Origin of the sequence: Bacteroides sp. An19, from assembly GCF_002160215.1 — a bacterium.
Lineage (GTDB): Bacteria > Bacteroidota > Bacteroidia > Bacteroidales > Bacteroidaceae > Phocaeicola > Phocaeicola intestinalis.
The window spans coordinates 1-57,671 of the sequence record NZ_NFKD01000017.1; the positions used below are offsets into that span (position 1 = coordinate 1).

The following is a 57,671-nucleotide window of genomic DNA, read 5'->3' on the forward strand; positions in this document are numbered from 1 at the left end:
CTTCTTTCAGATTCCAACTCGCGATGGACACCCTTGCTTTGGGCTGTATGATTCCCGCTATTAGGGCTCATTAGGGACTTGCACCCGTTAGCTAATACTCATGCCGAGCATACATCAAACCTTGTCCTCCCCAAAACACAGGGAGGACAAAATCTGACATTCTATTTAATGAAACCTTCATCGTCTTTTTATCACATATCCTGTCGGATTATTACGTATTATTGCATTATATGCAGCACTTGGCAAATAAGGATTGATTTTTATATTATTAATCTCTCCAAATTGTCGATTTACAATCTTAATAGCAGGATTGCGAGTCTCTATGTTAGCAGCATTTAATGCTTTTTGAACAGCAATCGAACAGTGATTTCCTATTAACGAATATCCCTGTTCTACTACATTCAAATATGTTCGAGAAATAATTCTATCTTGATTCGGAGTTGTAGGTATTAAATAACCTTCATCATAACCATAACCATTTACAGTACCATTCCTTAACTCTACATCTGTCGTTGACTGATTGTAATCATCATCCATAAACTCTTGAGGGGTGTCCCAAGCCTTTTCACCTTTATCGTCAAACGGTCCTCCTCCTATGCTTCCGTCTGTGGAATTATAAATCTTGTCACCATTGAACGAATAATAACGCCATTGCAGGGATTCGTCTTGAATAAGCATTCCTAAATGTTGTCCTTTTGTATAATTCAAAACAACAATACTGTCACCATTCACATCCACATTCACTACCGGATTATTGGCTGCATACTGATAAGGAGACAACAACGGATACTTCTCTGCAAACTTGTCAACCGTCACAAACCGTCCCAGTGCCGCATCATAGTGCCGTGCACCGTAATCGTACCAGTTCAAGCCGTTCTTGTTATCGAACTCCTTACCGTTATATTTGTACGGCTGGACATTGTTCGTTGCCGCGAACACCTCGCCGAAAGGATAATAATGGTTCGTTTCCTCGACCGTCCCCGTTGAGCTGATGACCACACGGTTATTACCTTGGTGGTCTTTCAGGTAGTAATGGTATTTACTGTCAGCCAAGGTGACATAGCCTTCTTCCGTCAACAAGTATTTCTGACTGCCGTTTTCATAGACCACACTGCCGCAATAGTCCGTTGTAGTAGTTGTACTTCCTATCTTATGAACCGTGCGTAGCTTTGTACCATCAGCCGCATACAGATAGGTTATCGTATTCCCGTTCCCGAACGTGACCTTGCTTGGCAAATTTAAACAATTATATTGAGAAGCTGTTTTGAATTTCTCCAAAAAGTTTTTCTTGGCTTGATGTATCCGTTTTCGTGTGTGCTTTGGGCGATTTTTTGGTCCTTTTCGCTCCTGTCCTTCGTCAGATAGCCCGCTATCTTCCTCATCACAGAAGCGAAAATGCCTCAAAAACTCATCCCAAATCATCGCACGGTAAATTCAAAACAGCTTCTGAATATCTGTGATATTCTTATTCAAATCTTTCGTCAGGTTGCCGTTTTTACCAACGAGGTGGCAGAACTCTATAACCTGATTAAAATCGTAGACCGGAGTGCAAGGCTATAAGCTGATTTTAGTGCATAACGAGCTGCGCAACATAAGACAATCAGTCAAAAGAGAGAAGAGAATAAACTGCATGTCCAGTCCCAGTAGTATAGGACTACTGTCTTACAGCGTCAGGACTGCAGTCCTATATATATATAGGACTGCAGTCCTGGTATCTTAGGATTTTAAGAGGACTGGGATGTAAAGGACCATGCTGCTAATTGACTTCCCAATTCCTGCTTGCTTCCTGCTTATTTTCTTTTCAACTCCTCGGTCGGGACCATCCGGTACAGTTTGTCACTGGGGCGGATGCGTCCGGGCACCTTGAACGACACGTGCACGCCTTTGGGCACTACGTCCACCGGTTTCAGGTCGACACGGGCTTCGTCGAGGGTGACAAACATCGCGCCCGTAGTAGGACCCGTTATCAGCAGCTTGTCGCCTACCTTGATTTCGGACGCTTCTATCAGAAACTCAGCCACGCCGATGTTGGAGAAATACTTGATGCCCCGTCCGGCGTACACCTTGCGTTCGGTAGCGCCCGAACCGTAATTGCGGCTCCACTCTCCCAAGCGTTGCCCCAAGTAATAACCGTTCCAAAAGCCGCGGTTGAATACCGTCTTCAAGCGTTCGTCCCATGCGTCTTTCTTCGCTTCGGTAAACGTGCCGTCCAAGTACGACCGGATGGCTTCCTTATAGCACTCTACCACCGTCTTCACATACTCGGGTCCGCGGGCACGTCCCTCTATTTTGAACACCCGCACGCCCGCTTCTATCATTTCGTCCATAAAGCGGATGGTCTTCAGGTCTTTGGGCGACATGATGTACTGGTTATCCACTTCCAGTTCGATGTCGCTTTCCTTGTCTTTTACAATATAGGCGCGGCGGCACACCTGCATACAGGCACCGCGGTTGGCGGAAGCGTTCAGTTCGTTCAGGCTGAGGTAACACTTGCCCGATACCGCCATGCACAACGCTCCGTGGCAGAACATCTCGATACGCACGGGTTGCCCCATCGGGCCGGTGATGTGCTGCTCATGGATGGCATCGTATATCTTGCGCACCTGTTTCAGGTTCAGTTCACGTGCCAGCACCACCACGTCGGCAAACTGGGCATAAAAGCGCAGTGCCTCCACATTGCTGATGTTCAGTTGGGTAGAAAGGTGCACTTCCTGCCCGATTTGGTTGCAATACGCCATTACCGCCACATCGGCGGCAATCACCGCACTGATGCCTGCCTGTTTTGCCGCATCGATAATCCGGCGCATCAGCTCCAGGTCTTCATCGTAAATGATGGTATTCACCGTGAGGTAACTCTTTACCCCGTGCTCGTCGCACGTGCGTGCTATCTCGCGCAAGTCGTCAATGGTAAATGTGCTTGCCGACCGTGCCCGCATGTTCAAACTCTCGATACCGAAATAGATGGAATCTGCTCCGGCATGAATAGCCGCCGCCAGTGATTCGCGCGAACCTACCGGTGCCATAATCTCAAAGTCTTTTATCGGATAATCCATATTTCTTCTGATTTAGGCTGCAAAGGTAGCGATTTTCCAGCAATCATTGTGTATCTTTTATGCATAATGATAGAATAAATACCCAAAAACGAAACCCGATGTGCGCATATTTTCACTTTTCTATGTCATTTATTCAAAGAATTTACTATTTTTGCGCCCGTTTTTTGGGAAACAGACAAAACTATTCAATAAACCATAAACAATGTTTCTCCATAAGAGAGAGAGAAACCAACTGTAAACTATAAACACATAACAACCAATTAAACACTTATGAGCAGGTCACTAACTCTGCTATGCATGCTTTTGTTCTGCATAGCGACGTATGCGCAACGCATCACTGTTTCGGGAAAAGTCACTGCCGGAGGCGAAGGTTTGCCCGGCGTGACAGTAGCGGTAAAAGGAAGTACTAACGGTACAATCACCTCCATGGATGGCGACTATTCGCTACAGACCGAACCACAAAACACATTGGTATTTTCATTTATCGGCTACGAAACTCAGGAAGTTCCTATAAATGGGCAGAAAACCATTAACATAGAAATGCACGAATCCAGTATTGCCATCGATGAGGTGGTTATCGCCGTGCCCTACGGTACTGCAAAAAAATCTACCTTCACCGGTTCGGCAAGTGTAATCGACAAGAAAATCATTGCCGCCTCACAGGTATCCAGCGTGTCGAAAGCATTGCAAGGAACCGTAGCTGGTCTGCAATCGTTCTCTACCAGCGGACAACCGGGTGAAGATGCCAGCATCTACATTCGCGGCGTAGGTTCTGCCAATGCCACCACCACACCGCTGTACGTAGTGGACGGCGTGCCTTACGACGGTGCCTTGTCGTCTATCTCTTCGCAAGACATTGCTTCGGTGACTGTACTGAAGGATGCCGCCGCCGCTTCACTGTATGGTTCACGTGCTGCCAACGGTGTGATTATGATTACTACCAAGCAAGGACAAAACGGTTCGGCTCCTACCATCCAGCTTTCAGCCAAGTATGGTTTTTCGAGTCGCGCCGTACGCGACTACGACCAGTTGAGTACGAACGACTACTTCATGCTGCAATGGGAGGCACTCCGCAACAGCTATATGGACAACGGTCAAAGTGCTGAATCGGCTGCACAGACAGCTTCTTCTATTCTTGCCACTACGGCAACAGGTGGCTTGGGTATCAACCCTTACGGCACACAATATCCCCAACCGGTAGGCACGGATGGCAAAATCGTGGCAGGTGCTACTCCGCTGTGGGATGACAGTTGGGAAGATGCTTTAAGCCAGGATGCCCATTATACTGATATCAGTGCCAGCATCTCGGGTGGTAGCGAACGTACCAAGTATTATTTCTCGCTGGGCTACCTGAACGACCAAGGTGCTTACATCTGTTCGGGCTTCAAGCGTTATAACCTCCGTACCAATATCACGACCGACTTGCGCAAATGGTTGCAGGTAGGACTGAACGTATCGGCTACCCACTCTGTTCAGGATTATCCGAAACAAGACGATACGGCTATCGGAAACATCGTACTGGCCGCCCGCAGTATTCCGTCGTTTTATCCTGTGTATGAACGTGACTTGACCACCGGCGAATATTTGCTGGATGAAAATGGCAACCGTATTTACGATTACGGAAACTACCGCAAAGGTTCGTACAACGGTTATAACTTCGCGCAATCCATGTTGTACGACAAAAAAGAATACAAGCGCGATGCGGCTTCGATACGCGGTTATCTGCAAATCACTCCCCTTGAAGGATTGAGCTACAAAATGTCGCTCAACATCGACTACAACAGCCGCTTCGCACATTTTTACGACAATCCCACTTACGGCAAAGAACCATTGACCGGTGGAGTGGAGAAGGAAAACGTGCGTACAACGGGACTTACTTATAATAATGTCATCAACTGGAACCATACGTTCAACGAAAATCACGACGTACGCCTGATGGCTGGTCAGGAATATTACGAATACAACACGTCCAATTTTGGAGGTTCCCGTACCGGTGTCATTACCGACGGTTACTACGAACCCGATGTAGCTTCTACACTGAGTTCTTTCTATGGCAACAGCGACCAATACAAATTGTTGAGCTTCTTCGGCAGTGCGGAATATTCGTACCAAAGCAAGTATTTCGTATCGGCATCGGTACGTACCGACGGCTCGTCACGTTTCCACCCCGACCACCGCTGGGGAACATTCTGGTCGTTTGGCGGTTCGTGGAAGATTTCACGTGAAAAATTCCTTGAAGAGGCTGCAAACGACTGGTTGACCAACCTGACCCTCCGTGCCAGCTACGGTGCACAGGGTAACGACAATGTGGGTTATTATGCCTATAAGGCACTGTATGAAATAGGCAGTTCATTCGGCGAATCTACCTTGCACGCTTCACGTCTGGAAACACCGGAACTGAGTTGGGAAACCAATCTGAACCTGAACGTGGGACTTGACTTCGGTTTCTGGAGCAACCGCCTCAACGGAACCATCGAATTTTTCCAACGTGCATCTAAAGATCTGCTCTTCGCACGCGACCTCGTTCCGTCGGGAGGATTTTCCAGCATTGATGCCAACATCGGTAAACTGAAAAACTATGGTTGGGAATTTACCATTAACGGTACGCCTGTACTGACCAAAGACTGGACGTGGAAACTCAGTGTCAACGCTACGACATACAAGAACGAAATCGTTGAATTGCCTACTGACGTGATGTGGCAAAGCACCAAGAAATGGGTGAAAGGTGGCTCGCTGTACGACTTCTGGTTGTATGAATGGGCAGGTGTGAATCCGGAAAACGGTAATCCGCAATGGTATTATACCGATACCGACGGAAGCCGGAAAATCACCGAAGACTATTCCAGCCTGACTTCGGACGACAAGGTGAAGGTGGGCAGTTCGTTGCCGAAAGTAAGCGGTGGTTTCCAGTCAGACCTGACCTGGAGAGACCTTTCACTCTCGATGTTGTTCTCATACGCTATCGGCGGCAAGCTGTATAACAACGACTACAAAAGCATGATCAGCGTATCGGGAGGAAACGGTTCTACCTTAAGCAAGGATATGCTCAACCGGTGGACACCTGAAAACCGCTATACCGACATCCCGCGTCTGTCGTACGACCAGACCAGCTACTTCACCAGCAGTTCCAGCCGCTGGTTGGTAAACCGTTCGTTCTTGCGCCTGAAAACCGTTACATTATCGTATAACCTGCCAGAGAAATGGCTGCACTATGCCACTATCAAGCAGGCAAGCATCTTCCTGCAGGGCGAAAACCTGCTGACTTTCTGCCACCAGCAGGGACTTGACCCCGAACAGCCTATTAATGGTATGGTTTCATACCGTTATCCGGCAATGAAGACATTCTCTTTCGGTATTAATGTAACACTTTAAAAAACACTTTTAAACTATGAAACTGAATTTTAAGACTATATGCTTTGGGGCACTGGCTGCCTGCACCTTTACAGCCTGCGACCTGGATACGGCTCCCACGACTTCACTCGATGCAGATGCCGTTTACAAAAACACAGAAAATGCCGACCGTGTGATGCGTGGCGTATGGAACTATATTTTCAATAGTGGTTCAACGTATGCTTCCATCGGCTATGGTGCCATCATGATGAACGATGACTTTGCCGGTTCGGACGTAGTGCGTACCACCAGTTACGGATATTCATCCAGCTATAACCTGACAAACGGCTATGGACGCGGCGAAATCAATGACGTGATGTGGGACATGGTATACGACCCCATCAACAACTGCAATGCTGTATTGGCAAACATTGATAACATCGAAGGCGAACAAACAGAGAAAGACCGTATCAAGGGACAGGCTTACGCTACACGTGGTTTCCTTTACATGCTGTTGGCAAGCCACTATTCTTTCGCTATCGACAAAGACCCTAATGCCGTATGTGTACCCATCTACACCGAGCCTACCAGCTACGATATGGCAGTAACCGGGAAACCCGCATCCAGCGTATCGGAAGTATATGCGCAGGCACTTGCCGACCTGAAAGCCGGATATGATTTGATTCCGACGGATTATAACCGTGGAAGTAACGCGACCGACCAGTATAAAATAGACCATACAGTAGTAACAGGCTTGCTGGCACGTACCAGCCTGTACGCCCGCGAATGGCAGGAAGCCTACAATTATGCCGATGAAGCCATGAACCTGAAAAACCGTTACCTGATGAATGAAACGGAATACAAGAGCGGATTCAACAATGCCTTAAACCAGGAATGGATGTGGGGTTACTCATGTACTATTGACGACAACCTTCCCGCCTATAACTTTCATTTCAAAGATAGCACGACACCAGGAAGCGGTTACTCTTGCCTGAATGTAGACCCTTATTTCAAAGAACTGTTTGATGATAATGATTACCGTAAAGGAATGTTCTTTTGGGGTCCCAATGCCGGATACGGTGAATGGACCATGCTGAGTTCGAAGTTCAAATTCGCCGATGTCGACAATATGCTTGCCGACATTGTGATGATGCGTGTAGCCGAAATGTACCTTATCAAGGCAGAAGCTGCAGCACACCTGCCGGGAAAAACCAGTGAGGCACAAAGCCTGTTGAAAGAACTGCGCGACGCACGTATGAAACCGGGCTATACCGCAGCCGAAATTACAGCTACAGGTGATGACCTCCTGAAAGAAATCTGGCTGGAACGCCGCAAGGAACTGTGGGGAGAAGGATTTGCACTGACTGATATCATCCGCAACCAGCAACCGGTAGAGCGTAAGGCATGGCAACACTTCGTAGAATGTACTTATAACGAACATGAAGATGGAAGCGTAACCGACAAGACACCTATCGTAACCGAAACCGGAGATGTCATCTTTGCCGATGATAAAGACGAGGCTTACCAAAGCAAATATTGCGTTATCCTGCAAGGACACTCTACCGTGAAGCTTCCCGACGGAACAGATTTTGTTCCGAACAGCAAGTACTACTTGTTCCGTATCACTGAACAGGAAGAGCTGCAAAACCTGAATCTGTACAACGACCATCCGAAACTGGATATTTACAGATAATCTGGCAAACGGAAGGAAGGCATAAATACTCTTCAATGCCAGCCAGACAAATAAAAAGAGATGCTTCATACGGAGCATCTCTTTTTATTTTACTACTTTTGCAAACGAAAACCATCCTAATGAAACTTTACCCCATGAAGATACGAACCATCGACTTAGGAGAGAGACCCGTAGTGCTGGCTCCTATGGAAGACGTGACCGACCCCGCATTCCGCCTGCTCTGCAAAGAGTTTGGTGCCGATATGGTATATACCGAATTTGTATCGAGCGATGCCTTGATACGTTCGGTAGACAAGACGATGACGAAACTCAACATCAGTGCCGCCGAACGCCCCGTAGCCATCCAAATATATGGCAAGGATACCGATACAATGGTAGAAGCGGCACGCATCGTTGAACAGGCTCACCCCGACATTCTCGACTTAAACTTCGGTTGCCCGGTAAAGCGGGTGGCTGGTAAAGGGGCAGGGGCAGGCATGCTTCAGAATATCCCCAAAATGCTGGAGATAACCCGTGCCGTAGTGAATGCGGTGCAGATTCCTGTTACGGTAAAAACCCGCCTGGGATGGGACGAGAACCACAAAGTCATCGTAGAACTTGCCGAACAGTTGCAGGATTGCGGCATCGAGGCATTGACCATACACGGGCGTACCCGTGCACAGATGTACACCGGCGAAGCCGACTGGACCCTGATAGGTGAGGTAAAAAATAATCCGCGTATGCGCATTCCTATCATCGGGAACGGTGACATCACTACTCCCCAACGTGCCAAAGAATGTTTCGACCGCTACGGTGTGGATGCCATTATGATAGGCCGTGCCAGTTTCGGACGCCCGTGGATATTCAAGGAAGTGAAGCATTATCTGGAAACGGGCGAAGAACTTCCTCCACTTTCTTTCCGCTGGAAGCTGGACGTATTACGCCGTGAGGTACAAGACAGCATCAACCTGCTCGACGAGCGCCGGGGCATCCTCCACGTACGCCGTCACCTGGCAGCTTCTCCTTTATTTAAAGGTATTCCCAATTTCCGCGAAACCCGTATCGCCATGCTCCGTGCCGAAACCCAAGTGGAGCTTTATGCGATACTGGACCATATCGAAACAATATTGGAAGAACAAGCGAACCTGCAACAGACCTATGGACATGAATAACATGAAAACAACTTACAAGAAAAGCTTACAACTATTATCTCACCTGACGGGCATCGCCTGTCTGCTCCTTGCGCTGGTTTCTTGCGAGAAAGACTCATCCGCCCCCGCAAGCCCCACGATAGACTATTCGGACAACCGATGCTGGTTCGAGAATAAGCAAGACGCTACGGGAAAAGACGTAGACCTGTTTTATGTAGTCCCGACCTGCATTTGGGACTATACCGACTCGTTGGGGCAAACCCGGCACCACATGGACATCTTCAATACGGAACAACGTGCCTTGACAGACCCTTCCATCCAATTGGCTAAAAGCGTATTGGCAGATAGCTGCAACTTCTTCTCTCCTTATTACCGCCAGATTTCGATGGACAGCTGGCTCACCTTGGACACGGCACTCATCGAAGAGCGTTTCAAGCTGGCTTATCAAGACGTGGCGGACGCTTTCCATTATTATATGGAGCACGACAACCAAGGGAAACCGTTCATCCTTGCGGGACACAGCCAAGGAGCCAAGGCGGTTATCGAACTCCTGAAACGGGAAATGACACCCGACATCAGCCGGAAGCTCATCGCCACCTACGCCATCGGCTATACCGTGACACCGGAAGAACTTGCCGGTTATTCTACCTTGCGCCCTGCACAAGACTCTATAGATACGGGCGTGCTCATCGGATTCAATAGCGTAACCCGTCCCGATGCCGTATCGCCTTTGTTCCGAGACAATGTGGTGTGCATCAATCCTGTCAACTGGCGCACCGATGCTACCCCAGCTACCTCTTACCAAGGATTTACCGTCGCGCAAGACACTACGATTCATACACTTATCGTGACGGGCATCGATGAAGAGCAGTATTTCATCCCCAGCGTAGCAGCCCTGTTGCCTAAAGGAAACCTGCACGTGCAAGAGTTCAACCTTTATAACGAAGACCTGCGCAAGAACGTATTGCAACGCATCTGGGCATTCCGTCAGGCACAGTAATGCATTTCCCTATGAAAAGAGATGAATACCCTTTTACTGCTCCCGTACATAGACTTTCTTTTCCACTCCTACTCCTGTCACCGTAACCTTTTTCCAGTGCAAAGGCAAAACCGAAGGCAACTGTATAATGCCTTCTTCGGTTACTTGAAGCCCACAAAATCCATTCAGCACGGCTTGAAGCAAGCCTCCTGCTCCAGTCATGAAATAAGGGTTGTTGCTTGAAGGTGTTTCAGACAGTACCCCAAAAGGAGGACGCCAGTTAGGCTGATAACAACGGCAGAACATTTCATAGGCTTTTGCCGCATTGCCCATTCGTGCATATTGTACACAAAAAACGGCATACGACATCATTGGACCATCGCGCTGGTCAATGCGTTCAGCATAATAGGCAAGGTCTTTTTGCTGCTGCCTGACATCGGTGATTTTTCCCAACGGGTAAGCCAGCAGGTTGACATCTGCCTGTTTGATGGTTTCACCTTGATACGTGGCATGTTCACGCGTAACTCCATCTTCAAACTGCAAGATACGCAAACCACGGCTCACTTTACCCCATACAGAAGGTACTTGCTCACCACATACCCATCCGGCACGGGAAGCATAGTCTAATACCAACGAGGCGGAAGCGTTGGTAAAGGCATTATCGGTTACACCATTGGCATATTCATCCGCTCCAGTTACCCCGACAATCGAATAGGAACCGTCGGCATTACATACCGAACGACTTACCCAAAACTCTGCTATCTCCTTCAGCAACGGAAAACCTTCACGCTTCAGCCAGACAGAATCACGGGTCACACAATAATAATTCCAGCAAGCAATGCCCACATCTGCTGTGATATGATGTTCGAATGCCCCGGTCAGGGCAAATGTCGGTGTCGCCTCTTCGCCCGTATTATCACTTTCCCACGGATACATTGCTCCCTTATATCCGTATGCCATTGCTTTCCGGCGTGCAGGCTCTTTTCGGTCTACACGATAATCAAGCATCGACCGTGCCATATCGGGTTGCAGCAAAAGCATCGGAGGATACATCCAAAGTTCAGTATCCCAAAAGATATGTCCATTGTAACCTTGCGAAGAAAGTCCCATCGGTGGAATACTCAACCGGCTTCCGGCACGGCAGGATGCATATAAATTGAACAAGGCGAAACGTACCAACCGCTGGGCATCATCATCTCCTTCGATACGAATATCGCTTTGCCACAAGGTATTCCATAACCGTTCATGTGCCTGTATCAATTGCGTCTTTCCTTCGTGAACAGCGTATACCACCTGGCGTTCGGCTTCATTATAAGGATCAGTAAAGTCTCGTGACGAACAAATACTGCCTACCAACGAGAACGAAAGTGTTTCACCTTTTTTCAGAGACAACATAAAAAGCAGCTCGCCGGTTGCTTTATCAAACGAAGGTTTCCAGTGTTCAGCACCGTCGAACATAAAAGTCGATGCCGCTGCTACCTGCCTGTACTTTCTTGCAGAAACGGCTTCTGCCTCCAACAGATACAAGCGTGTACCATCGGCATCCAGTTCGCGATAGCGTACGGTATCGGCAGCATAGTCATCGGGCACATTCATACTGTTCCGTATCTCCAGCACTACATCCGTCAGTGCTTTCACCTGCACCGATACCAATCCAGCGTATGGAAGGTTTCGCAAAGCACGTAATTCAGACACTACTTGCACTTTCCGTCCTGCCTCAAATGTTGTGCGGTGCACTGCCTGGCGCATATCTACCGTCTGCTCCCAAGCCTTAATACAGGTAGTATCTATTATCATGCCATCTATTTTCATCTGTATTCCAAAAGGATTGATTCCTTTCATCACCCGGCTTACTACACCTGGAGCAGCTGCATCAAACACATGATTCAGCACTACCTGCCCTATGCGGAAAGGTTCTTTATCCGGCAAAATGCCAATACATCCGCTTGCCATCGGAGCCGAAGCATACGGAGCATGCAAATCTGTAGCCCGTACCTGCCACAAGGCATCGTTTTCTACACTTGCTTTCATTATATTCCAGCTGAATATACACGACAAAGCTATACCTAACCAACGTAGATTCATAATATTTAGCAACTGAAATTATTACAACAAAATGATTGAAAACAAAAAGACACGAAGACGCACTGTTTTTTCACGTTACATTTTCCTGTGTCTCCGTGTCTTTTTATTCATTGGTATATGTTCAAGAATCAAATTCGCTCCAATCGGTAAGCCGCATGTCGCCTTTCTTCAAGAATACCTGGTGCATACCCAGAGCAGCAGAAAGACTATGACAAGTCTGTCCTTTGGTAGAAATCTTCAGGTAATCCCATAGAAGTTGTTTGTAATCGGGGTGTGCACAGTTTTCAATGACGGCCTGTGCACGCTCCATCGGGCTTTTTCCACGCAAATCGGCAATACCCTGTTCGGTAATGATGACATTAACCGAATGTTCGCTGTGGTCAAGATGCGATACCATGGGCACAATAGAGCTGATACACCCGCCCTTAGCAGTAGAAGGACATGAGAATATGGAAATGTAAGCGCTGCGCGTAAAGTCGCCTGAACCACCGATACCGTTCATCATCTTCGTGCCGCAAATGTGGGTGGAGTTTACATTGCCGTAGATATCGGCTTCGATGGCGGTGTTCATCGAGATGACTCCGATGCGGCGGATTACTTCGGGACAGTTGGATATTTCGGACGGACGGAGCACCAGCTTGTGGGCGAAGAAGTCCATGTTTTCGTAAATGTCTTCCAGGCAATCATTTGTTACACTGAGCGAACAGGTACTTCCGAACTTGATACGTCCCTCTTTAATAAGGGTAATGACTGAATTCTGGATAACTTCAGTATACATTTCGAAAGGAGGAATACTCGAATCACGGCCTAAGGCGCTCAATACAGCATTGGCTATGTTGCCTACCCCCGATTGCAAAGGCAGAAACGTAGAAGGAATAATGCCCCGTTTCATATCTGCCGAAAGGAAATCGGCAACGTTTTGCCCGATTTTATCCGTTACCGGATCGGGGGCACTGAATCCGCGTGCTTCGTCGGGAATGTCTACTTCTACCACTCCCACGATTTTTTGAGGATCTACCTGAATGTAAGGAAGTCCGATACGGTCACTGGGACGTACGATGGGAATCGGACGACGGTAGGGAGGACGCTCCATTTCGTACAAGTCGTGCATACCAATGATGCGTTTACTGTGTGCAGCGTTCAGTTCAATAATGACCCGGTCGGCAAGACGGGCGATGGTAGGTGTAATGCCTACGCCGGCAGTAAGGTAAATACGTCCGTCATCAGTCAATTCACAAGCTTCCACAATGGCAGTAGTGACATGTCCCAAAAAACCGGACCGTAAGCGTTGAGCCACTTGCGAAAGATGAATGTCGGTGTAATTGATTTCTCCATTGTTCACCGCTTTGCGGAAATCGGTGTTGGTGGTATAAGGGGCACGGAATTTGATAGCATGTGCCCGTGTCAATACCCCATCACACGAGTCGCCTGTTGAGGCTCCTGTGATGATTCCAATGCGGAACTCTTCACCCCGCGCATGTTTTTCTTCGGCTTGTTTAGCCAGTTCGGCCGTAACGGCTTTGGGACTTCCTGCCGGAGTAAAGCCGCTAAGAGCTATGATTTCACCGTTTTGTATCAGGCTGGCAGCTTCTGCCGCCGTCATTCTGTTGTAGTTCATAGTGCTCAGGTATTAAAAATATGTATTAGTATTTCCGTTTGAATATCTCCGAATAAATGAATGCTTTCCGTGCTTCCGAAGGAGTACGGAACCGAATGCCAGACCGGGGCTGGCAAGAAAAGTCTGACGAAACAGGAGGTGGTGTATTCCGTGGTTTTGAGACACGACGTGCCGGCTTAATGGACTGTGCCGGTTGTACTTTCTCTACAACATTTTCTGCTTCCTCTACAGATTCTATAGGAAATGGAACCGTCGTTTTCGGTTGTTTGGACGGCCGTTTCTTAGGTTCCTTTGTCGCTTGCTTATAAATGGCAATGGCAATAATGGCAAGTATGATAAGGAAATTCGACATATTCGTATTATTAAAAAAGGATTTTGCCAAAGATAGTAATTTTTCACCGAAGAATCATAAGAACTGTTTGCTTATTGTGCGATACGGAATAGAATTATTATCTTTGCACCCGTTTTGGGTATGTATTATGATAGGAAAGTGAGTCACAGGTGGGCAGAAATGCGGGAAATGGGTAACAAAGGTTCTGTTTTTGTGTATTTCAATCTGTCTTGATGACTTTGAATTTGTTAATAATTAATAATACATGGCGAATGGCAGATAATTTTGTCATCCATTCCCGCCGTGCTTAGAATCTATAATATAAATAATTAATCGTATGACAAACCAGATTGCGGGAACGGACTTTAAATCCGCGACCGGAAAAGAAACAAAAAAATTGTTTATCGAGACCTACGGATGCCAGATGAACGTAGCCGATAGTGAAGTGGTGGCTTCCATTATGCAGATGGCCGGATACACGCCTTGCGACACACTGGATGAAGCCGATGCTGTGTTTATGAACACATGTTCCATCCGCGACAATGCCGAACAGAAAATCCTAAACCGGCTGGAATTTTTCCATGCCTTGCGGAAGAAGCGTAAACACCTTATTGTAGGTGTGTTGGGCTGTATGGCTGAACGGGTGAAAGAAGACTTGATAACTAATCACCACGTCGATTTAGTGGCAGGACCAGACGCTTACCTCGCTTTGCCTGACCTGATTGCTTCGGTAGAAGCAGGAGAGAAAGCTATCAATGTAGAACTTTCTACTACCGAGACATATCGCGATGTGATACCTTCACGCATTTGTGGCAACCGCATCTCAGGATACGTATCGATTATGCGCGGATGCAATAACTTCTGTCATTACTGCATTGTTCCTTATACCCGCGGACGTGAGCGGAGCCGTGATGTGGCAAGCATCCTGAATGAAGTGAATGACCTTCGACAGAAAGGTTATAAGGAAGTGACCTTATTGGGACAAAACGTAAACTCGTACCGTTTCGAGCAGGAAGACGGCAGCGTTATTACTTTTCCAATACTATTGCGCACAGTGGCAGAGGCGATACCTGATATGCGTGTCCGTTTTACCACATCACATCCCAAGGATATGAGCGACGAGACACTTCACGTAATAGCCGAAGTGCCCAATGTGTGCAAACATATCCATCTTCCTGTGCAGAGCGGCAGTTCACGTATTCTGAAACTGATGAACCGGAAATATACCCGTGAATGGTATTTGGAACGGGTAGCAGCCATCCGACGCATCATTCCAGATTGCGGACTGAGTACTGACATTTTCTCCGGTTTTCATTCGGAAACGGAAGAAGATCACCAGATGAGCCTTTCGCTGATGCGCGAATGTGCCTACGATTCTGCTTTTATGTTCAAGTATTCGGAACGTCCCGGCACATATGCCTCGAAACATTTGCCCGATGATGTACCCGAAGAGGTAAAAATCCGCCGGCTGAATGAGCTGATAGAACTTCAGAACCAACTTTCGGCAGAAAGCAATGCGAAAGACGTAGGCAAGACATTCGAAGTATTGGTAGAAGGAGTTTCCAAACGTTCGAAAGAGCAATTGTTCGGACGGACGGAACAGAACAAAGTCGTAGTGTTCGACCGTGGCATGCATCGGATAGGAGATTTCGTAAAAGTCCGTATTACCGACTCAAGTTCGGCTACACTCAAAGGAATAGAAGTGGTTTGAGAAAAAGCAGAACACTACATTTAATAAAGTAATATAAATAAGAACCTAACTAAAAATAAACCAAACGAACAATGAAAAAAAGAATGACACTCAGTTGGCTGTTTGCCCTTTTGTGCTGTTTGCCGATATTTGCCCAAATGCAAGACCCGGTACAGTTCAAAGCTGAATGGAAAAATCTTTCGGCCACAGAAGCCGAAATTGTCTTTACAGGTACAATCGATGCCGGCTGGCATGTATATTCTACCAACCTTGAAGAAGGAGGACCCACTTCTGCGACATTTAATGTAGACGAAATAGTTGGAGCAGAACTGGTGGGCAAACTCATTCCTGGTAATGGAGAAATAGAGCAGATTGACCCGATATTCAACATGCAAGTGCGTTATTTTGAAGGAACGGCAAAGTTTACTCAAAAGGTGAGACTTACAGGAGGTGACTATACTGTAAAAGGTTACTTGGAATACGGAGCCTGCAACGATGAAAACTGCCTGCCTCCTACCGCTGTTGACTTCTCATACAGTGGAAAACTTGATGCACCTTCGGCAAACGCACCGGTAAAGAGCGACGTGGTACCTGTCTCGTCTGCTCCTGCCGATACAACTTCAGTAGCATCAGCCGATGTTCCAGCTCCTTCTGCACAGCTGAAAGGAACGACAGACTACTGGAAGCCGGTTATTAAGGAATTATCCGAGTTCGGCGAGACCCAGCAACAGGATACGCATTCGTGGGTATACATCTTCTTCGCCGGATTCATCGGCGGGCTGCTCGCCTTGTTCACTCCCTGTGTATGGCCTATCATTCCGATGACGGTCAGCTTCTTCCTGAAACGCTCGAAAGACAAGAAAAAAGGCATCCGCGATGCGTGGACATACGGTGCGTCTATTGTAGTAATTTACGTGGCATTAGGACTTGCCATTACATTGATATTCGGCGCAAGTGCACTGAATGCCTTATCGACCAATGCCATCTTCAATATTTTCTTCTTCCTGATGCTGGTGGTATTTGCCGCTTCGTTCTTCGGCGCGTTCGAAATCACCTTGCCTTCGAAGTGGAGCAATGCGGTTGACAGCAAAGCAGAATCTACAACAGGTTTGCTTAGCATTTTCCTGATGGCATTTACCTTGTCGCTGGTATCCTTCTCTTGCACCGGACCGATTATCGGTTTCCTGTTGGTAGAGGTATCTACTACGGGCAGTATTATCGCCCCGGCATTGGGCATGTTGGGCTTTGCCATAGCGCTTGCCTTGCCGTTTACACTCTTTGCGATGTTCCCCTCGTGGCTCAAGTCAATGCCGAAGTCGGGAGGCTGGATGAACGTTATCAAGGTAGTCTTGGGCTTCCTCGAACTGGCTTTTGCCCTCAAGTTCCTTTCGGTGGCAGACTTGGCATACGGTTGGCGCCTGCTGGACCGCGAGACTTTCCTTGCCCTGTGGATTGTCATCTTCGGACTGCTGGGCATGTACCTGTTGGGTAAAATCAAGTTCCCGCACGATGATGATAGCAACAAAGTAGGTGTAGGTCGTTTTTTCCTTGCGCTTATATCTCTCGCCTTTGCTGTCTATATGATACCAGGACTATGGGGAGCACCCTTAAAAGCTGTAAGTGCCTTTGCACCTCCCATGCAGACGCAAGACTTCAATCTTTACAAGAATGAAGTACACGCCAAATTCATGGATTTCGATGCCGGCATGGAATATGCACGCCAACAAGGCAAACCGGTAATGATAGACTTCACGGGATACGGATGTGTGAACTGCCGTAAGATGGAACTTGCAGTATGGACAGACCCGCAAGTAAGTAAGCTTCTTACCGAAGATTACGTGCTGATTACACTCTATGTAGACGAAAAGACCAAGTTGCCCGAACCTATCAAGGTAATGGAAAACGGCAAGGAACGCACGCTTCGTACTGTAGGTGATAAGTGGAGTTACCTGCAACGGTCTAAGTTTGGTGCCAATGCCCAGCCATTCTATGTCTTGTTAGACAATGAAGGCAATCCGCTCAACAAGTCGTATTCGTACGACGAGGATGTAGCAAAATACATTGATTTCCTTCAGACAGGACTGAAGAACTACAAGAAATAAAAACAGACGCCTGTTGTTTGATGTAGGTTTCATCAACAACAGGCGTCTTCTTATCAGGACACCATGCCTCATTTATCCAGACCAAACTTTTTCCTGTAATAGGATTGTGCAGTATAAAGTGCCGCAACAGGATTATTTCCAGTCACCCGGTCTTTGGTTACAAGCGTAGTGACATACGCATCCGAATATTTGTAAAACAAGCTGTCATGACCTACACAAAGACCGATGACTACATTCAAGTCGGTTTGTGCCCGATTAAGCAACCTTGCCTGCAGAATAGGATTACACATCGCACTGCCAATGCGTTCGCATTCTTCCGGTATACCCACCGAAGTTTTTGCCTTTCCTGCCACCTTACAAATAACCGAATAAGGTTCGAAACCATTAACACGCAATATACGCGCAAAAATGCGTGCCTCGTTAATCAATCCTATGCAGTTGGCAATACCTATCTTGTGTGCTCCTATCTTCCGGGCAAACTCCATAATCTCCTGCACTCGTGTCCACTGGCAATAACCTTCGTATTCCACCTCAGCACTTGCCACCATAATGTCATGATTCCTCCCTTCTTCATACTTTTTCATTGCCCAGGCATCATCTTCTGTGTCCAGACTGGTTGTCAGGCAAAAATCGGGATATGTACGGTCTTTATACTTACAATTCTGTGTACCACAATCCACACAACTCCAATCGTGCCTGTTTTCTTCCTCACTCATAACTTTCGAAAAAATGTTTTGTTACACAACAATAATGCTTTTTACTTACTTAGGTTAATCAGAAGTTAAAGATGATCTCCGATTTTCTATTCTCTTATTTGCTTTTCAATAAACGAATATCCGGCCCGACGTATGTTTCCTTCAGTCCGCCCCAGTCTACAATGATACGCTGTATCATCACACCGGGGTCACCACAACTTAAAGTCAAAATGTGTGATTTACGCCTAGGGTCTATCGGGAAAGAAAACGTAGCTTTTACTCCATTTTGTAACACATTGTCTTTCCAAGATTTAGAGTATTCTTTAGGTATGTTATTCGTCACTTGCACCGGATGTCCGTCTACTGACACACCAAAGCGTGTCCCTCTACCTTTATATATAGGGAATACCGGCAACGAATAAACATGTACGGTTACCGAATCGGCATCTATCTGTGGCAATGCATACTCAATCTGAGGAGCCGAAGGAGAAGTGGGATCGGCCAAAGCTTCTGTCGCCTCTCCTAACTGAATGATGTTCCAGTCGTAACCCAATCCTTTTACCAAACGCAACGTATGACCGGAAGCCGACTTGACCTGATAGCGTGTCAAGTCTACCAGCGTACAACGCTCCAACACATCTTGTTCAAGACGGAGAGACAAGTCCACAGGCATTTCCCCTTTTCCTTTCGTATAAGTTACTTCCGGCATATGCTGATACTTAGCCACCCATCCCGGTGCCAGCGTCATCATGTAGTTCCATTTCCCATCCAATTGCGTATTATACCGGTGGTTCAACGAAGCGATGCTGTCGTATGCCAATTGCGATTGGCTTGCCGCCCAATTAGCTTGCTCAACCTTGCCTTCGGCAAGCAATTCACGATTTAATTGCGCCATCAAGAACTTTCGGTTCATCTGATATGAAGCCAAAGCCTGATAACCTATCAGTTCGAAGAATGCCGGACGAGAAGCCTCCGGAAGCTCATGATACAAATGCAACGCTTCGTCCGACAAACGTTGGTAATCGTCCAAGCGACGGAGCGCGTCATTATAATTTTGGAACGAATAGTCGGTAGAAGCCAATTCTGTGTATTCCGGCTCATCCCATTCACGTTCCCATCCCATGAATTCCGGCTTACGGCTCCATGCCAACCGATAATATTCATCCAGCATCCGCTGGAAACGAGGCTTGTACTCCTCTCCGAACAACTTCGCCATAAACGCCGACTGGTGTTCATTGATGGAATGGATATCATATTTGTCTATATCCCATGCCATATCGAAAAACGTCTTGATAGCAAGCTCCGCCGGCTTGATGTCGCCTACGTTCAGCAGCCAGTAACGGTCGGCACCCGTATCGTAAGCCTTCTTCAATTCTTCGTACATCAACACAGGAGGAGTGGTGCATACCCAAAGATAATCGTGCGGAGCACCCAGATAAGAAGTATGGTAATAAACGCCTGCCCTTCCGCTACGTTGTTGCTCTTGCGGATTACTCAAGCGTTTCATATAACCGTAATTATCGTCTACCCATACCAAAGTCACGTCATCGGGTACCTTCAAACCACGTTCGTAAATGTCCAGCACTTCTTTATAAGGAACGAACTGTTGCGGAATGGAGTCAATCGGATGCGGAATATATCTCGACAAAATGTTCCGTTGATCTGCCAACACTTCTTCTATCAAACTTACCTCACGTTCCTTAGGCACTCCCACCAATCCGGCATCGTGAATGCCTCGCATGGCAAGGGTATAGAAATTCTCATAAGGAGCATTCTCCGAGATACGTTTATCAAGTACCTTATTGATGCCGTCTTTATTGGTTACATAATTCCATTCACCCATTGTTTTCTCGTCCCATTCTGTCACATTGTTGAAAAGCAAGGGTTCGCAATGCGAAGAAGTCATGACAATGGCAAAACAGTCTGCCACCAATTTGTTTTCAGGATATTTGTTAAATGATCCCGAACTGGGATGCATGGCTGGAGCCAGCATATTTCCTTTCATACGAAGAATCAGTTCACAGACTTTCGCATACGTTTTCGGACCGATGTCTCCTAGTTCCTTTTCGAATGTCTTCGAAGCCCACGGTGTAATACCCCACCCTTCATCGTTGATAAAGAAGCCCCGGTATTTAACACTAGGAGCCTTAGAAACATAATCTGTTTTTTGAAGATATAAAGCATTCTTTTTCTTAACCGGCACATCCGCCCACCAATAAAGAGGAGATACACCGATGGCTTCTGATAAAGCAAACGTCCCGTATGCCGTTCCGCGACGGTCGCATCCGGCAATTATCAAAGCCCGTTTTATGCCTTTAGCGGGATTCTCAACGGTCTTAATAAGATATTGCTCCCAACCATTTTGGATACCAGTCACATCTATCTGATTATCACCTGCCAATTTGTCGATAAAAGAGTTATGGTTCAATGTACCAATAACAACGATATTTTGCCCTTCACCCGGATTTCCGACCTGGACATGCCCCTTTGTACCGGTTACCCGCCCAATGTCTTCCGCGAATAAAGAAGCCGCCTTTTTTACCACCTCAAAATCTTCAGGACTTACAAAAATATCACAAGACGCTCCACCTGCACATAAAGGGAAGTCCACCGATGATTTAGGTTTATCGTTTATTTTCGGCTGGGCGAAAACGGATAATCCACAGAATAGAAATAAGATAACGAATAGATGTTTCATACTATTTACTGATTTTAATACGAATATATGAATTAATTAAGTTTGAAACCGAATTTAATCCTCTCTTTAAGAATTTTTTAATGAAACTTCTAATACGTAAATAGGATAAGAATCAACCAATTCCCCCATACGAATCATCAAACCATCTTCACCCAATTTCCAATTCACATCCTGCCTTTCCGACAAACATTTCACCATTTCTATTTTGTCCTGTTTTGTAAAAGCTCTCAATTTAAAGACTGTATCTTGTACATGGCGCACAATGACATATACTTTATTCCCTTTGCTCGTATAGCGCACGTCTGGAATCCGTTGCTGAGGAAACCCATTGAAAACAGCATCGTCAAATTCTGCTTTTATCTCTTCATCAGGTTGGTTAGGATTCATTTTTTCTTCGTAAATACGCCAAGGCCTCGTCCCATAAATAGCTTCGCCATTCATTTGCATCCAAGTGTGCAACTCTTTTATAATCGGAAATGTCTGCTTAGGGAAAGCTCCCTGACCATTAGGAGCCACATTTAATAACATATTTCCCCCTTTGCTGACTATATCCGTTAAATAACGTATAATCATATCTGGTTTTTTATATAAGGTATCATAACTAATACTTCGTTAAATTAATATCTAATCCTTTGATAGCAAATAAGTTAATTAATAAAGTTTAGCAGAATAAAATAGGTCAAGTGGCTGAAATTCAGTACCTTTAATGGTATCTAACCACACATTAAAGCAATGAACAGAACAGCACTTGACCAATATGAGGAACTCGTAACCGATGCTTTGAAAAGTTGTTCAGCAAAGTTACGCAGACAGCTCGGAACAACGCTTCCGGCAGTTGTTCGAACGTGAGTTTGACTGGATACAGTTCAATCTCTTCCTTATGCGGCAGCGGTTTGGAGAAAGCGTTAGAAAAGCCATTGCCATAGACGCGAGCTACATTTCAAAGTCGGGAAAGAAGACTCCTTATATCGGCAAGTTCTGGTCGGGATGCGCTTCTCAGGTGAAACGGGGACTGGAAATTCTCGGCATCGGCATTATCGACATTGACAGTCGGGACTGCATGATGCCACCTTGTGGTATGCGCATGACGGTGTCCGCACAGGCAAGCGGGGACGGCCGCGTATCAAAGGCGAGAAGATTGTTTTTGAGAAACTCGACCTTCAGCGTTGCGAGATTCTCGACATTGAAGGAGGAAAGGCTTACTCAGTCAAAGCCTATTCAAAGGCAATGAAACGCAACATCAAAGTCGTGGTTCATTATCCGGGATCAGGAGGACATAAAATTTATTTCTCCACCGATCTTGACATGTCGGCCAAAGACATCATCGAATACTACCGTACACGGTTCCAGATTGAGTTTTGCTTTCGGGATTCCAAGCAGTTTACCGGACTCAATGACTGTCAGGCAAGAGACTTGAAGAAACTCGACTTCGCTTTCAATGCTTCACTGACTTCGGTAAACATCGCAAAGGTCATGCGGAAACGATACTATCCCTCGCTTTCCATCGGACTGCTAAAGGCCTATCTGAGTAATACTTATATACTCAAAAGAATTTTTAGCAAGTCCGGTCTGAAACCGAACAGAACTTTTAATACTAAACTTATCAAAGAACTCTTTGGCTTTGTGGCAGAAGCCGCTTAGCCGATATGTTGATTTTTTAACGGACTATTATTGAAATAAATATGAACTTATTTTTTAATTGCAAATACCCATTTGAACTATATTCTTTCTGAAACTGGTTACTATAAAACGCTTGTGTCGGTTTTAAAAAAAGAACGATACCTAAGTTTGTAGCATTATCAATCCATAGCTTTAAGAACTTTTCTAATTTTTATCCTTAATCCGCGTCTCGCATATCTCTACAAATAGCTTTATTATATATAGAATGTCTCAAATACCTTCCAATATGTTCCCTCAGTTAAAAGGCTATTCTTATTTACATCTTATTTCCAACTGAGTTCCCTTCAATCCCTGCGAACTTACAGCAATAATAGCCTTGCCCTTTTTTAACTGACTCCTCACAACAGCCAAAGCTTTCCCTTTCCAAGCTTTATGTTTCGAATCGGATGTGGTATCAAGTTCCTTGATATCAGCATTACCAACAGCAAGCAATGTACCTCTTCCTTTTAGAGAAAAAGTCAACAGATTTGTTGCATCAGGACAAACTATACCATCTTTATCTACAACTTCTGCTGTAATGAAAGACAAATCTTGCCCATCTGAATTGATAGTTGAACGATCAGCCTTTAAACGTATTGCATATGGTTCTCCTGCTGTTTTCAATTCATTATGATAACCATTTAATTCAGACAAGACATCTCCCTCATTGTTTATAGCTTCAGCAAGAATTGTTCCTGGTTCATATATAACTTTAAATACAGCCTTAAATTCTTCTTGACGGGTTGTCGGCTTTTCGCCGACAACTTTCCCATTCAATGTTAAGCGTACACGTGGGGCACGGGAATAAACTTCAACCTCTATTTCTTTCCCTTCATGCCCTGGCCAAGTCCAACTTTCAAAAGTAGGCCATACACTCCACATAGTTTCCTTTATATTTCCATAATATCCATTAGGTTCTTTAACCGCCATATAAATAGGTCGATTGTAATTCCATAACCGTTCCCGATAATAAGAGATTGGCTTTCTTTGTCCTATCATATCAATATCACCACAATAAGCAGCATTCCATGGAAAGTGGTCACCGAAAAAATGTTCACCTGCATTTTCGCCTTCATAATACCACCGTCCTATACTGGATTCACCCAAATAATCGACAGAAGTCCAAACAAAATCTCCGATAATATATGGATTGTCATTTACATAACTCCAACTTTGAAATGCATCTCTTGGATATGATTCGGTTTGTATCATAATTCGTTCAGGTACGCGGATATGATCACCTTCATGTTTGTACATCATATAATTATAACCTACAATATCAAAAGCTTCAGCCAATGGATCATATATTTCCCAATCACTATCCCATGCACAAAGAGCAGATGTTACAGGACGGGTAGGATCCAGTTCTCGACAAAGTCCTACTAATTTTCTTGCCGTCGTAATAATCTGAATCTCTTTTCGTTCTATCACCTCATTCCCAACACTCCAACAAAATATACTCGGGTGGTTTCTATCCCGTAATACAAGAGCTGAAAGATCATCTTTCCAATATTTATCAATCAATGTTGAGTAATCATGTGGTTTCTTTGCTACACGCCAACCATCAAAAGCCTCATCGATTACAAGAAGTCCGATACTGTCACATGCATGTAAAAATACTTCAGAAGGATGATTATGACTGGTACGTACAGCATTAAATCCAGCCTCTTTCATAAGCTGTACTTTTCGAATTTCAGCACGGTCGAAAGCAGCAGCTCCTAATGGACCATTATCATGATGAATGCATCCACCATTCAACAATAAAGAGTTTCCATTCAGTTTGAATCCTTCTTCTGCCGAATAGCTGATAGTACGTATTCCGAAGGATTCAAGAATACTGTCTATTTCTCTATTATTTTCAGCAACAGACAAGCGTGCACTATAAAGTGAAGGAGAGTCAGGACTCCAACATTGAGGCTTTTGCACTGGAAGCAACTGATTAATCTTCAATGTCTCCCCAGGTTTTATTACAATTCCTTTTGTTGTTCTACCTATTTCATCTCCCAGAGGACCATATAAGATTGTAGTAAGAGAAAGCTCTCTTTCATTGTCATAACTATTTATAATTTCTGTGGAAATCGCAACATCAGCTTTGTCTTCCGAAACATTAGGGGTAGTAATAAAGGTCCCCCATTGTTTAAAATATATCGGATTTGTTGATGTCAACCATACATGACGATAAATACCAGAACCTGTATACCATCTACAGTTTGGCTGATAAGAGTTGTCTACATTTACAACAATTACATTCTCTCCTTGCTTTATCAATGACGTTATATCATGGTAGAAAGGGGAATAGCCATAATGATGTGTTCCTAGCGAGCTTCCGTTAACAAAGACTTCTGCATTCATATAGACACCTTCAAAATAAAGGCCGAAGACTTTTCCGATTTCCTCCTTATTGATTTGAAATGTTTTCCTATAACATCCTTTTCCATTGGGACGATAACCTCCATCTCCACCAGAAGGTTCATCTTTACTTGGTATGCCCTCGATACTCCAATCATGTGGCAAATCCACGATTCTCCATTTACCATCATCAAAATCCGGTTTGACACTTCCCACCGGCGCTTCACCCTTTAAGAAACGCCATCCAAAGTCCAAAAGTTCCTTTCTATCACGAGATACTCCATTCATGCAAAATGACCAGAGAGCAATAAATATAAACAACAAGTTCTTATACATAATTAAATATCCTTTATGATTACTCATGCTAATTCATGTTGTTTTGAAACCTGTTCAAAACAACATGAAGCAAGAAAAAAAATAATAAATGAATATATCAATATCTAATATTCAACCAACTGCAATAATTTAATATTTAAAATTTAAAGAGGGAACCGAACGTCCCAAATAAATATTATTTATCTGACTGTTGTAGCTTTACCTGTATAACGTATTTCTTTCACGGCATCACTTCCTGCTATTTTCACTATAAATGTACGTGACTTAAGCATTCCCGGGAACGAGCCATTACGCTTTCCGATGGTAAGCGACTTGGATCTGTCATTCCAATGCAGATTGATGGTTGAATACATCCCTTTCTCATAATTATAGTTGTTACATTCATCTTCATACAATGTGAAGTCTGCATCAGCACCCGGATATACTACAATCTCGATGTTATCAAAGTTGTTTTCATTGGCATACTGAACTGCAGGGCCTAAGGTCAGGATACTTCCAGCCTTGACATACAACGGAGAATGCGAGATTGGGGCAGAAGCATTTACAGTCGTACCGCCTGAATATTTTTCATTAGTCCAATAATCATACCATTGGACACCTTTAGGAAGATAGACCTCATAAGTTCTATCCTCTTCCCAATTTACCTTAAGGTCATATATTTCAGGCGACTTTACAATTTCCTCTTCTGTATAGAGCGGATGCAACACCGGACAGACGAGTATATTATGACCGAACATGAACTGTTTGTTATTATTCCAGGTCGATTTGTCATCCTTGAAGTCCATGAACAAAGCACGCATGAAGGAATCATTATATTGGGACACCTGCCATGCTTGGCTGTAGATATAAGGCAAGAAACGGTAACGCAACTTCACAGCATCAACCATAGCCTCATAAACAGGTTCACCCGGCTTGCCATACAGATAGATTTCACGCTGCGCGTCTGTGCCATGACTTCGCATCATAGGCATGAAAGCACCACACTGCATCCAGCGTACATATAATTCCTTGAACTGCGGGTTGTCTTTTGCCGAGTTCCAACCGTTGATATTGTAGCAACCGGCAAGGAAGCCACCAATATCAGAATGTACATTCGGATTGGCAGTCAATGTAAAGTTCAGACATCCCGGAATCTGTTTACGGAAACTGTCCCAGGTTGAGGTAATGTCACCACTCCAAGTATTGGCGCCGGTTCTCTGTTGCCCCGCAAAATAAGATCTTGTAAAGATAAAGACACGTTTAGTTGTATCTATTTCTCTCTGATGGTTATATACCCCTTCTACAGACATCAAAGGATAGATATTACGCACGGAACGCAATGATCCCATAGCAGTAGGAACATCAAGGTCCGAATCATCATAATTATAAAAATCCGGTTCAGTAGAATCCATCCACCAGCCGTCAATGTTCAGACGATGCAGTCTTGAAAGATTACGCCAATAAATGTCCCTTGCCTCTTCACTATATGCATCATAACATCTGGAACCACTTGGATAATCGTCACGTGGCGGCCACCCGTCTAATCCGCTTGGAGGGAAAGTCTCAAAATCAAGCAAATGATTCTTTTCCTGAAATTCTCTGAAACCTTTGGTACCGATACCGAAAGACGACCAGAATGATATACTGAGATGAGCATTCTGATTATGGATTCTATCCATCATTTCCTGAGGATTCGGATAGCCACTTGCCAGAAACTCCATTGCATTCCACAAATAACTATGTCCCCAATATTGCCAGTCCTGCACGATTCCATCAAACGGAATCTTTAATTCCCTATATTTATCCACCACTTCGAGTAATTCAGCCTGTGAACTATATCGTTCTCTACTTTGATGGAAACCATAGGTCCACAACGGAGCCATTGGCACTTTACCCGAAAGATGTCTCATCTCTGCAATCACACCATCAGCATCACCACCATACATGAAAAAATAATTGATTGCATCACCTACCTGTGACTCCAAAGTCAGCTCGCCGGCAACCCCTTCAACAGGAGAATTCAAGTAAGTTACAGAATAATTATCCCAATAAACACCATAACCTTTTATGCTCTGAAAGAAATTTGAATAATCTTCTGTATTTCCTTGTTCCATACGCCTATTTTCACCACGATGACTCATTTTGCCGTTCTGAAGTATACCGAATCCATATATACCTTCATCAGCATCAACCATAAAACCTTGCTTGATTTTATATGACCATTTATCCAGTCCTCTTACTATTGGAGAAAATGAATAAGAACCTTCTCTCATAATCAGATTCCCTTTATTATCCAAGAAAGAGATTCCATTTTTACCGACAATTACCGTAAGTTCACTTGAACGATAGATAGTAGCCGTATCATTGGAAGTTACATTCACCTTTACCTTTTCAGGCTCGGCTGTAACCACAAGAGACTTCTTGTTAAACACCGTCCCATTCTCTTTTACTACTTGAACCGTTCTTGGCGTGTAAAATCGAATTTTCTGCGCTAATGAATATTGCCCTATAATTAACGTAAGGCATAATAATAGTACTTTTTTCATATCACATATTTTTATGAATAATAATATTTTATAGTCTTGAATACTCTTCTAAAAAATAGGAATATTAAATACAAAACCTTGAATACAAAAATACATGCATTCACTCTTCAGCTTCCTTAATTAAGTTGCAAATCCATCTTGAAATGTTGCACAATACAGTTTGAATGTTACATATAATATTGAATAAGACAAAACGTTGTCTTTATGTCAAATCATTTGATTATAGATATAGTCATTGATTGTTGCCTTACCTTCAGAACCACGTTTGGTTGTAATCAAGATAACACCATTCGCGCCCTTTACACCATATACAGCAGTTGCCGATGCATCCTTCAATACAGAGATAGAGGCTACCGAGTTGATATCAATACCAGCCATTGGACGTTCAATACCATCCACCAATATCAACGGAGCTGTATTGTTCCACGAGCTCATACCACGAACCAAAATCTGTGGGTCTTCCTCACCCGGCATACCTGTACTTGCGGTTGTTACCACACCGGGCAAATTACCGGTCAATGCAGAACCTAAGTCCGAAACTCCTCCGGAACGTTCCAGCACCTTACTTGTAGTTTGAGTAATAGCCCCGACGACACTGGCCTTCTTCTGTTGCCCATAACCGACTACTACAAATTCGTCCAGTTCCTGGGAATCATCTTCCAAAGTAATCCGCATGTTACTCCGTGAAACCTTGACTTCTCTTGTCTTCATCCCGACAAAAGAGATGACAAGAATCGACTTCTCATTAGGGACCGTCAATTGAAAGTTTCCGTCAAAATCGGATATTGTACCAATCGATTTATTGCCCTTTACGACAATGGAAGCACCTATGATACCTTCACCATCATCATCAAGCACAATACCTCTTACTGTCATCCCTTGTTGGGCCGAAGCTGTAAGACAGCATAACAGCATCCAGAACAGTAAGGAAGGAATTTTCTGAATTTTCCGTTTTACATTTTTCATATAACTAATTATAAGATTAATATTGAAACATTGTTTAACATCTTCTACAAACACGATTGTCAAGCATAGAAAAAAAATCTTTCAACACAAAATTAGAAATGTAGAATCAGAACACAGAATTATTACATGTCGCATCCATCTATAAATGTTTCATTTTATCTTTTTACGTTTCAAAAGGCTTTTGAAATGTCTCAAACCCATATTTCATATCAAGAAGTTTGGGAATGACATCAAACTTCTACCAGGAAAACACATCAATAATACTCTGCCAGAAAGTGCTTATTATGAATGTTATCGCTTTGATTTAGAGAAAGTCAGCCCTCCTTTGTCTCTAATGGGAAGGAGGGCTGATACTGAGATTAGTTTTATTTATTTTCCTGCAGATGTTGTTCCATATATTCAGAAGGGGTAACCCCATATAATTCTTTAAAGAGAGTCGAGAAATTATTAGGATTAGAGAATCCTGTCATCTGTGCAACCTCCGCAATGGAATGGCGCTTGTCGGCTAAAAGTTGTGCCGCTTGCTTCAATCGGATATTACGGATAAATTGTCTGGTCGGCTGGTTGGTAAGTTCTTTTAGCTTCCGGTGCAGATGGGAACGGCTGATACCGACCTCATTTACAATCACGTCTACAGTCAGTTCCGGATTGCTCAGATTGTCATTTATCACTTTCATTATTCGTTCCATAAGTTTTTCATCGGGCGATTTTGCCTCTAACTTGTCCAATTTATCATCCTGTCCTTGCCGGCCGGTAAAGATATTCTGCATCTTCTGGTGTTTGAGAATCAGATTTTCCACCGTTTTATGTAAGATAGCAATATTAAATGGCTTGGTTATATATGCATCAGCACCGATATCCAACCCTTCTATAGTACTCTCATCCGTAGTCTTGGCAGTCAACAGAATGACAGGAAGATAATTCAGATTTACATTTTGCTTAATCTTTTCGCATAATGTAAAACCATCCATCTCTGGCATCATGACATCACTTATTATCAAATTCGGAATTTCCTTCAAGATACCCGACCAGGCCTCTTTCCCGTTATTGTATTCTGTTATATGATATGCCACAGAAAGTTCGTCCTTTATATATTTCCGGATTTCATCATCATCCTCAACGATACACACTTTCCATTTTCTTCTAACATGAAGATTCTTTTCCGGATCCGGATTTTCCAACAATGGTACTTCCATATCCGTAGCAGGCGAAATTATCGTCTCTCCTTTTTCTATTTCTCCACAAATTTCATCCTGGCTCAGATGGGAATCACCCAAAGGTATCTCGATAGTAAATGTGGTACCATTCAATCCATTGACATTCCTTCCGACAGAAATTTCACCATGATGCAGTTTTACTAATGATTGCGCCAAATGAAGACCGATACCCGTACCAGCCGTACTTAAATTATTATGAACCTGATAAAATCTTTCGAATATATGTTCATATTCCTTTTCGTCAATACCAATACCTGTATCTGTTATCTGGATTTTGGCATATTGTGCTACCGAAACAGCCCCCTCCTGCTGCCCGGCAATAAACAAATCAATATCGATACTTCCCTCCTTCGTAAATTTAAAGGCATTGGATAATATATTTATTATAATCTTGTCAAAATAAGCCGGGTCTACCCATAAGTCCAGATTCTCACATCCATGTGTATTAAAATTCAAGGCTATATTCTTGACTGAAGCCTGTATACTGAATGACTCACAAATCTGACGTATATAATGGACAATATCAATCTTTTGAAAAGTCAGTTTCATTTGGTTCTTTTCAATTTTTCGAACATCCATTAACTGATTGACCAATAACAGAAGGCGCTGGGTATTCCGATAAATTGTTTTATAGATTTTCTGCCTTGACTCATCTTTATCCGTCTTCATCAGGCCCAATAACGGACTAACCACCAACGATAATGGAGTACGGATTTCATGTGCAATATTAATAAAGAACTGAAGCTTGGCATTATTTATCTCTACAGCATGGAGATGCTCAATTCTCTCTTTCTTATAATGCAGATGACGTTTAAATCTATATATACCAACTCCTATAATAATTAGAGCAAGCACGAAATAAGAAATCTTAGCCCATACCGTTGCCCACCAGGGGGAAGATATATGAATCGTACATTCCCTCACATCCGATTCCATCATTCCGTCCTTCACCTTAATGCGAAAAGTATATTCACCAGGAGTTAAATTACTAAAAGACACCCGATTAATCCCATGCGGAAGATTAATCCAATCCCCATTATTAAAAGAATACACATAAACCAAACGTTCCGGTTTATTCAATTCTACCGTTGAAAACTCCAAACTGAATGTATTATCTTTATATGACAAATAGAAATCTGTAGCCTCAAATATAGATCTGTCAATTATCTCTTTACCCCCTGAGCGTATACCTGTCCTCACAGTCTTGTCGAATACATAAAAATCAGAAATCCGGACATTCCATTTTTTGTTGGGGCTGAAGATTTCTCCCGGCTTGAAATAAGTCAAACCATTCATTCCCCCAAAATAAATTATTCCATCAGAATCTTTATATGAAGAGTTTTTATAGAACTCATTCCCTTGCAACCCGTCACTTACATAATAATTAACAAATTGTTTGTCATGCAGATGAAAGCAAGAAACTCCAGAATTTGTACTTATCCACAACCTGTTATTATCATCACATTGAATTGCATAAATAACATCACTTGGCAAGCCATCCTTAACAGTATAACTTTCTACCTTTTCATGCTTCACATCAAAGGAATATATACCTTCAGATGTCCCGGTCCAAATGATACCATTCTTGTCTTCACATATAGAATGCACAGCATTCGTACTTATAATTTTTTTACTGAAGAAAATACCAGAATCCAAATCTACACAATCAAGGCCTCCATAAGACCCAACAAACAATTTATTTTTAGACGATGAATAATGCAAGCAATTAATCCATGCGATAACTTTTCCACTCATCTCACTGAAAAGCTTCAATTGCCCCGAATTCAAATCATAACAATACAAACCATCAGTCGCACCTATCCAAAGACGTCCTTCCTTATCTTCAGCAAAGGCGAAAACGGCAGGAATAGGATTTCCATCATTACTTTTCAATTGTCCAAACAAGATACATCTACCTGTTCTCTTATCAATTTTACCTACTCCCTTTGTATAGGAACCAAACCACAAATTTGATTTTGAATCTTCAAATAAACTAAGAATGGCCCCAGAAAGCGTCTTCTGATTTCCTGTCATGGAGTAATGCAAACTATGATTTTTATCTTTTGATATACGATAAATACCATCATTGTCACTTCCAACCCACAGAAATCCGTCCCGATCCTTTAATATAGAAGTAATGCAACAATCTCCAATGATATTTTTATAAATTGATTTAAGGCCTAGATATTTGAAATTATTCGTATTTACAGGTTGGTACAAAATACCCTTTTGATATAAACCAATCCATAGGCTTCCATCTTTATCCGTCCACATTGTATGCACTTTTGATTTATTCAGATTCAAGTAATAAAACTCTATCGAATAATCAACTATTGTATTTTTTTTCTTGTCATAAACTTTAATTCCTTGTCCGTCCGTCCCTATATATATCTCATTAGGACTTTTCTCCATCAAAAACTTTACAGGAAGCGCTTCACTATTATATGAAATATGTTCAAAATCATCCAGCTGTACATTATATCTGTATAGACCTTGCCCCAAACTACCCACAAAAAGATTTCCATCATTATCCTTACACAGGCACAAAGCATGCAATTTATGAATGTTTTTCAGATATAAAGTTACCTCATTTTCTGGTGTTATCCTATAAACTCCAACACCACCGACTGCTATCCAAATATTTCCTTCTTTATCTTCAACATACTGATCGGGAAAGTGATTGTCCGGTATCGGCAAATCAAGGAAATCCACAACCAGTTCATCATCCTTTACAATAAGTTTACCGGGTGTAGGGGAAGCAATCCATATTTCTCCATTTTTTCGTTCCATGACCGAACCGACAACATTTACAAATGTCTCATCTACGACAGTTCTAGCCGGAAGGGAAAAATCATCAGTCAAAGGATTGTACTTCTGGATACCGGAAAACGTACAGATAATCAAATCCCCATTACTGGTTTCAAAAATATTCTTCACATAGTTGTTCATCAAAGAATGGGGGTTATCAATATCATGTTTATATATTGTGAACTTAACTCCGTCATAACGATTGAGGCCATATTCTGTAGCAACCCATATTACACCATCCTTGTCCTGATAGATTTGATTTATCAAGCTACTTGAAAGCTCTTTATCGGTAGTGTAAAATTTATACGATTGACCATATCCCAAAAGGGAATAAAAGACAATCAACGAGAAAATCCATATATTTTTCATGTCAGTCATTTATTTAAGGCATACACAAAGCTAATATAAACCTATTGGCGGAATTAATTTGGTTTGAGAATTATGTTTAAAAAGTTGCGCATATTGTTGATATTTAGTAAATTAAATGTAACCAAACTTTTAATAGACAAATATCGTATGCACAACTTATATGCAATATTCGCAAAATTACTGAACATATGCAAGCAAATTGCCGGCAATTTAGTCAATGAATCTGGGAATGTGCCAAGACGAGGAGTCGTCCCTAGATTCTCAGACCTTGAAGTAGTGGCTTTGAACATGGCATCAGAGGCTGTTGGTATTGACAGTGAGTCGCTGTTGTTTGCAAAGCTACAGGAATATAGGGTTGAAATACCCAACCTTATTTCCCGCCGACAATACAATGACAGGCGTAAAATAACGTCCTCCCTATGTAATGCAATCCGAGAAAGAATGGTTTCTGAAATGGATGGTGGTGAAGACTATTTCTGTATTGATTCGAAGCCGATAGAAGTATGTCGTATTGCCCGTTCCAAACGTTGCAGTATGGGAAAGAAGGATTTTAGTAAAGCACCTGGGGTAGGCTACTGCGCATCACAAAGCATGTATTACTATGGGCATAAACTCCATGCAGTCTGTGGGTTAAGTGGTGTCATCCATTCCTTTGACCTCACTAAGGCAAGTGTGCATGACATTCATTACCTGAAGGATGTGAAAGTGGATTATAGTAATTGTACAGTCATAGGGGACAGAGGATATATAAGTACCCAAGTGCAATTGGACCTGTTTGAAACGGCCAATATCAGATTGGAGGTACCATATAATACTTCGTTAAATTGATATCTAATCCGTTGATAACAAACAAGTTAATTAATAAAGTTTAGCAGAACAAAATAGGTCAAGTGGCTGATTTTCATTACCTTTAATGGTATCCAACCACACATTAAAGCAATAAACAAAACAGTACTTGACCAATATGAGGAACTCGTAACCGATGCTTTGAAAAGTTGTTCAGCAAAGTTACGCAAAAGTTTTAAAACGGCATTCATCCAACTCATGATTTTGTATATGGTACTGCCAAGAAAGATTAATTTCACCCAAATGGGCCGTTACTCGGACAACTCGGAACAACGCTTCCGGCAGTTGTTCGAACGTGAGTTTGACTGGATACAGTTCAATCTCTTCCTTATGTGGCAGCGGTTTGGAGAAAGCGTTAGAAAAGCCATTGCCATAGACGTGAGCTACATTTCAAAGTCGGGAAAGAAGACTCCTTATATCGGCAAGTTCTGGTCGGGATGTGCTTCTCAGGTGAAACGGGGAGTGGAAATTCTCGGCATCGGCATTATCGACATTGACAGTCGGGACTGCATGATGCCGCCTTGTGGTATGCACATGACGGTGTCCGCACAGGCAAGCGTGGACGGCCGCGTATCAAAGGCGGGAAGATTGATTTTTGAGAAACTCGACCTTCAGCGTTGCGAGATTCGCGACATTGAAGGAGGAAGGGCTTACTCAGTCAAGGCATATTCAAAGGCAATGAAACGCAACATCAAAGTCGTGGTCCATTATCCCGAATCGGGAGGACACAAAATCTATTTCTCCACCGACCTTGACATGTCGGCCAGAGACATCATCGAATACTACCGTACACGATTCCAGATCGAGTTTTGCTTTCGGGATTCCAAGCAGTTCACCGGACTCAACGATTGTCAGGCAAGGGACTTGAGGAAACTTGATTTCGCTTTCAATGCTTCACTGGCATCGGTAAACATCGCAAAGGTCATGCGCCAACGATACTATCCCTCGATTTCCATCGGACTGCTAAAGGCCTATCTGAGTAATATTTACATGCGCAAAAGAATGTCTTATTTTTCAGAATAGTCAGCAAAAGAGGTGCCACCTGCTCGGCAGACTCTACCTTTGTTTTCTCCCACAAAGCTATCAGCGCTTCCGAAGCAATATCTTCTGCCACCGCCTCATCGTGGACATACGACTTGGCAAAGCTAAACGCTTTCTTATAATAGGAGGTATAGATAAACGAAAATGATAGGTCCGGCATGTCGGAGATAATTAAGAGTGAATAATTAATAATGAACAATGAATAGTTAATAACGGTGGATGTCTCTGATTGCCGTTATTAACTATTCACTTTTAATTGTTAATTAACTATGTTTATTCCTTATCTTGTTTCAAAGGCGCAGGAGTATCCAAGCCACGCTTCTCGAGCAACCACTTGATATCGGGACCTTTTCCGCGGAAATTGACGTACATATCCATCGCGTCATCAATGCCGCCCGGCGTGAGGACATACTTGCGGAACTTACTTGCCACTTCGGGGTCGAACAGGTTTCCGCTCTCTACGTATGCTCCGAACGCATCACAGTCGAGCACTTCCGCCCAGATGTAGCTATAATATCCGGCGGTATAGCCTCCGCCCATGGTATGCGCGAAATACGTAGTGCGGTAACGCGACGGTATCTGCTTCAGCAAACCACGGTCGCCCAAGGTCTTGGCTTCGAACTCCATCACGTCCATATCGGCAGGCACCGACTTCAGCGTGTGGAAATCCATATCCAGAAGCGATGCGGCAAGGTATTCCACCGTAGCGAAACCTTGTCCGTACTTGCTGCTCTTGTCGTATTTTTCTACCAGTTCGGTCGGCATGACCTCGCCTGTCTTGTAATGTTTCGCATATACCTGCAGCATTTCCGGCTCGAAGGTGAAATGCTCGTCGATTTGAGAAGGAAGCTCCACGAAATCGCGGGGCACACCGCTCACGCCTGTATAGTGCACATCGCAAAAGAGCGAATGCAGCCCGTGCCCGAACTCATGGAAAAGCGTAGTCGCTTCATCCGGGCTCAAAAGGGCAGGCTCACCTGCCGATGGCTTGGTGAAGTTGCATACAATCGTAACTACAGGCACCACCTTGTTGCCGTTCTCATCATACGACTGGGGACGGTATTCGCCGCACCATGCGCCTCCGCTCTTGCTGGCACGTGGGAAGAAATCGAAATAAAGGATGCCCAAGGGCTTTCCGTCCTTGTCGATACACTCAAACACTTGCGCTTCGGGGTGCGGTTTCGGCATGTATTCCAAGGGACGGAACGTAATGCCATACAAGCGTTTTGCCATATAGAAAGCACCGTCGCGCACGTTGTTCAGTTCCAAATACGGACGGATTTCGTTCTCGTCCATGTCGTATTTATGCTTTTTCGCTTTTTCGAAGTAATAACGCCAGTCCCAGCCTTCCGGCTCAAAATCGTTGCCCTCGCGCTTGATTTCCGCCTTGATATCAGCCAACTCTTCCTTCGCCTTGGCAAGAGCAGGTGTCCAAAGCTGGTTAAGCAAGTCGTACACGTTCTTTTCGTTCTTCGCCATACGGTCTTCCAACACCATCGAGGCATAGTCTTCATAGCCCATCAGCTTGGCTTTTTCCAGACGTGCCGTAATCAGGTCGCGCACCACTTGCTTGTTGTCGGCATCGTTCCCGTTATTTCCCCGATTGATATAAGCCTTATAAATACGCTCGCGCAACACACGGTTATCGGCATATTGCAAGAAAGGCATGATGCTGGGGTTATGCAAGGTAAACACCCATTTGCCTTCTTCACCCATGCCCTTAGCGGTCTCGGCGGCCTGTGCTATCAGGCTGGCTGGCAGCCCGCTCAAGTCTTTCTCGTCCGTAATGACCAGCTTGAAAGCGTTGGTTTCTTTCAGCATATTTTGCTCGAACGTAATCTGAAGCGTCGAAATCTTCTCGTTCAACGCCCGAAGCTTCTGCTGGTCGGCATCGCTCAGGTTGGCTCCGCTCCGTACAAAGCTTTTATACGTTTCCTCTAACAACTTAGCCTGTTCCTTATCGAGATTGAATTTCGCACGGTTCTCATATACTTCCTTCACCCGCTGAAACAAGCGTTTGTTCAGCGAAATATCATCGCTATGAGCCGAAAGCAACGGAGCCATTTCCTGCTCCAACGCCTGCATCTCGGCGTTCGTATTGCATCCGCTCTGCCCAAAGAACACATACGCCACCCGGTTCAGCATCGCTCCGCTCCGGTCGAGTGCCACAATGGTATTTTCGAAATCGGGCATCGAGCGCTGGTTTACTATGGCATCGATTTCCTGTTTCTGCTCTTCCATCCCTTTCAGGAACCCTTCACGGTAATCCGCAACCGTAATCTGTTCGAACGGCGGAACCCCGTAAGGCGTATTGAATTCGCTCAGGAACGGATTGACATGTCCCGTTGCATCTTGTCCGTAAACCGCCACGCCTGCAGCAAAGCATACGGCAAACATCAGTCTTTTACAAACATTTATCTTCATAATTCCTTTATTTTTCATTTCGCGCGCTAAATTACGGAATTTTTCAAGAAAAGGAAACCAAAATACGCTATCTTTGTGAAAACAATAGCCAAACCCAGCTGATTATGAATAGAATTAAACACGGAGACACAAAGGCACAGAGTTTTTTATTGTCAATTTCTCCGTGTATCTGCGTCTCTGTGTTCAATATAAAAGATTAACGGATTTTTCGCTCATTTCTGATTGACTATAACTTTAAAATCCGTGTAATCTGTGGTGAATAGCTTTATACTTACTTCGCGATAATCAAATAATAATTCTTCTTGCCGCGCTGAACAAGCAAGTATTTCTCATCCAGCAAATCATCGGCAGTAATCACTTGGTCGAATGCGGTAAGCTTTTCCTTGTTCAGCGATACGCCTCCGCCTTGCGTCATCTTACGCATCTCGCCTTTCGAGGGGAAAATAGCGGCTTTCTCCACAAACAAGTCTACAGCCTTGATGCCGGCTTCTATTTCGCTCTTAGCCACCTCAAACTGAGGCACACCTTCGAATACGGAAAGCAACGTGTCTTCGTCCAGACGCTTCAAGGCATCAGAAGTGGCGTTTCCGAAAAGAATGCCCGATGCTTCTACCGCTGCATTATAGTCTTCTTCAGAATGTACCATGACGGTAACTTCTCGTGCCAGACGTTTCTGGAGCACACGCAAGTGTGGAGCTTCCTTATGCTCGGCAATCAGCGCATCGATTTCTTCTTTCGTAAGCGAAGTGAATATCTTGATGTAGCGTTCGGCATCTTCATCGCTCACGTTCAGCCAGAACTGGTAGAATTTATAAGGAGAGGTATAACGTGCGTCCAACCATACGTTTCCGCTTTCGGTCTTGCCGAACTTCGTGCCGTCGGCTTTCGTCACCAGCGGACAGGTAAGGGCGAACACTTCTCCCCCATTGGTACGGCGAATCAATTCGGCACCCGTAGTGATGTTCCCCCACTGGTCGCTTCCGCCTAATTGGAGCTTGCATCCGCGGGTTTCATATAAATGCAAAAAGTCATATCCCTGGAGCAGCTGATACGTGAACTCGGTGAATGAAAGTCCGTCGCGTGCCTCGCCGTTCAAGCGTTTCTGCACCGAGTCCTTCGCCATCATATAGTTGACGGTGATGTGCTTGCCTACGGTTCGGGCAAAATCGAGGAAGGTGAAGTCTTTCATCCAATCGTAATTGTTCACCAGTTCTGCACGGTTCGGGGCATCCGACTCGAAGTCGAGGAACTTGCCCAACTGTTTCTTGATGCACTCTTGGTTATGGCGCAGGGTTTCTTCGTCCAGCAGATTCCGCTCCTGCGATTTGCCGGAAGGGTCGCCAATCATACCCGTAGCTCCGCCCACCAAAGCCAAAGGCTTGTGTCCGCAACGCTGGAAATGCCGCAACATCATTACACCACACAAGTGTCCGATATGCAAGGAATCGGCAGTAGGGTCGATACCCAAGTAAGCCGTTACCATTTCTTTTTCCAACAATTCTTCTGTGCCCGGCATCATGTTATGCACCATTCCGCGCCATTTTAATTCTTCTACAAAATTCATCGAATGAGATTCTTAGTTTAACATTATATTAAAGTCAACGGCAAAAGTACGACACTTTATCTGAATAACCAATTTTTACCGGTTAAAAAAGAGCGAGTTAACCGTCCGGCTGACATTATCCGCCAATAATTCCGGATGGATTCCGCGTATCTCTGCCGCCCTATGGTATAAGGTATGGATAGGCACACGGCTCTCATCGGTTTCCAGCAAGAAGGTTCCTTCAGGCATATACCGCAATGCATCCGCGTGATAATGTTCGCCGAAAGAGAGGTAAAACCCTTGCCTTACGAGGCTCTGCGCCAGTTCCTTCTTTCCCCGAAAGCCGTGGACAATCCAAGGCTGGGAAGGATGAATTTCTTTTTTCAAGGCAATCAATTCATTATAAACCTTTACGGCATGGATAACCAGAGGCAGGCTGTAGTGTTCGGAAAGAGAAACTATCATGCGGAAAGCTTCCTCTTGCAAGGAAAAAGGCGCATGACAACACTTATCAAGCCCCGCTTCTCCCAAAGCAATCACCCGCTTGTCTTTTCCCAACACAGATTCTATCCACCGGAGCTGCATCGGATAATTCTCGGAAGTAAGATACCACGGATGTATCCCCACCGAAAGCCACATAGCTTCATCGGGTAAAGGAATATACTTGCTATCGGCATTGAATATAGCTTCGGAAGGACATGCAGATAAGTGATGAGTATGGACATCAAAACACATCATAATAAATGAAGAATGAAGAATTAAGAATCCTCTGTAGTGAATAACTAAGGAACAGGGTCGTATCCCGAACCTCCCCACGGATGGCACCGCAACAGGCGGCGTATGGCAAGGTAAAGCCCTTTGAACGGACCGTGTTTCTTTATTGCCTGAACGGCATATTCCGAACATGTGGGTGTAAACCGGCACGATGGAGGCGTAAAGGGAGAAATGCAGTTCCGATAAAAATAAATGGGAAGTAAAAGCAAAAACGAAAGTATCTTTTTCATGCTTCATCCGACACGCTCCGCTATCAGCTGGAGCAACTTTTTCACCTTTTCATCTACTTCCGGAGAAGCATGAAGCTCATCATCGAGCCAAATGAAAGCGACCGCAAGTTTCTTGCCTTTCGCTTCTAAAGCATCTGTCAGCAGAGACTTGTTTTTACGGTAGGCTTCCCTGATTTGCCGTTTCACCCGATTGCGTTTTACCGCACGCTTGAAACGCTTTTTAGAGACACTAATCAAGACAGAGACCTCAGGAAGACCTGCATTTTCCACTGGCATATAAACAGCACGCAAAGGAAAAACAGCCAATGACTTGCTGCCTCCTGCAAACAATTTGTCAATCACCAGCAAGCTGCTTAAATGTTCCTTTTTCGGAAAAGTTTTTTTTACCGGTTCTGTCATAATTTGAATATTAAAGAAACGCAGGTTAACGCAGATTTTCACAGATTTATATTATACTATCCGCGCCAACCTGCGTTAATCTGCGTTTCAATATATACCGATGAATCTTATTTATTATGTTCGCGGATAAACATATCCAATGCGGCAGGCATCGAAGGAGCAGCTACCGTAGGAGCTTCCAAATCCAGACGCAATCCTGCATCTTTTACCGCCTTTGCCGTAGTCGGTCCGAAACTTCCGATGGCGATATCCTTCTGCTCGAACTTAGGGAAGTTCTTCATCAATGATTGGATTCCAGCCGGACTGAAGAAAATCAGCATATCATAATCAAAATCTTCTTCCGGTGTGAAATCATTACTTACGGTACGGTACATCACCGCTTCAGTATGTTGGATGTGATGTTTATCCAACAAGTCTTTCACTTCATCGTTATGCACGTCCGACATCGGAATCAGATACTTCTCCGTACTGTGCTTCACAATTACAGGCACTAAATCGACAAACTTGCCCGTAGCGCCGAAGAATACTTTTCTTTTACGGTATTGAACATATTTCTGAATATACAAAGCTATGGCTTCCGAAGTACAGAAATACTTCATCGTCTCAGGGACAGTTACACGCAACTCCGCACAAAGGTTGAAAAAATGGTCTATGGCGTGACGCGAAGTAAATACGACGGCAGTATGATCCAATATGGAAATCTTCTGTTGTCTAAATTCCTTTGCCGACAAACTCTCAACTTTTATAAACGGGCGAAAATCTATTTTCACTCCGTACTTCTCAGCAATGTCAAAATAAGGTGACTTTTCTGATGTAGGTTTAGGCTGAGAAACGAGGACTTTTTTAATCTTCAAGGCACTAAAAATTTAAAATCACAATCTGGTTCATATAGAGGATACCTTTCGCCAACAGCAAAAGGGGTACCATTTCGAGGGCACAAAAGTACAGAATAAAATGTAGAAAACCATAACTTTGGTTGAAAAAGTTCCTAAATCCCCTATAAAATAACAATATTTTAGCGGAAATCAACGTAAAAGTTATCAATATATTACTAATAATGACATCGGGACGAAAGTAAATAATGAACAAGATAATAGGCAACAACAGGAAACATTGGGCACTAAGAAGGTCGAAGTATGTCTGAATCCACGCCTTGCTTTGCTCCTTCTCAAAGAAAACCCAGTTGACAAAATTATAACTTCCCCACTTGAACAACATATAAAAAATCGACAACAAAATGTACCCACCAATCAATGCCTCGTGAGGAGTAATATAAACCAATGCCGGAAATGACTCCACCGAATAATAATAGAAAAACAGACCGTAACAAATACAAGTCAAGAGTGGAAATACCATCGTATACCCATTGTCCGTACCTTGCACCTCATCGAACAGGCTACTGCGGTCCTTGCGCTGAAACAGGCTTCTGATATGCTGGATGATATATTTCTTTCCATTCTTCACAATATGCGAAAACACAAGGAAACAAAACAAAAGCAGGCACGTAACCGACCATTCGGAACGAATCTGGTAAGGTAAAACCTCACCCGGCATACCAGAAACAGTCTGCATACTTCTCACCAAGGCACTATCGAGTTGCAAGGACTCTTCGTGTACCTTTTCGACAATGTATTCGAATCCGACGGAGCATGTATCGTTCATACAGCTGCAAATTTACAGATTTTCTTGTCCCATGCCGGAAGAGAAACGCATAGCTCCACAGCTTCCTCGGGAGTAAAGGCCACTTGCCAAAGCGATTCGTGTTCGCGACGCATAAATTGCTGGCCGATGGCTTTCTCTAACATTTCTATCAACGGATTATAAAACTCTTGGATATTCAAGACAACAATCGGTTTAAGGTAAAGTCCCAGTTGCTTCCACGTAATGACTTCCAACAATTCTTCCATCGTGCCACATCCTCCAGGAAGCGCAATGACAGCATCCGACATACGCGCCATCAAGCTCTTACGCTCGTGCATCGTTTCTGTCTCCACCAACTGTGTCAAGCCGGAATGATGCCAGCCCCGCTCTACCATAAACCGGGGAATAACACCCGTTACCGTACCGCCTGCAGCAAGGACTGTATTGTTAAGGCACCCCATCAACCCTACCTTACCTGCCCCATCAATCAAGTTTATCCCTTTTTCCGCCAAAAGATATCCCAGCCTTTCGGCAGCTTTAAAATAAACCGGAGCAATTTGCGGGCTGGATGCACAATATACACAGATATTCTTTATTTCACTCATAATGTCAAGTGATTCATGAAACGCAGATTAACACAGATTTTCACAGATTTTCACAGATAAATTAAAAAATTCTTTCTGCGTTAGAAGCTGTTTTGAATTTATCGTGCGATGATTTGGGATGAGTTTTTGAGGCATTTTCGCTTCTGTGATGAGGAAGATAGCGGGCTATCTGACGAAGAACAGGAGCGAAAAAGACCAAAAAATCGCCCAAAGCACACACGAAAACGGGTACATCAAGCCAAGAAAAACTTTTTGGAGAAATTCAAAACAGCTTCTTAATCTGCGAAAATCTGCGTTTCCATTATAATTATTTTACTTCAGCCCGAAAGCCGCTTTCACTTTATCCACATAGTCCAGTTTTTCCCATGTGAAAAGCTCCACTTCCACATCTTTGTTGCCTTCGTAAAGCGATTCGAAATGCTTGATCACCTTTCTCGGTTCACGTCCCATATGACCGTAAGCGGCTGTCTCACTATAAATAGGATTACGGAGCTTCAGACGTTCCTCGATGGCATACGGACGCATATCGAACAACTCGTCTACTTTCTTCGCAATCTCACCGTCACTCATGGCTACATGGCTTCGTCCATAAGTGTTGACGTAGATATTTATAGGACGTGCCACGCCAATGGCATACGACACCTGTACCAATACCTCATCGGCCACACCCGCTGCTACCAGATTCTTGGCTATGTGACGTGCGGCGTATGCAGCGCTGCGATCCACTTTACTGGGGTCTTTTCCCGAAAAGGCACCACCACCATGTGCACCTGCACCTCCGTAAGTATCCACAATAATTTTACGCCCGGTCAATCCCGTATCTCCATGAGGTCCTCCGATAACAAACTTACCAGTAGGATTCACATGATACGTGATTTGGTCGTTGAACAACTTCAACACTTCCGGATGATGAATCTCGGCTATCACGCGGGGAATCAGGATGCCGATTACGTCCTTGCGAATCTGTTCCAACATTGCCCGATCTGCCTTTTCCTGTGCTTCCGGCGTATCGTCTTCTGGCAAAATAAATTCATCATGCTGCGTAGAGATTACGATTGTATCAATACGTACCGGACGCCGGTTGTCATCATATTCGATAGTCACCTGACTTTTCGCATCCGGACGAAGGTAAGTCATCACTTTACCTTCACGACGGATTTCGGCAAGCACAATCAGCAACTTATGCGCCAGGTCGAGCGACAACGGCATATAGTTTTCGGTCTCATTCGTTGCATAACCGAACATCATCCCCTGGTCGCCCGCACCCTGATTCATAGGGTCTTCACGTTCCACGCCACGGTTGATGTCGGGGCTTTGTTCATGAATAGCGGAGAGTACCCCGCACGAATTGCCTTCGAACATATATTCGCTCTTGGTATAACCGATACGGTTAATCACCTCACGTGCTACTCGTTGAAGGTCGATGTAAGCCTTTGTTTTCACTTCTCCTGCCAGCACCACCTGTCCGGTAGTGACCAATGTTTCGCAAGCTACTTTCGAACTGGGGTCATAAGCCAACAGTTTGTCAAGCACAGCGTCGGAAATCTGATCCGCCACTTTATCGGGGTGTCCTTCAGACACCGATTCGGATGTGAATAAATATCCCATTTCTGTTTTATAAATTAAAAGGATTAATAAATGCCGTGTACGGACAGAGTAGGAATCGCAAGATGCGGGAGAATCTGATGAATGTGTTTTAGCATTTTTTTCCGTGGTTGCAAGCTACTCAAATCTTTCCACTTTTAAATTCGATGCAAAGATACGCATATTCCTTGAAATACAGGTGTGGTGAAAACTTATTTAACATATCGGCGCAACGACCTTCCTCTTCTGCCTGGACAATAAGCTGGGACACAACAAAAATACATATAGCTTTTAATTTTCCGAAAAAAAAATCAACCACATATCCGATTACGAAAGTACGGATTTTTCTTCTCTTTACCAATAAGAATCAAATAGTTTTTGCAAGATAACATGAAGGACATTTCATTCTAGCCTAAGAACAATAGCATATAAGGATGACTAAAAGCATATACTTTTTGCAAAAACGAATACATTCTGCCGTTCCATCTTTAAAAAAAACAATAACAACATACATTATTGTCAATACCAGAACTAGTAAAACAAAAATCATATACTACATTTGCGTATCCTAAATATAAAGTTAACGCATATGGTAAAAACAAAAACACTTTTATTTATATTGTTAGGAATAACATATCTATGCAACCAAACAGCATGTAAACAACATTTGTCTACAAAAGAACTGCTCATACAACATGCCACTTCACTCCTTGACAGTACATTACAGTATTATCATATAAAGGAGACTTATCTTTTCTCGGAAAATTATCCTCCCGAACAGAATGCAACCGCCACGTATCTGGCAGAGCCCGATACGGCACACGTACATAAAGCCGCTTATCTATGGCCTACATCCGGCATGTTTTCCGCCATAAATGCCCTGCTCAAAGTTACAGGAGACGAACGGTATGCCACCCTGCTGGACAGCCTGATTCTACCGGGTCTTCAATGCTACCACGATACTGTCCGCAAGCCGGATGCTTACCAGTCGTATCTGACATCGTCCGGACTTTCCGACCGCTATTATGATGATAACATCTGGTTGGGCATCGACTTCGTGGAAAGTTATGAACTGACTAAAAAGCCTGCTTTCTTAGAGTCCGCTGAAGCTATCTGGCATTTCCTTGAAAGTGGACGGGATACCTTGCTGGGAGACGGCATCTATTGGTGCGAACAAAAGAAATTCTCGAAAAATACTTGCTCCAATGCACCTGCCGCCGTATTGGCTTTGAAACTCTATCGTGCTACGAAGAACGAGCTATATCTGAAAGCCGGCAAGGAGCTGTATCACTGGACCAAGAACACCTTGCAGGATATGGCGGATGACTTGTATTTCGATAATATCCGATTGGCAGATGCCCATATCGGGAAAACCAAGTATGCTTATAATAGCGGACAAATGTTGCAGGCAGGTGCCTTGCTTTACCAGCTGACCGGCGAACCGCAATATCTGGAAGCCATCAAGAAGCTGGCTCAAGCCTGCGGCACTTATTTTTTCCAACATTCTACCCAAGAACCTTCACACAAGGTATTGAAAGACGGGAATATATGGTTTACCGCTATCCTGTTGCGTGGCTTCGAAGAGATGTACCGCATTGATCACAATCCGCGTTATCTGCATGATTTCATCACGACACTGGACCAACTATGGGCATGCAACAAGAATAAAGAAGGATTGTTTGATGATAACCGTTTTGCCGGTTCCGACGGAAATGGAGACACGCATAAATGGTTACTGACCCAGGCTGCCCTTATCGAGATGTATGCCCGGTTATCCGCTTTTGACATAGAAAAACAATAACCAAACTATCACTATCATGAAAAAACAACTCGTCAACAACAAATTGCGGGCAGGACTTTGTATCTGTCTTGCCTTAACTTCCTATCCGCTCTTCGCATCGGAGCATGCTCCGGTACCGGCAGAAAGCAGCTGGATAGCTATGCGCGACAATATCGGACAATTCGTATCGAAACGTCCGCCCAAAGAAGAGCGCCTTTTCCATTCGGAAATCATCGAGAAAAAAATAAAGGAGGTCAAGCAGATGCTGACCAATCCTTACTTAGCATGGATGTTCGAAAACTGCTTTCCCAATACCCTGGATACAACTGTTCATTACCGGACACAAGACGGGGAAGACGACACGTTCGTCTATACCGGCGACATTCATGCCATGTGGCTCCGCGACTCCGGAGCACAGGTCTGGCCTTATGTACTGTTTGCCAACGAAGATGCAGATTTGAAAAAGATGATTCGTGGTGTCATTCTCAGGCAATGGAAATGTATCAACATCGACCCGTATGCCAATGGGTTCAACGACGGACCTACCGGAGGTCCGTGGATGAATGATCTGACGGACATGAAACCCGAACTGCACGAACGCAAATACGAAATAGACTCTTTATGCTATCCCTTACGGCTTGCCTATCATTATTGGGAAGTGACGGGAGATGCATCTATCTTCGGGGAAGAATGGCTGGAGGCTATCGGCAACATTGTAAAGACCTTCCGTGAACAACAACGAAAGGACGGTCCCGGTCCTTATACATTTCAACGAAAAACGGAACGGCAACTGGATACCATGTCAAATAACGGATATGGTCATCCAGTAAAACCTGTAGGACTGATTGTCTCTTCTTTCCGCCCCTCTGATGATGCCTCAACCTACCAGTTCCTGATACCTGCCAACTTTTTTGCTGTAACTTCTCTGCGGAAAGCAGCTCGGATTTTGTCGGAAGTCAACCAAAAGCAGGAACTTGCCGACGAATGTACGGCACTTGCCGATGAAGTGGCGCAGGCTTTAGACCAATATGCCACCTTCAATCATCCCCAATATGGAACCATTTATGCTTTTGAAGTAGACGGATTCGGCAATCAGCTTTTCATGGACGATGCCAATGTGCCCAGCCTGCTGGCAATGCCCTATTTGGGCGATATAGATGTAAATGATCCCATTTACCAGAATACACGTCGCTTTGTATGGAGCGAAGATAATCCTTATTTTTTCAAGGGTACGGCCGGAGAAGGTATAGGAGGACCTCATATCGGTTATGACATGATATGGCCAATGAGTATCATGATGAAAGCTTTCACCAGTCAGGATGATGCGGAAATAGCTGCTTGCATCCGAATGCTTATGAAAACCGATGCCGGCACAGGCTTCATACACGAATCTTTTCACAAGAATGACCCTAATAAATTCACCCGCCCTTGGTTTGCCTGGCAAAACACGTTGTTCGGTGAATTGATATTAAAACTCATCCAAGACGGTAAACTTGATTTGTTGAACCAAATAAAATGAAAGAATGAAAATAAGACGAATTCTATTACAATTGATGATAACTTGCCTGCCTTTGGCAAGCTATGCCCAACAGGAATTTAGAAACTGGCCGAAAGGCACATCACCGGAAGAGATAGGTCAGTTGGTCAGTAAGCGTTTCGTAGAAGTACCTCATCCCAATTTTGACGGTAATCCCACTCCTCCCAATGAGATTACATATCCGGAGACTTGTGCCTGGTTTGGTGCTTTACGCTATGCAGATGTCACACGCAATCGGGAATTACTCAAACAACTGGAAGAACGCTTCTTGCCTATATTCGGTCCGGAACGCCGTTTACAACCTTTACCAGACCATGTAGACCATACCGTATTCGGCATTATCCCGTTGCAACTTTATATGCAAACCCGTAATGAAGTTTATTATCATCTAGGCATGTGGTATGCCGACGCCCAATGGCAAATGCCCCGCCAAAACAAACATCAGGCGGCATATCAGGCTTTGTTAGACAAAAATCTTTCGTGGCAGACACGCTATTGGATAGACGACATGTTTATGATTACAGCCATCCAATCACAGGCTTACTATGTAACTAAAAACCGTACCTATATTGATCGTACGGCACACGAAATGGTAGCCTATCTTGACAAGATACAACGTCCTAACGGATTGTTTTATCATGCAGAAGATGCACCTTTCTATTGGGGAAGAGGCAACGGGTGGATGGCTGCCGGTATGACAGAACTACTCGGACTTTTACCGGAAGACAATCCGGACCGTCCACGCATCCTTTCTTCTTACCGCAAGATGATGAAGACTTTACTTGATTATCAGAAAGAAGATGGTTTATGGGGACAATTGGTAGACGACCCGACCACTTGGACTGAAACATCCGGCTCCGCCATGTTCACGTATGCCATGATAAAAGGAGTCAAACGAGGTTGGTTAAAAGCAGAAACATATGCACCGGCAGTCCGCAAAGCGTGGATTGCCCTGACTGGTCATATTGATGAGCAAGGAGATATAGACGGGGTATGCGAAGGAACCAACAAGACTAATGACCGGCAATTCTATCTCAACCGTCGAACCCTGCCTGGAAACATGCACGGGCAAGCTCCAATATTATGGTGTGTCACGGCATTTTTAGAATAAGAACAAACCTATCAATCAATTTATATCATGAAAAAGACATTTCTATTATTGTCCATTCTATGCAGCATGTGCATATATTGCCTGCAAGTACAAGGAAAAGAAATCAGTATTTCTTCGCCCAATAACAGGCTGAAGGTAAATATCAACTTGAAAGACAAAATTTATTATTCAGTCTATACGGGTGATACATTGTTGCTGAAAGACTGTACGTTAGGATTGACCTTAAAAGAAGAGAACTTAGGCATAAATCCACGTCTGCGTCGCACTAAACGAGGCACAATTGATGAAACCATACAGCGTGAAATTCCCCTGAAGAATGCCAAAGTAAGAAATCATTGCAATACCCTCCGTTTAAGTTTTGCAGGAGGATATGCGGTTGATTTCCGTGTATTCGATACGGGAATAGCTTATCGTTTTGTCCTAGAGAAAGAAGGAGAAGTAGAAGTTATGGATGAAGACTTTACAATTGGTTTTCCCGATAACTATATAGCACACCTTTCTCAGCCCAATAGTTTCAAGACATCTTATGAATATCCCTATACCCATGTAGAAACTACAGCTTACCAATCAACCGACCGCATGAGTTATTTGCCGGTCCTGTTGGAAACGGACCATTCTTATAAGATTTTGATTTCAGAAGCTGATTTGGACGATTATCCTTGTCTGTTTCTGAAAAGTACAGGCAAGAATGGAATGCATGCGCTTTTCCCGAAATATCCGTTAAAGTTCGGTGAAGACGGAGACCGTAGCCTGAAGATATTGAAAGAAGCTGATTATATTGCCAAGACATCCGGAACACGGACATTTCCCTGGCGTTTCTTCGTCATTACAAACGATGACCGTCAAATCATAGCCAACGAAATGACATACAACCTGTCTTCTCCCTGTGAACTGGAAGATTACAGTTGGATTAAACCGGGACAAGTTAGCTGGGAATGGTGGCACGATGCCCGTTTGTTTGGTGTAGACTTCCGGTCAGGCTATAACATGGACTCCTATAAATATTATATTGACTTCGCTTCTACTTTTCATGTTCCTTATATCATCATGGACGAAGGATGGGCAAAAAGCACACGCGACCCCTTTACTCCCAATCCCGATATCAACCTGCCGGAACTGATACAATACGGCAAAGAGAAGAATGTCAAAATCATTTTATGGCTTACTTGGTTGACTGTAGAAAATCATTTCGACCTTTTCAAGACTTTTGCCGACTGGGGAGTTGCCGGAGTTAAAATAGACTTCATGGACCGCAGTGACCAATGGATGGTGAATTTCTATGAACGGGTAGCTCGGGAAGCAGCCAAACACAAACTATTGGTAGACTTTCACGGCTCCTTCAAACCGGCAGGCTTGGAACGCAGATACCCGAATGTTATATCTTATGAAGGTGTCTTGGGCATGGAACAAGGAGGCAACTGTAAACCGGAAAACAGTATTTGGCTGCCATTCATGCGTAATGCTGTAGGACCCATGGATTTTACGCCCGGTTCCATGTTCTCAGCCCAACCGGAAGATAACCGTTCTACCCGTGCCAATGCCATGGGTTCAGGAACCCGTGCATATCAAATGGCGCTGTTCGTTGTTTTTGAGAGTGGCTTGCAGATGCTGGCAGACAATCCGGTCTACTATTACCGGGAACGTCCTTGTACAGAGTTTATCACTCAGGTGCCTGTAACATGGGATGAAACAAAGGTATTGGATGCCAAAGCTGGAGAATATGTGCTAATAGCCCGCCGTAGTGGAGAGAAATGGTATATCGGAGCCATTACCAACAATGAAGGACGTACCCTGAAACTCGATTTGAGCTTTTTACCGAAAGATAAGCGAATGCACCTCACCTATTTTGAGGACGGCATTAATGCCGACCGTCAGGCTATGGATTACAAAAAGCAGGAAACCGATGTGGATTGTACTTCCCAACTGACCCTGAAGCTGGTGCGTAACGGAGGCTGGGCAGGTGTAATCGAATAACATATCAAAGACATGATTATGAAAACAAGAAGTATCGTGTTCGTCATAATGTGTTGTCTCATACAACTTGTCCGTGCCGAAAACGGATATGAGTTATGGCTACGCTATCAACCAATAGAAGATGCATCCTTACTTGATTCATATCGTCAAAAGCATATTGCTCTTTTCGTCCCTGTTTCATCTGATACATTGAAGGCTGCGAAAAAAGAATTGCAGTTAGGATTGAGAGGTTTACTAAATTATTCTTCTCAAGAAATCGCTTCATGGAACGAATTAAAAGAAGGTACACTGATTGCAGGTACTCCCCGGTCTCTGCCCGGCCTCAAGGATACGGACGTTTATAGAAAGCTGGACAGACTGACTGAGGAAGGATACCTTATAGCAAGCAGTCATATCGAAAAGAAGGCGGTAACGATTATCGCTGCCCGAACGGATATAGGCGTATTATATGGAGTGTTCCGCTATCTGCAACTTATGCAGACCCACCAGTCATTGGCACATCTGGATATAGCGGACAGTCCCAAGCTGAAATACCGCATGCTGAACCATTGGGACAACCTGAACGGTACAGTCGAACGGGGATATGCCGGATACAGCCTTTGGAACTGGGAAAGGCTTCCACGCTACAAAGACCCACGCTACACAGATTATGCCCGTGCCAATGCTTCTATCGGCATCAACGGTATTGTCTTGAACAATGTGAATGCCGAAGCCAAAAGCCTGCGTACCGACTGGCTGGTAAAAGCATCCGGGCTGGCTGATGTATTCCGTCCGTATGGCATCAAAATATACCTGACGGCAAAATTCAGCGCACCTAAGGAAATAGGTGGGCTGGATACTGCCAACCCGAAAGATGAACGGGTCAGACAATGGTGGAAAGACAAAGTAAAGGAAATCTATGGGCTGATTCCCGATTTTGGTGGTTTTTTAGTCAAGGCAAATTCAGAAGGACAACCTGGTCCGCAGGATTATGGATGCTCCCACGCAGAAGGTGCCAACCTGTTAGGAGAAGCATTGGAACCTTATGGCGGTATCGTATTCTGGAGAGCGTTCGTATATCAAAACGAACGGCATGTAGATCGGGTTGTCACCGGTTACAATGAATTTAAGCCGTTGGACGGACAGTTCGGAAAGAATGTTTTCGTACAACCTAAAAACGGTCCGATTGACTTCCAGCCACGCGAACCGTTTCATCCATTGTTCGGAAGCATGCCTGACACTCCATTAGCCATGGAATTCCAAATTACGCAAGAGAATTTGGGACATGCCGGTCATTTGGTATACCTGGGAACATTATTCGAAGAAACGCTCCAATCGGACACGTATGCCAACGGGAAAGGCACTACCGTATCGAAAGTATTGCAAAACTACCAGCATACGCACGGCATGTCGGCACTGGCAGGCGTACCAAATGTGGGGACCGACTTGAACTGGACAGGACATTTGTTCGGTCAAGCCAACTGGTACGCATTCGGACGTCTGTCATGGAATCCGGACATGCATGCCACTGACATTGCTGCTGAATGGGTAAAAATGACTTTTTCAACCAAACAGGAGGTACTTGAACCGATATTACGAATCATGTCTATGTCTCGTGAAGCGTATGTGAATTATACCATGCCATTAGGACTGAACCATATCATGAATTATGATACTCACAACGGTCCTGAACCTTGGCATAATGATCCGGTATGGACGGCATTCGACTATCATAAGGTAACGACAGACAGCATCGGAGTAGACCGTACTATGCAGGGTAGTGGAGCAACCCGCCAATACCATTCTCCTGTATTTGATAAATTTGATGACCTGAATACTTGTCCCGAGTCCTATCTGCTTTGGTTCCACCGGCTACCGTGGGATTATAAATTGAAATCAGGAAAAACGCTGTGGAACGGGCTGGTGGACCATTATTACAAAGGGGTGGAAGAAGTTCGACAGATGCAACGACTATGGGATACGCTGAAAGGAAAAATCGACAATGAACGTTTCAGGCATGTAGCTACTTTGCTAAAATATCAGGAGCAGGAGGCCATCTGGTGGCGTGACGGATGTCTGTTGTTCTTCCAGCAATATTCGGGCCGTCCGATTCCTTCGCAATACGAACAACCTGCACACTCATTGAAATATTATCAGTCCATACCTTTCCCATACGACTGGAATGGAGTGTATGAACACTGAAACAAACCTTTAATACAATGAATTATGCTGAAATATTTACTAATACTATTGAGTCTTATTCCTGTTGCTTCCATATCGGCACAGCAACCGGATGTTTATCAGACTATCCCTCAAGGTACTTACGAAGAACGTCGGACGCAATTCCTGCAATACTATTCGGAGAACGGAGGTAGTGGTCACCCCTTATATGAAGTATTCCGTCAGGCTGCCAGAGCAGCTGCCGGTTATCCTGCCGAACCAGACAGAATGCGTAAAGTTATTGACGTCATACGCTCCAATCATGATTGTAACGATTTTACACTCAATGGTCTGTTGCGTATGGTCTATTTAGACGAACAGCAGGATTATATTCCAGAATGTATGAAAGAAGATATCAAGGCTTGCATTCTTGATTTCAAATATTGGTGGGACGATGGTAGACGGGATACAACCTACCGTTGCTATCATACAGAAAACCATCAGGCATTATATCATACCGCAGAACTGTTGGCTGGACAACTATACAAACGGGAAAAGTTCACCAACGGAATGACCGGGCGAGAACACATGGCCCATGCCCAAAAACCATTGATGCAATGGCTAGATTATCGTTTCCGTTTCGGGTTCAGCGAATGGATGTCTACTTATTACGATGTGGAAGTATTACTGCTTGCCAATCTGTTTGATTTTGCAGAAGACCGGACAATCCGTACCAAAGCCGGTATGGTACTTGACCTGTTATTGTTCGATATCGCCTTGAACAATTACCAAGGTTTCTTAGGCTCATCTGCCGGACGCAACTATGCCAACTCTATCATCAGCGGTACCCACAATACCAGTCCGCTTTGTAAATTGGTTTTTGGAACCGGAACCTACAGCCGGAACGAAATCATGGGTCCAGTAGCTCTTTCTACCAGCTCTTACCGCTGCCCGCCAATTATCTGTGAAATTGCCACCGATTATCATACGCCGTTGCTCAACCGCCAACGGGTAAGCATCAACGTAGAAGATGCAGGACAATACGGAATCCCATACGATAAAGAACCGGAATGTCATCTCTTTTGGGGAATGCAGGAATTCATTCATCCGCTCGCCATCCGAATGTCAAAACAGATTTCAGAGAAATACGATGTATGGCCTTACCGCAATTACAATGACTACATCCAAAAGTACGATGCAGAGGTAGTCCAATACGGAAAGACGGTCAGCAACCGTCTGGACCGCTTTGCACTTTCAGAAGCCAACATCGAAACCTATCGTACTCCCGACTATATGTTAAGCTGTGCCTTAGACTACCGTAAAGGAGCGCCCGGCTATCAGCAGCATATCTGGCAGGCAACCCTCAGCAATACGGCATTGGTCTATACCAATTGCCCCGGAGGTAACAATCTGCGGTTCTCGCCCAATTACTGGTCGGGCAATGAGAGCTTGCCACGCGCTGCACAGTCGGGCAATGTGGTGATATGTATCTATAATCTTCCGGATAACCGGAAGCCGGACTTCACACACGGTTATTTCCCTGTACAGGAATTCGATGAAGTACATATTTCCGGTTCATGGATTTTCGGGCGCAAGGGAAATGGTTACGTAGCCTTGTATTCACAGAATACGCCGGAACTCACGACCGATTTCCGAGGAGTACTGTGTGATTTCCGCGCGCAAGGACGGCAGAATATCTGGATTTGTGAAACCGGTTCCCAATCTCAATGGGACAGTTTTTCCCGTTTTATCGAAGCTGTTTCTACAGCCTCCATTGATGCAGACGGGCTGAATGTAACCTATTGTTCTCCTTCCGAAGGCGCGGTTTCTTTTGGCTGGGATACCCCTTTCCGGACGAAGGATAAAAACATGCCCTTGCGCTGGAAGTACAGATACGACAATCCTTATTGCAAAACGCTATTCGATTCTTCTATCATACAAATTGAAAGAGAAGGCAAGAAACTGATGCTTGACCTTGAAAAAGGAAAAAGAACAGTTATTCCCTGACAGCAGACTGGAATAGATTTTGAATGTATATCATTATGGATACATAGCATGCTGTGTATCCATATGTTTTTTTGACCGTTTCAGAATCTGTTTTCAACCAACTTCCTTTTATGTTCTTGATAACAAAACCATAAAAGAGAGCTGTCTTCAAACAGGATACAATTCCAATGCACAACCAAAGGTTTGACTCCTCTTCATTCTTTTGTGATGTAGATACGTTGACGATATTACAACTTACACAGGTGACATATTGTCTTTTCCGTCAAAAGATTCATCTTTCTGTCTGTGCTGATTCCGATACTCTTTGGGAGTTTCATGAAATTTCTTATCAAATTCTTTATAGAAATGTGACCGGTTTCCGAAACCGCACCGATACATGATTTCCTGTACAGTCAGATTTGTCGTACACAAAAGTTGGGCAGCAAACAAAATCCGATAATCCTTGATAAAGTCTTTAGGCGAAAGCTGTTCCAGTTCCTTAAATTTCCGGTACAGATTACGGACACTGATTTGCATGTGTGCCGCCAAGTCTTCCGGACTCAAATCGGTATTGTCCATATTGTTGGCAATAAATTCCGTAATGGATTGTAAGAAATCCTTGTCTTCTTTTTGCATCAGTTGCCCGTTAGTAAATTCGTAAGCGCAAGCCGATGAATGATAATATTCTCTGATTATATTCTTGTTTTCAATCATACGGGCAATGACAGCTTTCAGATAACCGATATTGAACGGTTTTTCAATATACGCATCAGCACCCGATTGCAGCCCTTCAATTTTTTCTTCGCTCGTATTTCGTGCGGATAACATTATCAAAGGAATGTGCATAGTATGCCTGTTCTTTTTGATTTGTCTGGTCAATTCTATACCGTCCGTACCAGGCATCATTATGTCTGTGACAATCAATGCCGGTTCTTCTTTCGTCAGCAATTCCAACCCTTTTTCTCCATTTTCTGCCGTTATCACCTGATAATTATCAGACAGTGAGTCTTGTATCAGCATCAGGATTTCTACGTTATCATCTATGACAAGTATTTTTTCTCGCTGCTTGTCAGAAGTGACTGAAGGCTGTGGCAATTGTTCTGTAATGGAAATCCGATTCGTAAGGACAGGGGTATTTCCGGTTTCGGTCTGGCATTCATCGGTTCTAATCGTTCCTTCCATTTCGGATAAAGGTAATTCAGGCAAGGTTACGATAAATTCCGCATATTGGTTCACTTCACTCTGGATTGCTATTCTGCCTTCCAGCAACTCTACCATGCTGTGACAGATAGCCATTCCCAACCCATTGCGGGAAGACAGTCCCTTTACGGCATTCTCTTCCATATTGTCTAATATGCAATATCGGTTGAAGACAAGAGGCATGTTTTCTTTTTTAATGCCTTCCCCCGTATTGAAAACGGACAATTGCAATTGTTTTTCCACAATATCCAATGTAATGCGTATTGTTCCTCCTGTCCGAGTATACTTGAATGCATTGGAAATTAAATTATTAGCTATCTTCGTGAAACAGCTGTAGTCTGTATTCCATTGCACATCAGCGGCTATCCGGTTTTCCAGATGAATGGAGTTCTGTTCTGCCAAATCCGAAAACGAAGCCACAATGTCATTGCATAAATTGCTGATAGCAATACATTCCACTTTTCTGCTTTTATGTCCGGTTTCCATACGCCGGAAATCAATCACTTCCTGAATCAGTGAATTGAGCCGTTCCGCATTCTGCTTGATAAGCGTAACATATTTCCGTATATACGTATCCGTATTCGCATAAGCTAAAATACGCTCGCAAGGACCGTACATCAACGTAAGTGGGGTACAGAACTCGTGAGTTATATTGGTAAAGAAGCGGAGTTTCTCTTCATACACTTCTTCTTTATGTGCCTGTTCCAACTTACGGACCATGCGTATGTGTTTTCTTTTCTGTTTTCTGACCCCTGTCCTGATGAGCAACAATATGCCGACCATTACCAGGAAGGAATAGAATCCGATTGCCGCATTTGATAAATACCAAGGTGGACAGATATAAATATGCATGGTATAAACCGGACTTTCCTTACCGCTGATTTTATTCTTGTATTTGACCTGCAACGTATAGTTTCCGGGAGACAGTTGGGTGAAAGAAACCGTGTTAGACAATCCATTATCTATCCATTTGTCCTTTTCATTCTCTATTTTATACAGATATGAATAATTGTTGGAGTTGATGTAATCCATAGCAAAAAACGAAATGCTGAAATAGTTTTGAGTATAGTCCAGCTCCAAACGGGAATTACCTTCCTTATCCTGCCGGATATAATCGTACCGATTCTGTTCTTGCCCTAAAATGCTCAAACGGGTAAAGCTGACCGGAGGAGTATATTCTTCAGAAGCAGAATAAGCCGGATTCTCACGCACGATGACCAATCC

At 44.1% G+C, this 57,671-nt stretch carries 36 protein-coding genes and 4 pseudogenes (1 of these 40 running past the window's edge); 18 read left to right on the top strand and 22 right to left on the bottom strand.

Annotation, left to right across the window (positions count from 1 at the left end):
* Positions 1-177: 177 nt before the first annotated feature.
* A pseudogene (locus B5F25_RS08665) lies at positions 178-1,254 on the bottom strand (RHS repeat-associated core domain-containing protein); the annotation flags it as partial.
* Between the two features lie 536 nt (positions 1,255-1,790).
* Entirely contained in the window at positions 1,791-3,053 is a 1,263-nt protein-coding gene (locus B5F25_RS08670) for a peptidase U32 family protein (protein ID WP_087248960.1), read from the bottom strand.
* Between the two features lie 270 nt (positions 3,054-3,323).
* Between B5F25_RS08670 and B5F25_RS08675 the strand changes: the two genes are divergently transcribed.
* The 4 genes from B5F25_RS08675 (at position 3,324) to B5F25_RS08690 (ending at position 10,206) form a co-directional block, all read left to right on the top strand.
* The gene (locus B5F25_RS08675; RefSeq protein WP_087248962.1) at positions 3,324-6,425 is read left to right on the top strand and encodes a TonB-dependent receptor; all 3,102 of its coding nucleotides are present in this window, start codon (positions 3,324-3,326) and stop codon (positions 6,423-6,425) included.
* A gap of 16 nt (positions 6,426-6,441) precedes the next feature.
* The gene (locus tag B5F25_RS08680; RefSeq protein WP_087248964.1) at positions 6,442-8,076 is read left to right on the top strand and encodes a RagB/SusD family nutrient uptake outer membrane protein; all 1,635 of its coding nucleotides are present in this window, start codon (positions 6,442-6,444) and stop codon (positions 8,074-8,076) included.
* A gap of 134 nt (positions 8,077-8,210) precedes the next feature.
* Positions 8,211-9,227, top strand: a complete 1,017-nt coding sequence (dusB, locus tag B5F25_RS08685) for a tRNA dihydrouridine synthase DusB (protein WP_022039134.1) — start codon at positions 8,211-8,213, stop codon at positions 9,225-9,227.
* A complete protein-coding gene (locus tag B5F25_RS08690; protein ID WP_241148381.1) occupies positions 9,220-10,206 on the top strand; it encodes a DUF3089 domain-containing protein in 987 nt (328 codons plus the stop codon). Before dusB ends, B5F25_RS08690 begins: the two co-directional genes overlap by 8 nt.
* A 33-nt stretch (positions 10,207-10,239) precedes the next feature.
* On the opposite strand, the gene B5F25_RS08695 is transcribed toward B5F25_RS08690, so the two are convergent.
* Together B5F25_RS08695 and B5F25_RS08700 are read right to left on the bottom strand one after the other, a co-directional pair.
* Positions 10,240-12,270: a glycoside hydrolase family 65 protein gene (locus tag B5F25_RS08695; RefSeq protein WP_087248966.1), complete on the bottom strand. Its 2,031-nt coding sequence runs from the start codon at positions 12,268-12,270 to the stop codon at positions 10,240-10,242.
* 121 nt (positions 12,271-12,391) lie between these two features.
* Complete coding sequence (locus B5F25_RS08700) at positions 12,392-13,888, bottom strand: acetyl-CoA hydrolase/transferase family protein (protein WP_022039137.1); 1,497 nt, start codon at positions 13,886-13,888, stop codon at positions 12,392-12,394.
* A 56-nt stretch (positions 13,889-13,944) separates the two neighbouring features.
* Between B5F25_RS08700 and B5F25_RS21130 the strand changes: the two genes are divergently transcribed.
* The 3 genes from B5F25_RS21130 to B5F25_RS08715 all read left to right on the top strand — a co-directional run bounded on the left by B5F25_RS21130 (position 13,945) and on the right by B5F25_RS08715 (position 18,011).
* Positions 13,945-14,196, top strand: coding sequence for a hypothetical protein (locus tag B5F25_RS21130; RefSeq protein WP_140406895.1), 252 nt, complete (start codon positions 13,945-13,947; stop codon positions 14,194-14,196).
* 360 nt (positions 14,197-14,556) lie between these two features.
* Positions 14,557-15,930 (top strand): tRNA (N6-isopentenyl adenosine(37)-C2)-methylthiotransferase MiaB, encoded by a 1,374-nt coding sequence (gene miaB / locus B5F25_RS08710; protein ID WP_087248970.1) that lies wholly within the window; start codon positions 14,557-14,559, stop codon positions 15,928-15,930.
* Positions 15,931-16,001: 71 nt separating this feature from the next.
* Positions 16,002-18,011 carry a cytochrome c biogenesis protein CcdA gene (locus tag B5F25_RS08715; protein ID WP_087210603.1) on the top strand — a complete coding sequence of 670 codons (2,010 nt, stop codon included), beginning with the start codon at positions 16,002-16,004 and terminating at the stop codon, positions 18,009-18,011.
* 68 nt (positions 18,012-18,079) lie between these two features.
* On the opposite strand, the gene B5F25_RS08720 is transcribed toward B5F25_RS08715, so the two are convergent.
* The 3 genes from B5F25_RS08720 to B5F25_RS08730 all read right to left on the bottom strand — a co-directional run bounded on the left by B5F25_RS08720 (position 18,080) and on the right by B5F25_RS08730 (position 22,010).
* Positions 18,080-18,727: a DUF1847 domain-containing protein gene (locus B5F25_RS08720; protein ID WP_087248972.1), complete on the bottom strand. Its 648-nt coding sequence runs from the start codon at positions 18,725-18,727 to the stop codon at positions 18,080-18,082.
* Between the two features lie 94 nt (positions 18,728-18,821).
* Positions 18,822-21,404, bottom strand: coding sequence for a glycosyl hydrolase 115 family protein (locus tag B5F25_RS08725; RefSeq protein WP_087248974.1), 2,583 nt, complete (start codon positions 21,402-21,404; stop codon positions 18,822-18,824).
* Positions 21,405-21,470: 66 nt separating this feature from the next.
* Complete coding sequence (locus tag B5F25_RS08730) at positions 21,471-22,010, bottom strand: alpha-L-fucosidase (RefSeq protein WP_255376618.1); 540 nt, start codon at positions 22,008-22,010, stop codon at positions 21,471-21,473.
* Positions 22,011-22,239: 229 nt separating this feature from the next.
* On the opposite strand from B5F25_RS08730, the gene B5F25_RS22450 reads away from it, so the two are divergent.
* Both B5F25_RS22450 and B5F25_RS22455 read left to right on the top strand, forming a co-directional pair.
* Complete coding sequence (locus B5F25_RS22450; protein WP_241148382.1) at positions 22,240-22,635, top strand: hypothetical protein; 396 nt, start codon at positions 22,240-22,242, stop codon at positions 22,633-22,635.
* A gap of 17 nt (positions 22,636-22,652) precedes the next feature.
* Positions 22,653-23,045 (top strand): transposase, encoded by a 393-nt coding sequence (locus tag B5F25_RS22455; RefSeq protein WP_343206227.1) that lies wholly within the window; start codon positions 22,653-22,655, stop codon positions 23,043-23,045.
* 291 nt (positions 23,046-23,336) lie between these two features.
* On the opposite strand, the gene B5F25_RS08740 is transcribed toward B5F25_RS22455, so the two are convergent.
* From B5F25_RS08740 to B5F25_RS08755, 4 genes and pseudogenes are all read right to left on the bottom strand, one after another.
* Complete coding sequence (locus B5F25_RS08740) at positions 23,337-25,748, bottom strand: sugar-binding domain-containing protein (protein WP_164496638.1); 2,412 nt, start codon at positions 25,746-25,748, stop codon at positions 23,337-23,339.
* A gap of 179 nt (positions 25,749-25,927) precedes the next feature.
* Entirely contained in the window at positions 25,928-28,273 is a 2,346-nt protein-coding gene (locus tag B5F25_RS08745; RefSeq protein ID WP_087248981.1) for a TIM-barrel domain-containing protein, read from the bottom strand.
* Positions 28,274-28,510: 237 nt separating this feature from the next.
* Positions 28,511-29,239: pseudogene (locus tag B5F25_RS08750) on the bottom strand (carboxypeptidase-like regulatory domain-containing protein); the annotation flags it as partial.
* A 365-nt stretch (positions 29,240-29,604) separates the two neighbouring features.
* Complete coding sequence (locus B5F25_RS08755) at positions 29,605-33,633, bottom strand: two-component regulator propeller domain-containing protein (RefSeq protein WP_087249011.1); 4,029 nt, start codon at positions 33,631-33,633, stop codon at positions 29,605-29,607.
* 72 nt (positions 33,634-33,705) lie between these two features.
* Here B5F25_RS08755 and B5F25_RS08760 point away from each other — a divergent pair.
* Positions 33,706-34,443, top strand: a pseudogene (locus B5F25_RS08760) (IS982 family transposase); the annotation flags it as partial.
* A gap of 570 nt (positions 34,444-35,013) precedes the next feature.
* Complete coding sequence (locus B5F25_RS22730; protein WP_343206228.1) at positions 35,014-35,502, top strand: transposase; 489 nt, start codon at positions 35,014-35,016, stop codon at positions 35,500-35,502.
* On the opposite strand, the pseudogene B5F25_RS08770 reads toward B5F25_RS22730, so the two are convergent.
* The 9 genes and pseudogenes from B5F25_RS08770 to B5F25_RS08810 form a co-directional block, all read right to left on the bottom strand.
* Positions 35,486-35,680 (bottom strand): annotated as a pseudogene (locus tag B5F25_RS08770) (sigma factor); the annotation flags it as partial. The gene B5F25_RS22730 and the pseudogene B5F25_RS08770 sit on opposite strands and share 17 nt — an antisense overlap.
* Before the next feature lie 113 nt (positions 35,681-35,793).
* Positions 35,794-37,944: a M3 family metallopeptidase gene (locus B5F25_RS08775; protein ID WP_140406896.1), complete on the bottom strand. Its 2,151-nt coding sequence runs from the start codon at positions 37,942-37,944 to the stop codon at positions 35,794-35,796.
* Between the two features lie 271 nt (positions 37,945-38,215).
* Positions 38,216-39,508: a tyrosine--tRNA ligase gene (tyrS, locus tag B5F25_RS08780; protein WP_013618290.1), complete on the bottom strand. Its 1,293-nt coding sequence runs from the start codon at positions 39,506-39,508 to the stop codon at positions 38,216-38,218.
* A gap of 75 nt (positions 39,509-39,583) precedes the next feature.
* Entirely contained in the window at positions 39,584-40,225 is a 642-nt protein-coding gene (locus B5F25_RS08785; RefSeq protein ID WP_087248985.1) for a TatD family hydrolase, read from the bottom strand.
* Positions 40,226-40,269: 44 nt separating this feature from the next.
* A complete protein-coding gene (gene yidD / locus B5F25_RS08790) occupies positions 40,270-40,491 on the bottom strand; it encodes a membrane protein insertion efficiency factor YidD (protein WP_013618288.1) in 222 nt (73 codons plus the stop codon).
* A gap of 3 nt (positions 40,492-40,494) precedes the next feature.
* Positions 40,495-40,890, bottom strand: coding sequence for a ribonuclease P protein component (rnpA, locus tag B5F25_RS08795; protein ID WP_087248987.1), 396 nt, complete (start codon positions 40,888-40,890; stop codon positions 40,495-40,497).
* Positions 40,891-40,997: 107 nt separating this feature from the next.
* Positions 40,998-41,744 (bottom strand): uroporphyrinogen-III synthase, encoded by a 747-nt coding sequence (locus tag B5F25_RS08800; protein WP_022039953.1) that lies wholly within the window; start codon positions 41,742-41,744, stop codon positions 40,998-41,000.
* A 4-nt stretch (positions 41,745-41,748) separates the two neighbouring features.
* Entirely contained in the window at positions 41,749-42,552 is an 804-nt protein-coding gene (locus B5F25_RS08805) for a DUF4271 domain-containing protein (RefSeq protein ID WP_087248989.1), read from the bottom strand.
* Entirely contained in the window at positions 42,549-43,136 is a 588-nt protein-coding gene (locus B5F25_RS08810) for a TIGR00730 family Rossman fold protein (RefSeq protein ID WP_087248991.1), read from the bottom strand. The genes B5F25_RS08805 and B5F25_RS08810 overlap by 4 nt, the downstream gene beginning before the upstream one ends.
* A 108-nt stretch (positions 43,137-43,244) precedes the next feature.
* Here B5F25_RS08810 and B5F25_RS21640 point away from each other — a divergent pair, with 108 nt between their 5' ends.
* The gene (locus tag B5F25_RS21640; RefSeq protein WP_158098091.1) at positions 43,245-43,415 is read left to right on the top strand and encodes a hypothetical protein; all 171 of its coding nucleotides are present in this window, start codon (positions 43,245-43,247) and stop codon (positions 43,413-43,415) included.
* A 33-nt stretch (positions 43,416-43,448) separates the two neighbouring features.
* Here B5F25_RS21640 and metK read toward each other — a convergent pair whose 3' ends face one another.
* A complete protein-coding gene (gene metK, locus B5F25_RS08815; protein ID WP_022039956.1) occupies positions 43,449-44,744 on the bottom strand; it encodes a methionine adenosyltransferase in 1,296 nt (431 codons plus the stop codon).
* Positions 44,745-45,387: 643 nt separating this feature from the next.
* Here metK and B5F25_RS08825 point away from each other — a divergent pair.
* The 6 genes from B5F25_RS08825 (at position 45,388) to B5F25_RS08850 (ending at position 55,268) form a co-directional block, all read left to right on the top strand.
* Positions 45,388-46,521, top strand: coding sequence for a glycoside hydrolase family 76 protein (locus B5F25_RS08825; RefSeq protein ID WP_241148383.1), 1,134 nt, complete (start codon positions 45,388-45,390; stop codon positions 46,519-46,521).
* Between the two features lie 139 nt (positions 46,522-46,660).
* Positions 46,661-48,019 carry a glycoside hydrolase family 125 protein gene (locus B5F25_RS08830; protein WP_087249015.1) on the top strand — a complete coding sequence of 453 codons (1,359 nt, stop codon included), beginning with the start codon at positions 46,661-46,663 and terminating at the stop codon, positions 48,017-48,019.
* 4 nt (positions 48,020-48,023) lie between these two features.
* A complete protein-coding gene (locus tag B5F25_RS08835; RefSeq protein ID WP_022039960.1) occupies positions 48,024-49,148 on the top strand; it encodes a glycoside hydrolase family 88 protein in 1,125 nt (374 codons plus the stop codon).
* Positions 49,149-49,175: 27 nt separating this feature from the next.
* Positions 49,176-51,122 (top strand): glycoside hydrolase family 97 protein, encoded by a 1,947-nt coding sequence (locus B5F25_RS08840; RefSeq protein ID WP_087248997.1) that lies wholly within the window; start codon positions 49,176-49,178, stop codon positions 51,120-51,122.
* 18 nt (positions 51,123-51,140) lie between these two features.
* Entirely contained in the window at positions 51,141-53,303 is a 2,163-nt protein-coding gene (locus B5F25_RS08845; protein ID WP_087249017.1) for an alpha-glucuronidase family glycosyl hydrolase, read from the top strand.
* A 24-nt stretch (positions 53,304-53,327) separates the two neighbouring features.
* Positions 53,328-55,268 (top strand): hypothetical protein, encoded by a 1,941-nt coding sequence (locus B5F25_RS08850; RefSeq protein ID WP_087248999.1) that lies wholly within the window; start codon positions 53,328-53,330, stop codon positions 55,266-55,268.
* Between the two features lie 234 nt (positions 55,269-55,502).
* On the opposite strand, the gene B5F25_RS08855 is transcribed toward B5F25_RS08850, so the two are convergent.
* Positions 55,503-57,671, bottom strand: the 3' portion of a protein-coding gene (locus tag B5F25_RS08855) for a hybrid sensor histidine kinase/response regulator transcription factor (RefSeq protein ID WP_087249001.1). It continues 1,908 nt past the right edge of the window; 2,169 of the gene's 4,077 nt are visible here — the last part of the coding sequence; its start codon lies off the right edge, out of view; its stop codon occupies positions 55,503-55,505.

Coding starts and splice junctions, on each gene's coding strand:
- B5F25_RS08715 (WP_087210603.1), top strand. CDS start 16,002: ATGAAAAAAAGAATGACACTCAGTTGGCTGTTTGCCCTTTTGTGCTGT.
- B5F25_RS08675 (WP_087248962.1), top strand. CDS start 3,324: ATGAGCAGGTCACTAACTCTGCTATGCATGCTTTTGTTCTGCATAGCG.
- B5F25_RS08690 (WP_241148381.1), top strand. CDS start 9,220: ATGAATAACATGAAAACAACTTACAAGAAAAGCTTACAACTATTATCT.
- B5F25_RS08740 (WP_164496638.1), bottom strand. CDS start 25,748: ATGTATAAGAACTTGTTGTTTATATTTATTGCTCTCTGGTCATTTTGC.
- B5F25_RS08745 (WP_087248981.1), bottom strand. CDS start 28,273: ATGAAAAAAGTACTATTATTATGCCTTACGTTAATTATAGGGCAATAT.
- B5F25_RS08840 (WP_087248997.1), top strand. CDS start 49,176: ATGAAAAAGACATTTCTATTATTGTCCATTCTATGCAGCATGTGCATA.
- B5F25_RS22730 (WP_343206228.1), top strand. CDS start 35,014: ATGACGGTGTCCGCACAGGCAAGCGTGGACGGCCGCGTATCAAAGGCG.
- rnpA (WP_087248987.1), bottom strand. CDS start 40,890: ATGACAGAACCGGTAAAAAAAACTTTTCCGAAAAAGGAACATTTAAGC.
- B5F25_RS08850 (WP_087248999.1), top strand. CDS start 53,328: ATGCTGAAATATTTACTAATACTATTGAGTCTTATTCCTGTTGCTTCC.
- B5F25_RS08835 (WP_022039960.1), top strand. CDS start 48,024: ATGAAAATAAGACGAATTCTATTACAATTGATGATAACTTGCCTGCCT.
- B5F25_RS08810 (WP_087248991.1), bottom strand. CDS start 43,136: ATGAGTGAAATAAAGAATATCTGTGTATATTGTGCATCCAGCCCGCAA.
- tyrS (WP_013618290.1), bottom strand. CDS start 39,508: ATGAATTTTGTAGAAGAATTAAAATGGCGCGGAATGGTGCATAACATG.
- B5F25_RS08700 (WP_022039137.1), bottom strand. CDS start 13,888: ATGAACTACAACAGAATGACGGCGGCAGAAGCTGCCAGCCTGATACAA.
- B5F25_RS08755 (WP_087249011.1), bottom strand. CDS start 33,633: ATGAAAAATATATGGATTTTCTCGTTGATTGTCTTTTATTCCCTTTTG.
- B5F25_RS21130 (WP_140406895.1), top strand. CDS start 13,945: ATGAATGCTTTCCGTGCTTCCGAAGGAGTACGGAACCGAATGCCAGAC.
- B5F25_RS21640 (WP_158098091.1), top strand. CDS start 43,245: ATGATTTGGGATGAGTTTTTGAGGCATTTTCGCTTCTGTGATGAGGAA.
- miaB (WP_087248970.1), top strand. CDS start 14,557: ATGACAAACCAGATTGCGGGAACGGACTTTAAATCCGCGACCGGAAAA.
- B5F25_RS08670 (WP_087248960.1), bottom strand. CDS start 3,053: ATGGATTATCCGATAAAAGACTTTGAGATTATGGCACCGGTAGGTTCG.
- B5F25_RS08680 (WP_087248964.1), top strand. CDS start 6,442: ATGAAACTGAATTTTAAGACTATATGCTTTGGGGCACTGGCTGCCTGC.
- dusB (WP_022039134.1), top strand. CDS start 8,211: ATGAAGATACGAACCATCGACTTAGGAGAGAGACCCGTAGTGCTGGCT.
- B5F25_RS08695 (WP_087248966.1), bottom strand. CDS start 12,270: ATGAATCTACGTTGGTTAGGTATAGCTTTGTCGTGTATATTCAGCTGG.
- metK (WP_022039956.1), bottom strand. CDS start 44,744: ATGGGATATTTATTCACATCCGAATCGGTGTCTGAAGGACACCCCGAT.
- B5F25_RS08725 (WP_087248974.1), bottom strand. CDS start 21,404: ATGAAACATCTATTCGTTATCTTATTTCTATTCTGTGGATTATCCGTT.
- B5F25_RS08830 (WP_087249015.1), top strand. CDS start 46,661: ATGCGCGACAATATCGGACAATTCGTATCGAAACGTCCGCCCAAAGAA.
- B5F25_RS08720 (WP_087248972.1), bottom strand. CDS start 18,727: ATGAGTGAGGAAGAAAACAGGCACGATTGGAGTTGTGTGGATTGTGGT.
- B5F25_RS08805 (WP_087248989.1), bottom strand. CDS start 42,552: ATGAACGATACATGCTCCGTCGGATTCGAATACATTGTCGAAAAGGTA.
- B5F25_RS08785 (WP_087248985.1), bottom strand. CDS start 40,225: ATGATGTGTTTTGATGTCCATACTCATCACTTATCTGCATGTCCTTCC.
- yidD (WP_013618288.1), bottom strand. CDS start 40,491: ATGAAAAAGATACTTTCGTTTTTGCTTTTACTTCCCATTTATTTTTAT.
- B5F25_RS08845 (WP_087249017.1), top strand. CDS start 51,141: ATGAAAACAAGAAGTATCGTGTTCGTCATAATGTGTTGTCTCATACAA.
- B5F25_RS08775 (WP_140406896.1), bottom strand. CDS start 37,944: ATGAAGATAAATGTTTGTAAAAGACTGATGTTTGCCGTATGCTTTGCT.